This window comes from Exiguobacterium sp. s95 (assembly GCF_018618655.1).
Classification (GTDB): Bacteria; Bacillota; Bacilli; order Exiguobacteriales; family Exiguobacteriaceae; genus Exiguobacterium_A; species Exiguobacterium_A oxidotolerans.
The window spans coordinates 57,672-115,342 of sequence record NZ_JACSMM010000008.1; the positions used below are offsets into that span (position 1 = coordinate 57,672).

Genomic DNA, 57,671 nt, shown 5'->3' on the forward strand with positions numbered 1-57,671 from the left:
GACGGCGACGTTACTCGTCCGGCACGGCAAAGGACGCCGTTTGCGGACCGTGCCGCTCGGGAGCCGCTTAGCCGAAAAGTTAAAGGTGTTTATTGGAGACCGGATGACGGGGTATGTCTTTCGTTCCGTCCGCGGCAAGGCGATCCATGAACAAGGGGCACGGGATGCGTTACGGAACCAATCGCTCACCCGGTCGGGTCATGTACTCCGTCCGCATGATTTACGTGTCGGCTACGCGACCTACCTGTACCAGACGGCGGGCTGTAAGTTACTCGAGATTCAACGCCTGCTCGGACATGCCCGGTCGGAGACGACGGAAGGCTATATCTTGAGCCGGGAGACGAAACTCAGACAAGTCGTCGATGCCTTGTCGGCGTCAGACGGTTGATCGACGAACGGGCGACTTCAGCCGACGGCAAGATGTACTGTTGCGTCGTCTTCGCGTCACTGTGACCAAGCAATCGCATGACCGTCAGCAAGTCGGTCTGGTGTTCCCGATAAAGGGTCGTCGCGAACGTCACCCGGAGGTCGTGCGGACGTAACGTCCGGCCGAGCAACAACTCACTTGCTTGGCGCAATTGTTTCCGTGTCGTGTCAGGACGTAACCGTCGCCCATGATCGGTCAGGAACACGTACTCGCCGTCCGGTCGTTCCGTCTCAATGTACCGCAACAGGACGTCTGTCAATTCGTCGTTCAACGGGACGAAACGGGATTTGTCGCCTTTACCGTGGCGGACGAACAGGTGGCGCTCCGTAAAATCAAGATCGGCACACGTCAATTGGTGGGCTTCACTGAACCGGAGTCCGGTATGGAGCAGTAAAAAGTAAAACGCATACGTCGCTTCATCGGTCAGCGTGTCGATGACACGACGGGCATCCGGATAGCTGAAGGCTGTTCGCAGTTTCGGACTCGGACGAGCCGGTTTCTTAATCTGCTTGAGAGGATTTTTCGCAAGTGACCGCTCCGCGACGAGGGCATCGAACAAGGTCGCTAAGGCATGAATCCGCCGGGCGACGGTCGTCGGGGCATAGGTCGTGTGAAGCAGTGTGATGTATCTTCGGAGTGACGGAATATCGAGGGCCGTCGCATGACGACAGAGGTGGCGGACGTCCGAACGATAGGCTTTTTTGGTCAGGCGACTGTAGGTGGGGGAAGCCTCAATCAAGGCGAGTAAGCGGTCGAGGTAGAACGTCATCATAGGAGGATGCCTTCGACTTTCCGCTTCAAGTCTGACTTGAGGGAGCGCAGACGGGCGTCGGAGTAGCCGAGTGTTCCTTCCGTTCCAGCGATCATTGCCTGAAGGAAGGTGAATTCTTTCGGGGAGAGGGCGTGTTCGAGTTCGTTCAGCAAGTAAGGGAAGGAAACAGTTTGTTGACGAGGCAGTTCCGGCAGGGTTTCGACGGCGACTTCGGTCGTCAGTGTGCGAGTCCGTTTGGCGAGATAGTCGAGCATCGCGCCGCGCGCCCGAATGCGGACGAACGTGATTGATAATTCTTTGCCGGATTCGATGGATGTCCAGAGGCGGAGCAATGCTGCTTGTCGGCATTCATCGTGTTCGTTCGGGTGGATCGAGAGGCGGTGCAGGAGTGAATTGATCAGAGGGAGCCAGTGGTGTAAGGCTTCATTCATGGGAAGGATCCAATCTTTCGGATATGCATATCGAAGGGTATTCCGCGGTAGTTTTAGTATAAGTAGAGTTATCCTCTCTTTTCAAACCATCTTTTTTGAATCATGCCAACGGTTTTCTGAGCTTTCAAAAGCCGTTCGTCTCGTTTTCCAACTAAATATCGACGATTGACCGAGGCAAACCCTTGCCTTGTCGCGCGTCGCTTCAGGATAACTCTACTTATCCTCGGGGGTGTTCGAAAGAAAATTACTTTTTTGTTTTAGGAATAGGTCATTCGTAGGGGAAATTGTTATAAATATTTATCTCTTTCTACCTGATTTGAAATCGAAAATAAATTCTATAATAAAGAAAGTAATCAAACTGCATGATTTTTTAAAAGTTAATTAATCTTTTTCAATAAAAACCGACTTAGTAATTAAGCGAATATTCAGATAAATAAAATTGGTAAAATATTACGTTATTATAAGGTTGTTAACAACACACCGGTGATCGGCCGATGACCTACTCTAATTAAAAGGTGGTCATTCAACATGTTCAAGTTTAAAACAATCGCAGCAGGAGTCCTTGCGCTAGGTCTTCTTGCCTCTAACTCAACAGCATTCGCTTATTCAAGTTCTGGTCAAACGTTTACAAAGTCATGGGAAAAAAGTTCAACAGGTACAAACTGGGTCATTAATTACGGTTTCAATGACTTATTCATCAATGAAGATTACACACATACAAAACACATGACACGTTCACACATAGCACAAGTTGTGAATGGTAATGGTTCACATGCAGATAGTGATAAGGCTGGAAACTGGGCTGGCATTGAAGTAACACATAAGGGAAGTACGATTTACTATTACATCAAGTGAGTGAAAAAGTGGGGGAATGAACGTGAAGCAATTAAAAGTGTTGATGGTGACGTTGATTCTCGCGTTGAGTCTGTTCATCATTGGTGAAAGTCGAATGCTGAAACTGGAAGGATTTTCTGATCCGTTCGATACGACGACACTATACCCGAATTCGAAAAAATCGGAGAAACAGATGATTGCTGATATCTATGCCGCTGCCGAGCGAAATCAGATGGATGTCTTTACGTATGAAGAGACGCCGAATGGCAGTTTCTCAAGTACAAAGACAATTTATGGAACGGAAGGTGTGGAGAAACACCTTGCGAACCAACAGATTCGAAGCGAAACATACGACAGTGTTTTCCTTGGTGACATCACCTTCACGTTCAAACCTTTATACGAGCATCCTCGTCTTGCCTATACACCTAACTTTTACGGGATCGGATCTTCCGATGCCGTAAAAGCATTTAAGATGGACTTGATTGATACATATGCGGGAAATCACCCGCAACTTGGTTACAACGAACATACTGAGCGAAATCGCGTCCTTGGCATCTGGTCGCTCGTCATCATTATCACCGTCCTAATGACATTTTATGAACTATCTATGAATCGTAAAGAACTGTTGGTTCGCTTATCGATGGGAGAACGGCTGTCGCTGATGATTGGCAAGTCCATCGCCTTTGATTCCGTGATTGTGCTTGGTATTTTCGCTTTCAGCTTCGGTCTGTTGCGTCAAGTCACGCCACTTGACCCTTATTGGCAGTTCCTGTTGCTGTTAGTGTTTATCTTGCTCGTCTGCAATGGACTCGTTTATCTGTTGATCGGTCGCTTGCAGATCAAAGAAGCGTTTGCCAACAGTTATCGTTCACGGACGCTCCTGTCGATGACCTATGGGTTAAAGTTCATCACGGCGTTGCTGACAATCTTAATGTTATCGAGTACTATCACAGTTATTACGGAAGCTGTGGCGCTTTATCAGCAACGGGACTTTTTTGAAACGAAACAGACCTATGACTATACCTATATCGGTCACAAGATCACTTCTCCGAATTATTCGGACGAAACGAGTCCTGCACTGTCGGAACAGATTCAGACTGAGCTGTATCGACGCTATCAAACCGATTTCTCGGGAACACTCGTGACACCACTTGCGAACTTTTCGACACGTGATCAGACGGCCTTGATCTTGAACCGGCAAGCATTCGAAGAGATTAAAGAGCGACTTCCGGAAGTAACCGATGTCTTCACGAATAAGTTGACGATTATTGCACCGGAGCAAGCGACACCACCAAGTAAAGAAGAGCTCGATAATACCCTGCAATCACTTGGATTAGGCCCGTTCATCGAACAACAGTATGAGACAATCCGCTATACGACACCGCTCGAACTGACGGCGATTGATCAAAACCTCGTGAGTGGCAGCCTACTCGTCGACGAACCGACGCTGATTGTCTTGAATGATGATGCGAAGACACGGATGAAACTGAAGCAGTTGTCCTCTGTTTTGTTGAGTGACATCATGTACGACGTCAATCCACCGACGTTTGATCGTTTCGTTGAGGAACAGGCGATGACGGATGAATTGTTCATCCGGACGAATGTCTGGGATAAGTACATCGGTGCCTGGGAAACGGCCAAACGGTTAATGAACATGAATCTGATTTTTGCTGCACTGATCATCAGTCTGGAACTGTTGATTATCGTAACTGTCTTGAAACTCGAGTACCAAGTCAACGCGCTCGAGTTATCCGTCAAAAAAGTCATCGGTTACAGCATCTGGCAAAAAAATCGACGGTTGGTCCTCTATACACTTGGTATTACGTCGTTCAGCACTTTAATCGTGACGCTTGCGGTCTACTTCTTTGCAATCGGCCATCCCTTGTGGTTGCTGAGCGGAGGCGGTCTGTTGGCCTTACTTGAAGGAATAGTTTTGGTCGGGCTGATCCGTAAGATTGAACGAGCTAACATCCAGCGGATCCTAAAGGGGGGAAATGTATGATTCAGATTCAAGGCGTATCAAAAACGTTTGAAGGTAAAAGCTTGTTTGAAAATCTGTCGTTACAGATTGAGGCAGGGGATTTCGTCATATTTTCCGGACCGAGCGGATGCGGGAAAACGACGTTGTTAAACATGGTGGGCGCTTTGGAACCGCTTGATGCGGGGAAAATTCTTGTTGATGGACAGGACATCACAAAAAAACGGAATCAACTGGACTACTTCCGAACGAAGATTGGATTCTTGTTTCAAAACTTTGCTTTGGTCGACCAGAAGACAGTTCGACAAAATCTGGACATCGTCCAAAAGAGTTACCGCTCTGGGCGAACGATTGAAGAGGTCTTGTCAGCCGTCGGTCTTGAGGAAAAGATCGATAAAAAAGTCTATATGCTGTCTGGAGGCGAGCAACAACGGGTCGCACTGGCTCGACTGATGCTAAAGAAATGTGACATCATTCTTGCTGATGAACCAACCGGCTCACTCGATCAAGCGAATGCAGAACGGGTCATGACGATTTTGCAGGAGTTGAATGCAAGCGGCAAGACCGTCATTCTCGTCACGCACGATGAAGCAATCAAAAAACAGGGGAACAGGTTGGTGGAACTCGGATGAATCCAAAGAAAAAAGGTTTGCGCATTGCGTTTGGTTTAGTGGCCGGATTCCTATTGCTGAATCTTGTCTGGTACGGGGTGACGACGATTCAGTACAAACCGTTTTTAGCAGCAGTTCCGGAGCACGTTACAGGTGTTCATGCTATGACGAAGAATGGTCTATCGTATAATGTCAAAACACCTGATTATTTATCGTATGTCGGAAACTTAGCGGTTTCGGACGATAAAGCAGGTATTTGGCTTATCATTTGGCCGACCTTGTTCGGAGATGACGAATACGGTGTACGAATTCAAGACAAGCAAACCGGTTATGAACTGATGGTTAACGATCAATTGAAACTGCTCGAACCGGACGCGGAACTACAAGCCATCTTGGATCGAAATAAACCAGAAATCACGCGTCTTGTGGAACACGCGAAGACCGTATTTCCACTTGATTGATTAGTGAACTGTTTCCTGATGAGGGGAGCAGTTTTTTTGTATGAAATCGGCGAGAGAAAACGAATAATCGTATATAACGCGAAAGAAGATAGCGCTGTACTAGATAGTTTATTTTCTTTAAAAATATAGAATATGAATGATTTTGTGATGTGAGGGTAAAAGTAAATGTTAGTTATATGAAAAAAACCAACACTTACGGAGGCGGGAAAAATGAAGCGACTTGACGGATTTCCAACATCATACTGGCGCACTTCGATTGAACATACGACTTATCCGAAATTAGAAACAGACAGTACGACGGACATCGTCATCGTCGGTGCCGGCATCGCAGGACTCGTCGCAGCGGTCCAGTTGATTGATTCCGGATACGCCGTGACGCTGCTTGAAGCGGATCAAGTCGCGAGCGGGACGACCGGGTATACGACGGCAAAAGTCTCATCGCAACACGGATTGATTTATGATCAATTGATGCAGACGATCGGCCAAGAGAAAGCACGTCTCTATTTTCAAGCGAATGAAGAAGCGATTGGGTTTTTACGTGAGCAGGTCGAACGACTCGGCATCGACTGCGAGCTTGAGACGCAGGATGCGTACCTGTACGTCGCGTCCTCAAAAGAAAAGGCCAGTCAACTCGAAAAAGAAATCGAAGCCTATGCCCGACTCGGAATGGACGGGGGAGAGGCGACGGCGGAAGTGCAAGCGAAGTTGCCCTATCCGGTTGAAAAAGCAGTCGTCTTACGTCATCAAGCCCAGTTCCATCCCGTCAAGTACTTACAAGGACTCGCCCGCTACTTCACCGCAAAGGGCGGTAAGTTATACGAACAGACACGAGCCGTATCGGTCGAGACAAAACGGACGCCGACCGTCGTCGTTGAGAACGGACGTAACATCGAAGCGAAAAAGATTATCGTCGCCTCGCATTTCCCGTTCAATGATTTAAAAGGGCTCTATTTTTCAAAACTCGAAGTCCACCGATCGTATATCGTCTCTGGCTTCGTTGATGCAACGTTTCCGGACGGTATGTTCATGAGTGCCGATCAACCGAGTCGCTCACTCCGGCATGCAAAGACGGCAGATGGACGAACACTCGGTTTCTTCGGTGGGGAAAACCATTTGTCGGGACACGAGACACATACGAAAGCCAATTATCAAACGTTGGCGCAGTTCGCGGAAAACGAGTTCGGGGTCGAAGCAATCGAACAGTTTTGGTCGGCACAAGATTTGATTTCGCTCGATAAAGTCCCGTATGTCGGTCAAATGACGAGTGACGATTCGAACCTGTTCGTCGCGACAGGATTCGCCAAGTGGGGGATGACGAACGGGATCGCGGCAGGTCGTCTCTTAGCCGATCTATTGACCGGGAAATCAAACCGCTACCGGTCCTTGTTCGATCCGAACCGGTCGAAGTTGAGCAAGCAGGATGCGAAACAGTTCGTCAAAAACAATGCCGATGTCGCGCTCGAACTCGTCAAAGGGAAAGTCGCACGTGGCGAGAAAGAGGCGGAGGCGTTAGCACGCGACGAAGGTGGGCTCGTCCGCCACGACGGGAAGACGGTCGGTGGGTACCGGGACGAGACGGGTGAACTGCATCTCGTCAAGACGACCTGTACGCATCTCGGTTGCGACGTCAAATGGAACGACGGGGAACGGTCATGGGATTGTCCGTGTCATGGCTCCCGGTTCGATTACGAAGGAAATGTGCTCGAAGGGCCAGCCGTTAAGCCGCTGAAAAGAATGTAACGACAGCCAAAAGGCTCACGATGCGTCGTGGGCTTTTTGCTCGTATCTTCATCAATTTGAGAATTCCTGCTTTATTTTTTATAACATGTGCTATAATTACCTGGTATAAAAAATATTTAAGCGTATAACTATATCGGTCGGGTCGAGTATCATGTGGATGTTACGAATTCACCGTCACGAACGCCGTTTCCTGGTTTCATTCAAGCACATCATCTCATTAGCGTCGTGAACGCTGTAACCGAATTCGAGGAGGAAGCAACACATGAGTAAAGAAAAAATCGCCCAGCTTCGTAAACATGTCTCGCCGTTTGAAAAGGCAGACATCAAAGCGAGTGTCAGGCAGATGATCAACACGATCCTACCGTTTCTCGTCGCTTGGTTTCTCGCCTACCAAGCACTCAAAATCTCAGTATGGCTTGCGGTTCCGCTTGCGATCGTCGCAGCCGGGTTCGTCGTCCGGACATTCATTATCTTCCATGACTGTACGCACGGGTCATTCTTCAAAAACAAGAAAGCAAATGCGATCGTCGGGACAATCACAGGAATCTTGACGTTATTCCCATATGAAAAATGGAAACGCGAGCATTCAATCCACCATGCGTCGAGTGGTAACCTCGACAAACGTGGCGTCGGTGACATTTGGGTCATGACGATCGAAGAGTATGTCGAAGCATCGAAATGGACACGGTTGAAGTATCGTCTCTACCGGAACCCGCTCGTCATGTTCGGTCTCGGACCATTGTTGTTGATTCTCGTCGTCAGCCGCTTCAATCGCAAGGACGCACGGAAAAAAGAACGCATCAACACACACGTCATCAATGCGTCACTCGTCGTCTTGTATGCGGTCATGATTTATGTCGTCGGTTGGCAGGCCTTCTTGATCATCCAAGGAACAACGATGTTCACAGCGGGCGTGCTCGGGATCTGGTTATTCTACGTTCAGCATACGTTTGAAGACTCGTATTTCGAGGATGAAAGCGAATGGGACTACGTCAAAGCCGCGATCGAAGGAAGCTCGTACTACGAGTTGCCGAAAGTTTTACAGTGGGTGACAGGAAATATCGGCTTCCACCACGTCCATCACTTAAGTCCGCGTGTCCCAAACTATCATCTAGAAAAAGCCCACACGGCGACACCACCCCTTCAAAAAGCAACGACGATCGGCTTGTTCTCGAGTCTGAAGTCGCTTCGTTATAAACTATATGATGCTAAAAATAAAACGTTCGTGACGTTCCGCGAAGTCAAACATCTGTTGCGTGAACCAAAAACATCTATATCCTAAGCAAAGTGCTCACCTGTTAAACGGGTGAGCGCTTTTTTGTCTCCGTCTTTAGGCGTAGGTTCCAAGTCGTTTTTCATGGTAAGCTATTCCGATAGTAGAAGGAGGGATGCTACATGCGCCGGATACCGATTGCCTATGTCACAGGAGGCGCCATTCTGTTAGCATTGTTTGGGTTTAGCTCGATGACGTATGAACAACAATCCTTGATTCCATTTTTGACGAACCATGTCCCGCTCGGCTGGGTCGATGCGTTTTCGTTCGTCTCGTTTCATTATGAAGTCCCGATCAGTGTCGCAGCCCTCGGACCGGCCGCATTCGTCGAGTTCTTCATCCGTAAAGGGATGCATGCGGGTCTGTTTTTTGTCCTCGGTGTCAGTCTGGTCCATTTGTTGCGGATGCGACGTTATCGCCCGGTCCCTGCTGCCTTTTTTGCTTTTACGACAGCAATGACCGTCGGCGTGCTCGATGAGTTCCATCAACTCTTGACCGGTGGACGGACGCCGCTCGTCGGTGACGTCTTGATTGACGGGAGCGGGGCGTTCGTCGGGATCCTGCTTTACACGGGACTCCGGCTTTTCTTGAAGGCGGACCGGATCGTCAAAACGGACTATCAACGAACGAGCTAACCAAAACATCCCCCGTTCCCTCAACAACAGTTGAGAAGACGGGGGATGTTTTGATTCAGTTAAAAGCGTTGGACCCACTCGATTTTGTATTGTGTCCGACCGTACTCTTTTCGAAGCATGTTGTCTGCTTTTTTGCGGGCAGTCGTGTGATCACTCGCCCGGATGATCAGGCGATCGGTTTCGATGATTTTTTCGCGTTCGATGACATGGTATTGGATGGTATATTCTTTGTTGAACCGATTCAGTAATCCCATGATATTCACTCCCATATTCTTCATTCTAGTAGTTATTATATGGTATTTACAAATGGATGGCAATCTAAAAGAGAGACTTTCGTCTCACCCTATAATAAATAGTATATGGGTCGAATGGTTTATTAATTTTTTCGATTAGAATGACGATAAAAAGTGTTGTTAAATGCGGGATTTTTCTAAAAATTATTATTTTTTGAATCTTTTTTGAAATGAAATCATGAATCATTTGACCCATTCAGAAAGTCTCGTAATCTAAGTGGAAGATATATTTAGATAGTTTGTTTGAGAATTAACAATAATTAACTTGGAATCTGTTTGGGATTATCGGTATGATAGGGAAGAGTGGTGAAGAGGCCATTCGTGAAGAAAGGGGTCGAAGACTGACCATGCACGACATCAATGAAACGAATCAATCAATCCGTCAAAAGGAACCGGTTGTAAGACGCGAGCATGTGTATTTTTGGTTGTTGCTCCTGACGTCAATCGTGACGGCATGCGGCATACTCGTTCTCGTCATCGAATTTCCGATGGTTGGACTGATGATAGTAAGTGGAGTGGTTGTAGTACTCGGACTGGTTGTGATGAGAAAGTGGATCCAGCTGACGGCGTTACGGAGTGAACAAGTTCGTGTGAGTGAGGTCTTGTTTTACGATCTTCAATCCCGAGTCGCGCATCAGGCGAAAAAACTCGGACTTTGGCGGATGCCGGAGACCTATTTGATCGACCATCCACAGCTGACGACACCACGAATCGTCTATTTTTTGCAAAAGTATACGCTGTTGCTTCCGGCATCGTACCAGTCGCTTGACGATACCGGTGAATTTTTGATCATCCGAGAACTCGCGCACATCAAACGGAATCATCTTGAAAAACGTCTTGTCCTCCTGCTCGGAAGCTGGGTGCCCTTTTTACGCGCGGCCTATGTACGTGCCTGTGAGGAAACGGTCGACCGGATGGCGCTTCGACGGGTCCCGCGTGACGTTGCCGTACGTGGCATCATCAGTTCGACGGTCGGTCGGACGATAGTGGAAAATCTTGATATGAACGTCTACATAACAGAAAAACAAGCAAGGGCATCACTCGCGACAGAAATCGCACAACTGTTTCGGAAGCAACCGGACGTCTTACGGCGTCTACAAGCGACCGGAATCGATGCTGCACATCGGCAGACGATGCGTTGGATCGTCCGAGGGCTCGTCATGAGCGGAACGCTGGTCGCGCTCTTCGGGCTTGCTGTCGTCGGTCGACAAGTCCCGCAACTGTTTGCTGACTTGACGACATTCGTCGAACAAGAAGCCGGAATCGAGCAGGACTTAGGTGAAACGGAACTGATGGCGGCGATTCAAAAGGGGACGCTCGAGGAAATCGAACAGCTGTTACCGACGAGTGATATGCAGGCCGTCGATGCTGACGGTGATACGGCCCTGCATTACCTCGGATACCGAAAGTCGAGTAAGGGGCTTGAAGGTGTGTTTGACGCTTTGATTAAAGCCGGCAGCGACGTCGATGCGATTAACGACTTCGGGGAGCGACCGTTTATCACGGCCGTCTACAGTAACAATCAGGAACTCGTCGCCTTGTACTTGAAACAAGGTGAGAAAATTGACCAGCAAGATGAGGACGGCTATACGCCGCTCCACCATGCCGTTGAAGGTGAAGGCAAGCAGACCGTCAAGCTGTTGCTTGAGAAAGGGGCCGACCCGACGATTAAGAACGAGGAAGGCTATACACCGTTAATGCTTGCGGAAGAATATGAACTCGACGACATCATTCTTTTACTGAAACAAAATGTACCGCAAACGTTATGAAAAAAGACGCTCTCCCGTTGAAGGGAAAGCGTCTTTTCGTTGTGTCTTGTCTCTTATTTGAGCATCGTTGCTGTATCGACGATGCGTCCTTCAATTTTGTAATCGACTTCTTTAAGTGATGCTGTGAAGTCGCGGAGGTTCTCCCAGTCCGAGAGACCGAGATCCGTGACGCGTCCATCTGCATAAGCAGTTGCGAATGGTGTGAGACCGTCGCCGCCCTTCGCAGTGAAAGCATTCGTCGCGATGACGTACGTCTTCGCAGGATCGATTGCTTCAAGTGTTCCGTTGTTGTCGACTTCCATCTTCGTGACACGTTCGCCCTTAACATTTTTGCTGTTGTACTCGAATTTCATGCCCGATACATGGAGGAACCCACCGTTTTCGACTGGAGCGACACCGATGCTAATTTCAAGGAGGTCCTTGATTTCTGCACCTGTCATTTTCGCAGTCGCGAGTGTGTTACCGAACGGGAGTGTCGTTAAGACTTCACCGACTGTGAGTGGTCCGGCATTGATTGCTGCCCGGATACCGCCACCGTTTTGCATCGCGATGACAGCATCTTTGTTGTATTCTTTAGCTTTTTTGAGCATGCCGTCTGTGATCAAGTTACCGAGTGCCGTCTCGCTGTTACGCACACTGACTTCGCCACGCGGGTTTGTGAGTTCATTGACGATGTTCGCCCCGACTTCTTCGTTTTTCAGTTCAGCGATTTGATCCGCATATGGTTTGAGGATCTCCGCAGCTTTCGCGTCTTCTGCTGCTTTTGAGACGTCGATCAGCGAACCGTTGTACTCTGTTAATTTCCCTTTGTAGTCGAACGTCAAATCGAGATTTCCGAGGAAATCACCGTATTGATACGCTTGCGCGATGATTGTCGGTTCTGTTTTACCTGGAACGTCTTCTCCGTCGACGACGACTGGCGCTTCAAGTTTCGAGTGCGAGTGTCCTCCGACGATGACGTCGATGCCGTCAACGTTACGTGCGAGCAGTTGATCATTGTCGACTGCAGCATTGTCATCGAAACCGATGTGTGTCAACGCGACGATTTTATTGACGCCACGGTCTTCAAGTTTTTTGACGGCTGTTTTTGCGCTCTCGATGTAGTTCGCGAAAGCGACCGTACCCGGACTTGAGATTTCCGCAGTCTCTTCTGTCGTTAACCCGAAGAAGCCGATTTTTTGTCCTTTGTATTCTTTAATCACACCTTGGTAAATCCGTCCTTTGTCAGGACCAGCTGTGATTGTTTTCGATTGGAGTCCCGCAAGCAGTTCGTTTTTGCTGAAATCGACGTTCGCCGAGATGAACGGGAACTTCGCGTTCGTAACGAAATCCTGAAGGGCTTGATGGTTGTCCTGATCCCCGAGATCGAACTCATGGTTACCGAACGTCATCAAATCGTATTTCATGTAGTTCATCAACTCGAGGTCGGCTTGACCACGGAATTTATTGAAGTAGAGTGAGCCTGAGAAAACATCTCCTGCGTCAAGTAAGAGTGACGGTTTGCCGGCTGCTTTGTAGCTCGCACGGAGCTCCTTGATGACAGTTGCACGTTTCGCTGCTTTGTCGAGGTTCGCGTGTGTGTCATTTGTGTGGAGTAAACCGATTGAAAAATCATCCTTGTTGACGTCGAGGACATTGATTTTTGCTTTGAGTGTGATTGTTTTACCGAGACGTGTGTATTTTGCGACCGCGTATTTGACGCCTGCTTCATCTGTATCGACTTTTGTCCAATGGACCGGTTTGTCATAGACACGGCCTGTAGCGTAAAGAACAGCTAGTGTTTTCGGTAAGACCGGTTTTTCACCGACGTAGATCGTCTGTTCTTTCACGCTCTCGACGAACTTGACGGCATAGTTTTGGACATAAATCTTCACTTCGATTGGTGATTTTTTCTTCCCGTATGTCCCTTTTACCGTTTGGAAACGGTTAAAGATGTGACGGTCATACTTCTTCCACGTGATTTTTTCGCCCTTGTATGTAGCAGGTAATTTAACCGGGGCACCTTTCTTGAAGACGAGTGACTTGAGTTTGACCGTTTTGACTTTGACATGGGTTGCAGCAGAAACAGTAGTTTGCGCAACCGGCACGATTGCCGATGTCGTCAAGGCGACAGCGACAGCTGCCGCGTAAAGCGGTTTTGATTTGTACATACGTAAAAATCCTCCTTCAAAGTGGGTATATGAATGCAAGGTCAAAATGCGATCGTTGACCTCTTCTTCTACTATAAGTGTTTTAGAAAGCACTGTGCGGATAATGTTTTGTAAAAAACGTAAATTCTTAGGTCGGACGACGGGACAACCGATTGGAGAGGTTTGCTTGTTAGACTGCAGACACTGAAAAAGTGAGTGAAAAACAAATGATAACGCTTTCATTATATGTCGGATTGATTCAAAAGGAAATAAAAAACTGCAAGAAATTTATGTGTCATTCCCATTTTTTGATAATTTGCTTGTAGTTTTTAGTGCCTCTCTCTTGTATCATATAAAGTAATGGACTAACGTGTGAAAGGATGATCAACTGAAAATGAATGAAGCGATTCGAGGAAGTTTAGTCGTTTTGATCCTCTGTTTGATGATTGCCTTACTCGGATGGGGATTATCTTCACCTCCGACGACGATTGGTAGTATGCATGTAATTGATTTTGAGCTGTCTCCGTGACGTGTCCCAGGACATCGATGAGGGCAGTTTTTTTGTCGTTTAGAAAGCTACAGTTTAGTGTCGGTTTCCTCAATACATTGACACGATTTTTAACGATGGCTAGAATTGACTAAGTGTATGGTCGTTATCGACGACTTTTAATATGAAAGATTTGTGCAAGCAGAGAGGGGGGGATAATCGAATCGGGCAGGCGAGAGGCACTGCTAACGGATCGCATTCGTTTGAAACGATCGCGAATCGAATCCGTCATTTTTGACTGGAAGTAACTGAACTAAAATACATGTACCTCTACGGATCGGAAGGAACTTAACTTATGTTGAAAGAAATGAAAAACATCATCCGCGAACAAGTGGAGAATTTTCCACTGATTCGGCGCCTGGCACGGTACGAAATCAAATCGGCGCATGCGGAGCAACGGCTCGGTCTGTTGTGGGAGCTGCTCAATCCCGGATTACAAATCTTTATTTACTGGTTCGTGTTTGGTGTCGGTCTGAAAGGCAACAAGAACGTGGATGGCGACACGCCGTTCATTGTCTGGCTTCTTTGCGGGATCGTCGTCTGGTTCTTCATCAATGACGCGTTACTCCGGGGTTCGAACTCGATCAACAACCGGCTCGCGATGGTGACGAAGATGCGTTTCCCGATGAGTGCGATTCCGTCGTATGTCATCTTGTCGCGGATGTACCAGCATTTCGCGATGTTATTGATCGTCTTCGTCGTCATCTTGCTGAACGGAATCCCGATGACGTGGAAGCTGCTCCAGTTGCCGTACTACATGGCGGCGACGTACATCTTCGTCTACGCGTTCTCACTTTGTTTCTCGACATTGATTACGCTCGTCAAAGACATTCAACTCTTTTTACAATCGATGATGCGGATGCTCTTTTATTTAACACCGATTCTGTGGAACATTGAACGATTCCCGGACGTCTTACATGGTCTGCTTCGTCTCAACCCGGTCTTCTACCTAGTCGAAGGCTACCGGTCGAGTTTACTGGGCGGCGCCTGGGTCTGGCAGGAATGGCCGACGGGACTTTACTTCTGGAGCGTGACGCTTCTATTGTTCACAGCCGGAACTTACTTACACATTAAGTTCCGTAAATCATTCACCGAGCTTGTTTAAGGGAAGGAAATCGCTATGTCTATGATAAAACTCGAACATGTCACGAAACGGTTTGACATGGTTACGACGACGAAAGAAAAATTTAAGTTGTTATTCAAAAATAAAAGCAAGAGCGTGAAAACGTTCACGGCACTCCGTGACGTCACGCTCGACATCGGATCAGGAGAAGTCGTCGGTCTCGTCGGCATCAATGGTTCCGGTAAGTCGACGCTATCGAACTTGATCTCCGGTATCATCTATGCGAACGAAGGCGATGTCGAAATCAATGGTGAAGTCGCGATCATCGCCGTCTCGCAAGGACTGAAGAGTGTCTTAACGGGGCGCGAGAACATCCGGCTCAAATGTTTGATGCTCGGGATGGACGACGCAGAAATCGACCGCCGGATGCCCGGCATCATCGATTTTGCGGACATCGGGGACTTCATCGACCAACCGATTAAAAAATATTCGAGCGGGATGAAGTCGCGTCTCGGCTTCGCGATCGCTGTCAACGTCGATGCCGATATCTTGATCGTCGATGAAGCGTTATCGGTCGGGGACCAAACGTTCTATAACCGGTGTATCGATAAGATGAATGAATTCAAGGACGAAGGCAAGACAATCATCTTCGTCAGCCACTCATTGTCACAGATTCGCAACTTCTGTGAACGTGTCATCTGGCTCGAGTACGGTCAAGTCAAACTCGACGGGACGACAAAAGAAGTCGTGCCGCAGTATAAGCAGTTTTTGACGTCATACAAGAAACTGTCGAAAGACGAGCAACACCAGTACCGCAAAGATCGCTTAAAGGAACAAGCAGAAAACGCGACACCGCGTAAGCAGAACGTCGATGCTGAAGATACGGTCAAACATCCAGGCTGGATCTTGTCCGGACTCGGGTTGCTCGTACTCGCAGCCGGCAGTGTGATGGTCATCGATGAAACGCCATCATTTGCATCACTGACTGACGCAATCGCCAACTTATTTTAAACACCAACGACCAGTGATACGTTTTGTGTCACTGGTCTTTTTTGTCGAGGAAACAGGGAAACGCGAATCAAAAAAAGAAGTAGTACAACGGACAGTACAGCGTTAGACGATTCAGCATAAGGGAGGGCGCGGGATGCAGAAGATTCGAAAAGCCATCATTCCGGCAGCGGGACTCGGAACACGTTTCCTGCCGGCGACGAAAGCGATGCCAAAAGAAATGCTTCCGATTTTGACGAAGCCGACGATTCAGTACATCGTCGAGGAGGCCGTTGCTTCAGGAATCGAACAAATCATCATCGTCTCGGGACGAAATAAACGGGCAATCGAAGACCACTTCGATCATGCACCGGAACTCGAAAACATATTACGGCAAAAAGGGAAGCTCGAGCTATTGAAAGAAGTCGACGCCTCGACGACGATGGCAGAAATCCATTATATCCGGCAAAAGGAACCTAAAGGTCTTGGACATGCGATTTGGAGTGCCCGTCATTTCATTGGGAATGAACCATTCGCCGTCTTACTTGGTGATGATTTGATCGTCGCAGAACGTCCCGGTCTCAAACAGTTGATGGATCAGTATGAGACGACAGCGTCTTCCGTCATCGGCGTTCAACAAGTTGCAGCGGAGCATACACATCGCTACGGGATCATTGATCCGATTGAACAAATCGGGAATCGGTACCACGTCCGGCAATTCGTCGAAAAACCGCCGCAAGGTACAGCGCCGTCGAACATGGCAATCATCGGGCGATACATTTTGACACCGGCGATCTTTACGTACTTGGAGACGCAACAGGCGGGTTCAGGGGGCGAGATTCAATTGACGGATGCGATTGAACACTTGAATGGAATCGAGGACGTCTATGCGTATGACATCAAAGGAGAACGGTTTGATGTCGGCGAAAAGATGGGGTACGTCGAGACGACGCTTGCCTTCGCGCTGAAGGACGAAGAGATTCAAGAGGATGTCAAAGCATTGCTGAAGAAGTACGTCGCGGAGTGGGAAGCTTAAAAAAAGAGGGGGAACCCCCTCTTTTAAACTGTGATTAAGATTGTTTACGTTTGATCCGTATTCAAGTAGGACTTGACGTGAGGGGCTTCGTATTGACGAAAACGCTCGAGTAAGGCTTCAGGTGTTGACTCGACGAGCAGCATCGCTGCATGCTCGGGGATGATGAATCCTTGGGTTTCCATCTGCTTGAACAACGCGATGAGGGAATCGTAGTACCCGTCGATGTTCAAGATGCCGCACGGTTTTTCATGGAGACCGAGCTGGGCCCACGTGAAGACTTCGAAAAATTCTTCCATCGTTCCGGGACCGCCTGGTAAGATGATAAACCCGTCCGCAAGTTCCGCCATCTTTGCTTTTCGGTCATGCATCGAGTCGACGAGGTGGAGTTCTGTCAGGTTCGGATGAGCGATTTCTTTTTCCTGTAAAAAGTGTGGTAACACACCGATGGCTTGTCCGTTCGCGGATAAAATGGCATCTGCGACGGCACCCATCGTTCCGACACGCGAACCACCATACACGAGTCCGTAATCCTGTTTCGCAAGCACCGTGCCGAGCGTCGCGGCGGCTTCCTTGAAAAGCGGTGATGCTCCATCTTTTGAGCCACAAAACACAGCGAGTTTTTTCATGACAATCGTTCCTCCTTCAAGACTGGTCTTTTCTCAACATACCATATCGCCGCGGGAAATTGAAAAGCGACCTCGTCTTCTTAGCGGGAACTTTACATTGATGACGCCATTAGAATGGAGGGGACACCAGTGAGACCTAAAACAATTGTCTGGCTTGTACTGATCATTGCCGCAATTAATTTACTGCTCGGCATTTTTATACCGGAATCACCGACACGGACGACGATCAGTACGATTTTATTAGGCGTGATTCTGCTGTTAGGGGTAGGATATTTCATTACACTGCGTCGATCTTCTAAATGAACAAGCGATCTCCCTGGCTGGATGTTTCAGTCAGGGAGACCGCTTTTTTTTGATGGATCAAGAACACAATAGGTATGAAGGAATATTCTAAAAAATCTATTTTTATACATATTTCCGACACAAAGGTGGATTAAATGTAAAAATTGCACAACTTTCGGGACGTATGACCCGCGACTAAAGTAATGAGAATTGTAAATAATGTGCAAAATACGCATAATATTCGTATTCGAATATTTGGAGGGGGTCTAAGGTTATATGATGATATCAATAAGCCATATAAAAATATTAGGAGGTCATTAATCATGAACTTGAAAAATAAATTAGGTCTTGTTGTTGGCGCACTTACTTTAACTGCTTCAATCGGATTAGGATCAATTGGTTCTTTAAATAAAGTAGACGTAGCAGGAAACAACCTACCGACAGAATTCTCAGTGAAGCGTGACGTGGCAGGAAACAACCTACCGACAGAATTCTCAGTGAAGCGTGACGTGGCGGGAAACAACCTACCGACAGAATTCTCAGTGAAGCGTGACGTGGCAGGAAACAACCTACCGACAGAATTCTCAGTGAAGCGTGATGTGGCGGGAAACAACCTACCGACAGAATTCTCAGTGAAGCGTGACGTAGCGATCAACAATCTACCGACCGAATTCTCAGTGAAGCGTGACGTGGCGGGAAACAACCTACCGACAGAATTCTCAGTGAAGCGTGACGTGGCAGGAAACAACCTACCGACAGAATTCTCAGTGAAGCGTGATGTGGCGGGAAACAACCTACCAACAGAATTCTCTTATAAATACACTGTTTAAAAGTTACCTATTAATTTGAATGTAGCTTAGTTTATTTAATAAAATAATTTCTTTGTACTCTTTCATTCCTAGTAAATCAAAAAGTAAATATGCTTTTGTATAAGCATCTTTTATTTCAGTAAGATCTGCATTGCTAAATTCCAGTGCAGATGCTTTCTGAAATAATAATTGACCTAATAAAGACATATCTTTGAATCTTAAACTATCGAATATACCTTCTTCTATATATGTTAAAGCTTTTGAGATTTGATTCATGTCTAACAACATTTTAGAAAAATTGTATAGAATCCTTATTCTGTCAATCATTAATTCATCGTTATCAAAATTTAGCATTAGTAAATCTTTATAAACTGCTATTCCTCGTTTGAAGTTTTTATTTTCATAATAAAGTGTTGCGATTGCAGATTTTAAACGAATGAGCATTTTAGGAGAATAATACATCGTTGAATATACTTCAGAAAGTTTTTGCAGTTCAACGATGCATGTTCGATAATCGATTTTTTCTAGTCTATAGGCACATAGGTGAAAGTAATATTTGTAAAGTAGCGTGACTTCTTCTGAAAGTGAGTACTTGTTTAGTTTTTCTTTCGATTCATTGAAAATAATTTCGTATTCGAGATTTCTAAACTTCATGAGTAATGAGTCATCTAGAGTTCTTAAAGAATTATATTGTTCGGTATGATCTAAAAAAACGGTAATCGGAACTTGTAATCTCCGAGATAACGCAAACAACAAATCAACCGTCGGTGAATGTGTGCCGCTCTCAATCTTACTGATCTCCGCTTGGCTACAAATCCCGTTCGCTAGATCCTTCTGCGTCAAGTTATGCTTCTTGCGAAGACGGCGAAGGGCGAGGCCAATCTGGGGTGACGTGAATTGATCCATGGGTTCGGTCCTTTCTATCAAGTGGATTCGACTACGTGTCTATCTCCTTATTATAGAAGTGATGCCCGGACAAAACCAACTTTTTACTGTGATAATTCGTCAACGATTTTGATTATCCATTCTAAACGGAAGAAAGGGGTATTTCCTATGAATCTCATTTTTAAAGAATCGCGACGTACGATTTCATCTTGTGGCTGGTGTTTAAACGCTTCTACGGTTACGGTCGCACCCTTGGCTAGTCGGGAGATGGAACGCGTCAAACCGGTGACGAAACGTCGCACTAAAACATCTTAAAAAAACGTCCATTAACGGCGTGGCTTCATTCCGTTCGTTACGGTTTGAAGCCATTTTTTTACACACTCAGATGAAAGGAGAATGAACATGATTGGACTTACTGTACTCGCTGAGAGTGAAGGCTGGCTCCACCAGCTTGAACCGACAGCGGACTTCATCGCTTTTTGTCAGTCGCATCGTTTTTCGTTCGATCATTACGATTACAATGTGCACACGTTTCTTGATTTACTGGATTATATGGATTTTCAAGAATTTGAACACTATTTGTTCATTCTTCGGGGGAGCGGCGAACGGACGATGCGACTCGTCGCCTATCTTCAACAACGGATGCTGCATGTCCAGTTTCATTTGATTAATGACCGGGGGGACGTTTTGTTTGGGGATCCGTATTTTTTAGACGGTATCACGGTACCGTTCGAAGAACCGCTCGCTGACTCACAACCGATTGCCTTACAAGATGCCTTGATGTCTTTATTCACAGGTGTCTATCCGGACGCGACGTCCCGGCATCCGCAACCACTCCGGCATATTTACGCAGAAGAGACGAGTCTACTGAATTCCATCAATCCGGCACTATTCGATCAGATGACGATCAACAGCTTACTGTACATCGACCAACCGACACGGCACGATTTACCGGTCATTGAACTGATGAGCCGCGTTCCGGTCCTGGTCGCCTTCTCGGATACCCTGTCGTTCGACATCAAGGCACACCTTGCCGTCGTCAGTCGAACGGCAATAGAAGCTGCCTTCGAAACGTGGCAGACGACGAGCCGCGTACCGAACCCGGGACACTATATGGGGATTCTCGATTATGCGACACTCACCGGGATGACCGTGTCTCATCGGCTATTTATTTTTAAAGACGGCGTCTGTGCAGATTACGGAAAACAAATCTGCTTGAGCGGGCTTGAAGAGATTGATATTTGTCAGTTGCGTCATCGTCAACGGGAGACATTCGCACCGATCGCGCCACACCTTCAACTCGCATTGTATCCTTTACTGTATCAGCTGGCCTCGGCCTTCTTGACCGAAAGTCAGTTTGTCACTCCATATACCCAGTTGGATTTACCTCGGACGCCCGGAAAGCTCGGTCCCTTGACGATGATTGGCATTCAAAATCGCGAAGGGGCATTCGTGTTCGAACTGACGACGAACCAGCTGTTTGAAACAGATGAAGTCTTTTTATGGATTTTGGAAGCCGATCAAAAAGACCGGTTCGATGTATTGCCGGAACGCCTCGGTTCTGATTATGAAACAGTCATTCAAGCCTATAAGGAGTTGATGTATCATGGGTGACGTACCACTCTTTGGACCATTTTCACGAAAAGGAAGTTATTCGAGAGTGACCGTGCTCGATGATTTCAACGCAGATAACCGTTTCATGCGTCTGCATCAGGAAACGATGCAACTGGCAGAAATCGATGAATTGACATTTTATCGCCGGTATTTAAATCGGAATGACCGTGTCCTCGTTTATGGAACGTTTGATCCGGGCTTGTTCAACACGTTATCTGAGGAAGGATATGATTTGTATCTCGTCGAACCGGAAGCCGGCCGATTGAATGGAATTTCTTCACGGTTTATGCATAAAGTATACGGTCTTAGTTATGATTTAATCGACGCTGTCGGGTATGAAGCATTTGAGAAGCTGATTTTGCCTGGGACGACGGTTGCCCGGTATTCACGCGGCGAATTACTGTTATTTTTCCGAAACATCCGCCAGCTTCTGACGACAGATGGTCAACTGTTAGTGAATGTTCATAATGCCAAGCATTTAAAGCAACAGACGCAACCAATCGCTTCAAAACGTGTAAAGGACTGTGCTCTATTCTATGGACAGAAGGTGGAGGGGGAGCGGTTGATACTAAATCTTTATCTGAAATCTGATCAGGATGAGAAAGTCAGTTATGCTGTCGAGCATCTCTATGAACCAACCACTCTCTTTGAATTCGCGAAACTATCGAAATATGCAGGACGTACTCTATATGCAGGGAAAACCGTACACATCTTAGAATTTGATAAATTAGGATGAATTTCACCAGGGGGCAGATTAATAATCTGCTCCCTTGTTTTTGTTTAAGGATTAAAGTACGGATTAGACTTTTTAATGAAGAATGATTAAAAAAATATTTTAAATATTAGTTTGAATGGGTCTAAAGTCAGGGTATTATTTAAACTAGTTCATCACTTAGGGGCAGCCATCATGAAATTCGGAGGATCAATACGTTATGGATAAAAAAATGGCACAATCACGGACTATACAAGCCAGCTGTTTTGAATTCATCTCTACCTTATTTCCGGAAGAAACGTTTCAATTCATGGAAGAGCAAACCTTTCCGGATGCATTCGGTCAAATCGGCACATATTTGACGTTTAAATCGAAGGAGCGGGAACTAAAATTTAGCTTCGTTGAACAAGCCCACCAAAAGTTCGAGCGGGTTTTTCTTGCGGAAAAGAGTAAAGAGTCTTCTTTTTTTAGTCGTTTGTTAGAAGCCACATATGAAGAGGAAACATTATACATTCATCATATCGTCAAACCGGATTGAACTAAAAAAACACGATGAGAAGTGCACGGGAATAGTTCCTGTCTACTTCTCATCGTGTTTTTTAGACTTCGATTGATTCGAGACCTTGCTGTAGGGCTTGATTGACAGAGGCAGCCATCTCTTCACGGACTTCATGTGATAGTAACCGACCGTTAAAGTAAACTTCATTCGAGAGTGTAAGGTGAACGAGTATATCTTCAAGGACAAGCTTAAAGTCGATTGGTTTCGATGGTTCGAGCGATTGGCTCATAAAATCACTAAGGGTCGGATGCTGGACGTGCTCTGGATCAACCAAATCAATGACAGTCGTATTGAGGGCGATGGCGAGCCGTTCAAGTGATTGCGTGCTTGGCATCCGTTGTCCGCGTTCATAGGCAGAAATCGAGGTCGTCGATTCACCGCATCGCTCAGCGAGATACTTTTGTGTATACTTGTGCTGTTTTCGTAGTTGCATGATTTTTTTCCCGAGAGCTCGGTTCATGTTATAGGTTGTCAGACGCTCAAGACGTTAGTCAGGAGAGGGACATCCTTCACCTCCTTTTTTAGAATGTAATCGATTTATCGGTAGAGCAGCTAATGATAAAGCTTATGGTTTGTGAAGCTCAAATCCTACTTTTAACGGTACTGCTATAGTACTAAATAACCACTTCGACTATAGCGCAAACCTATCAAATGTAAAAAAAAGTTTTTTAGTAATTCAAATTACATAATTATGTAACTAAAAGGATGTCTAAACAGTGTGGGTTCCATTGATTAACTGAGAAATTCAAGAAGAACTCATGGTATTCTAGAAGCGTGTTGAATAAGGAGGACGAGTTATATGCGTAAAATCCCTTGGTCCGGTTACATCACCTTGGCTATTCTAATTATTTTATTTATTTCGAGTTCGATGCCGTATGAAGAGCAATCGTTAAAGCCCGGGCTGTCCCGTTATTTTAATTTGGACTTTGTGGAGGCGTTTCGCTTCATCTCATTTGATTATCACGGAGAAGTCAGTGTTGAAGCGCTTGGTGCATCCGGTTTTGTCGAATTCTTTATTCGAAAAGCAGCGCACTTATCGATTTTCATGGTACTCGGATTTGCCTTGGTCGACTTGACCGTTCGCTTGTTGCGTCCCTATGTACTAGCCGGTTTATTCGCCTATACGTTGGCAATCACGATTGCTGTCTTTGATGAATTCCATCAAATTGTAACAGGCGGACGAACCGGGTTGATTCAGGATGTCTTATTAGATGGTACAGGTGCGTTAATTGGTATTGTATTGTATCGATTCATTCGGAGAAAACGTCGAGCGGAGCAACTGATTAGACTGTCTTGAGACTTTTGTCTCAGTTCAACGTTTTTTTGGAAGGAATCTTGTCTAGCAAAAGCGAATCCTTTAGGAATAACTTATAAAAGGAGCGGACAACATGAAGAGACCTCATCTGTTGATTACGAGTGCAGGTCGTCGTGCGAAGCTGGTCGAATACTTCGTTCAGGAGTTTCAGGAGGGGGCGGTCAGCGTGGCAGACTGTAATCCACTTGCACCGGCACTCTATATGGCACCGAACTACCATATCGTCCCGAAGATTGATCAGCCGGATTACATCGATCATTTATTAGAATTGTGTCAACGCGAGCAGGTGACGGCATTGTTGTCGTTAATCGACCCTGAACTCGAGTTGCTCGCGACAGCGACGGAACGGTTTGCAGCAATCGGTGTCACGGTCATCGTTTCTCCGCCATCGTCGTGTCTGCTTTGTTTTGATAAGTACGCGATGTTCGAGCACTGTACCTTACAAGGTATCCCGCATGCGAAAACGTATCATGCCCTCACGTCGTTTCGTGAAGCGGTCGCACTCAAGGAAGTTGGTTTTCCAGTCTTCGTCAAGCCACGCAATGGGAGTGCGAGTATCGCCGTAAGACGCGTCGAGACATTAGAAGAAGTCGAACGATTATTTGAACAGAGCCCCGGCTTAATCGTGCAGGAATTTCTTGATGGGCCTGAACTCGGCGTCGATGTCTACGTCGATCTACTGTCTCATGAAGTCACGTCCATCTTCATCAAAGAAAAATTGGCGATGCGAGCCGGAGAGACGGATAAAAGTCGCTCCGTCCTCCGGACCGATGTATTCGAACTCGTCGAGCACGTCCTCGCCGGTTCTGGACTGGTCGGTCCGCTCGATTTCGATATTTTCGATGTCGACGGAACGCTCTACTTATCGGAAATCAATCCCCGCTTCGGCGGCGGGTATCCCCATGCCTATGCATGTGGTGTCAACTTCCCCACTCAAGTCTGGCGCAATTTATGCGGGCTCGTCAATCAACCGGATATCGGTCACTATCAGGAAAACCTTTACATGATGAAGCACGATACGCTGACGCTCGTATCGGCTGCACAGTTTGAACAAACGAAATACTAAAAAGACGGAGGATGGCTCCTACGTCGTTCCGAAATCTTAGTGATGGAAGCGCGAACTGATTGTATCTCGATATCGCATGTTCACGCGTCATAAGCGTGAGCATGCTGAAAGCGAATCTTTGAGCTGTGCCGTAAGGAAGAAAATTCATGCAGATATTTAAACGCGTGTTCCGTCCCGCATATAAAATAAAACGCCGATGTTTCCGTTTTTCCTACGGAGCCATCGGCGTTTTCGATGCGTCTTTTCTCGTTCCTGATGTCTTGATGCGTCTTTTCTCGTTCCTGATGTCTTGATGCGTCTCTACGTTATACATACGAAAGCTTTGATCTCTTTTGATCCAGCCCCGTTTTTAAATGGAATTATGAGAGCGAGACACGGGAACGCTTGAGGCATTGAACAGCGGACGTCCAGCTTCCGAAGAGGGCATTGATCGTCGAAGTGCTCGGGACAGATTTTCCTTCAGCCCACTTCCGGTAATGGATGATGCTGAAGGAAGGAAGTTCAGCTTGCGCTTGTTTTAAGGCGTTGAGCACATCTTCTTCGACCCATTTCCGGCGGGGAGGCGCGATATCGAGGCACGCGAGGGCATCGACCCACGAGCCGTATTTTCGGGCAATCGTCGCGACCGTCGGATGCCCATTTTCTTGCGCCCAAATCGAATAGGTTTGGGTCGTCAGACGCGGGAGGACGTCCGATGCTTCGAGGAGCGCATTGATGATGCGTTCTTCCGTCATGCAGACGGAGCGTGTCATCTCGATATGTGCTTCCTCAAGGGCCCGTGACCATGACCCGAAACGAAGGTTGATTAACGTTAAGGAAGGACCCTGTTTCGCTTTCGCCCATTCACGATAACTGTTGCTATGAAACGGATGAAGGCGGTTCGAGGCTTCTTTGATGAACGTCAAGATTTCTTCATCGGAAAAGTAGGGACGAATCGATGAAAGTCCTGCTGCATGCAATGCTTCGCGCCATGAACCGAAGACGTTGATGATCGTCGTGATCGAAGGTACTTCTTTAGTACTGGACCAGCGGGCATATGTTTTAGCGTCTAACGCAGGTGAGGCAAGACTTGCCTCGACCAAACTATCGATCACTTGTTGTTCTGTCCATTTCTTCATGATGTCATACCCCTTTCGTGTAGGTGTTCGTCTAGGTGTGGGTACTGTCTGTTAGTGTGTCGCGACGGAATGTCGCGTATGCGAGTAGACTGAGCCAGATGAAATAAAAGCCGCCCGGTCGAATCAGGATGCTTTCTGTAAACTGAAGCAACAACAACCAGAAGATGAGCAGTAGAAGTGTGAGCGACTCGACGTCGTCAAAACGATAATTCCGAATTAAACGAAACAAGATGAAACTAAAACATAACACGTAGAGGAGTAACCCGATGATGCCGAACTCATAGAGGAAAACGATCGGCGTACTGTGAAACGTGTAAAGGGTCTCTTCTCCCAATTGCTCAAATAAGCCGGTCGTTGCGGCGCCGAAACCATGACCGACCCAAAAGCGATCTGCTGAAGCTGCGAGTCCCGCCTGCCAAAGATCAAGGCGACCATTCAAACTGACTAAATGGAGGAGGAGTCCCGGCTTTAGCGACAGGGCGCCAAACACAATTGCGATTCCGGTGATGTAACAGGCGCTGACCTGAAGACGTAGTCGCCGCGAAGGTAACAATAGAACGGTCGTCAATAAAGTGAGTAGAAAAAAAGAATAAATGCCCGTTTGCGAAGCACTTGCCAACAGCCCTCCGCATATCAATGCCAGCGAAACGCCAAAGAAGAAGAGACGGCGCCAGGCACTCGTCGTGATGGAACGGAGGACCGCAATCCAAGCAATCAATCCACCAGGAACAAGCCAAGCAGCAAATGCGTTCGGATTGTTCGTCAAGCTGGCTAAGCGTAGAAAGCTACCTTGCTCCCCGACATAGAGTTGTGGAAGCGCGATCGGACCAATCCGTAACCACTGCAAGTTGTCGATTGGGATGTAGGATTGTCCAAACGAGACGAGCAGGGCGTAACTCGCTAAAAATAGTGCCTGATAAAAGAGGATGAGAAATAAGAACCGGTGCCAGTGAGTGAAAAGCGGAGAAGAGAGTGATAGGACGATGATCAGAAACATCCATGTCGTCAAAAGAAAGAAGAGTGAAAAAGGTGCATCCGTCGCGGGACGAGAGAAAAACAAGACAGTGTGTAATGTCAAATAACTCAAAAAGACGAGGATGAGTCGATGCGAACGAGACCGAAACGGAAAGTATAACGGACGGGACACGATATAAAAAATGAGAAAGAGTAACGGGTATAAAAAGACGGTCACGACGTTCCAATGCTCCGGTAAGACTTCATCCGTAAAGCGTAACGGACGCGTCCACAAATCAATCGTCACAAATAGCAATAGGATGAATAAGGCAATTGACTCGGGTATATTGACGGATTTTAACATCATTTCTAAAGTCTATCCACCCTTCATATAGGACTTATTACCGATTATGTGACTTTTTAATCATCAAATTGGTATTTACCCGTAAATAAACGATATTTATGCGGATAAGATGAATATTTTTGAAGGAACGACGATTATTTTTCTGTGAATCGTCTTTTTTTCGTGAAACGATATTTTTCGATGATGTAATGATACGCATGCACAACGACTACTGAAAAAAAACTAATCATTTCCACCAAGCTCTAATTGTTTTGGTAGTCGTTTGGAAATAAGGTGAAGTCATAACCAATGACCCTCCGACGTTCAAGGTAAGAAAGGGGTGAACCATGTGAATACCATGCATCAAAAAAGAACATTTGCAGACCACTTGATGACATTGAAAAAGGGTTGGTGGATCCTCATCGTCTGTGCCATCTTGTTTGCGGGTGCCGGTTACCTGATCAGCACGTACGTCATTAAACCTACGTATGAAGCAACAGCTTACATCCTCGTCGTACCGCAAAAGAGTAGTGACACGACTTCCTCGACGTCACTCGTCAGTACCTATCAAGATATTCTTCGGAGTCCGGAAGTCGTCGATCAAGTCGCCCAAAAGATGGGTGTGACCGATAAGCGTCTATTCGATTTAACCGATCGCTTGACGGTGTCGAGTAACCTTGATTCTCAAGTCATCGCCTTATCCATTACAGATGGATCAGCTGAACAAGCTGCCATCCAAGCGAACACGATGACAGAAGTGTTCCAAGATTACCTGCCTCAGTTGATTGATACGAGCAGTACGGAAGTTTTCTCGACGGCACGGATTCCGACGAAACCGATGTCTCCGAACATCTTGATGAACACGGCAATCGGCGGTGTACTCGGGTTGATGTTCGGCTTACTAATCGTCTATTCCCGTGTACTAGGAAAGAAGTCAGCAACTGAATCAACGAAAGATGATGCACCCTATCCACAAGCCGTCAGCCGTCCACACTCATGATTCGGGGAAGGAGGAGCAGTCATGCAAGCACCACCATTGCATCAGTATCGTCGCCATATGAAAATCGGACTTTTACGCGGGGTCGACGCACTGATCATCGCCGCCGCAACCGTCGTCACCTTCTACTTCTTCAATCCCCTTCACCTGACCGTCCAGTTCGATTTACGGAATGCGATTGAAATCGCATTGATTCAATGGGTCGCCCTAACACTCGTCGCCCACTGGATGCGCTTTTATCAAATCGTTTGGCGTTATGCGAGTCTGAGGGATTTAGGTGTCCTCCTGTTTGTCGTCGTCGCCAGCAGCTTTGTCTTACTCGGACTCGAGTATGCCTTGTTCGACTTCGCCGTCGAGCGCGCCGTCTTCCTGCAAACGGGACTTGTCCTAAACGGTATCTTATTTGTCCGCTTAGCGATTCGCGGACGGACGCTTCAACTGAAACGGGACCGGACGCTCGGTAAACGTACGTTAATCATCGGTGCCGGAGCTTCCGGACAGATGATTACGAAAGAGTTAAAGCAGAAAAAAGCGCACATCTTGAACGTCGTTGGTTTACTCGACGATCTCGCAGAACTCAAAGGGATGCGCATCCACGGCGTCCCCGTCATCGGAACAATCGAGCAGCTCGAATTCATCATCGAAGAACAGAAAATCGAAGCGGTCGTGCTCGCGATTCCTTCCTTATCCTATACGGAGCGGGTCGCTTTACTCAATCGCATCAAACAGACGAAGGTCGAAGCCCACACGTTACCGATGCTCGTCGAACTGGCATCAGGAAAAGTATCAATCAATCAAATCCGCGAAGTCTCCATCGCTGACTTGCTCGGTCGTGAACCGGTCGAACTCGACATCACGGAAATCGAACGAAGCGTCAGCGGGGCGACCGTCCTCGTGACGGGAGCCGGTGGATCGATTGGCTCAGAGATTTGTCGCCAGTTGATTAAATTTAAGCCCGACCGGCTCATCCTCCTCGGACATGGCGAGAACAGCATCTACTTGATTCGCCGGGAGCTCGAATGTATGACCGATGGTACGGTCCTTCATTCCGTCATCGCGGACGTTCAGGATTTAGAACGACTGAATGAAGTCATGGGACGGTTCGAACCAGATCTCGTCTATCATGCGGCAGCCCATAAGCACGTCCCGTTGATGGAAGATAATCCACGCGAAGCTGTCAAAAATAATATTTACGGGACACGCAACGTCGCGCTCGCGGCGGAAGCAGCACACGTCAAACGATTCGTCATGATCTCGACCGATAAGGCCGTCAATCCGACGAGCGTGATGGGGGCGACAAAACGGATTGCCGAGATGGTCATCCAGCAAATCGCCCGCAACAGTGAAACGACGTTCGCCGTCGTCCGTTTCGGAAATGTACTCGGCAGCCGTGGTTCCGTCATCCCGCTCTTCAAGGAACAAATCGCAAAAGGCGGACCGATCACCGTGACGGACCCGGCGATGACCCGGTACTTCATGACGATTCCGGAAGCGAGTCGGCTCGTCATCCAAGCAAGCGTCCTCGCAAGCGGAGGAGAAGTCTTCGTCCTCGACATGGGAAAACCGGTCAACATCACGACGCTTGCGAAAAATTTGATTCACTTGAGCGGTTTTACGGAAGAACAGATTCCGATCGTCTACAGTGGCATTCGAAAAGGCGAGAAGCTTTATGAGGAGTTACTCGCAGAAGAAGAAGTCCATGAGGAACGGGTTTTCGAGAAAATTCTAGTTGGGAAGACCCGGCCCTTCGGCTCCGTCGAACCGTATCTTCGGGAAATCAATCGTTGCCTCGACGATGAAGAGGCGCTTCGGACGTACCTGCTCGGTGCGACGAATGACAGCCGCCCGGTCGCGATGCCAGAAGTCGTCCGGATCGCGCGAGAATGAGAGGTGAGATAAATGAAAGCACCGCGGCAGTTATCACGCTTTAACTTGATTTTCATTGCCGATACGGCCTATTCCTTACACCAATGGATGATTTTGACGCTCTTAATCAAATGGAGCACGCCACTCAACATCGGTTATTTCAATTACGCTCTCGCCTTGACGGCCCCGATCGTCATGTTCTGTTGGCTCAATGCCAGCACGATTTTGACGGCGGAACGGGCCGGGCTGAAGAACTTCACGCTTTTCATCAAAACACGGTTCTTCCTCTTGACGCTCGGTGTGTTCGTCTTACTGATCGTCTATTATTTCTTCGGTAAAGCGGATATCTTACTGTTGACGTTACTCGTTTATCTCAATAAATACATGGAATCGTTCGCCGATCTCTCGTACGGCTTCCTCCAAGGACACATGGCGTTCAAAGAAGTCGCCTTATCGAAGATTTTCAGAAGTCTGATCAACGTCTCGGGTGCAGCCTTGATTCTCTTTACGACCCATTCGATTCACGGATTCGTCCTCGCGATGATTGCTGGGAACTTAATCATGCTGATCATCTACGATTTACCGACCGTCCGCCGGATTGGACAAGGGTTTGAAAATATCACGATGAGCGATCGCTACCAAACGGGCCGGCAATTGTTTTTCAAGGCCGTCCCGCTCGGATTTGTTGCCTTACTCGTTGCCTTGAATGCCAACATCCCGCGTCTCTTCGTCGGTCAAACCATCGGGACGGAAGAACTCGGTTACTACGCGAGTATCGCTTACTTACTCGTTTTAGGTAGCTTGTTCATCCACTCGCTCGTCGCCGTGCTCTTACCGAATTTTTCGTCAGAGACGGGCGAACGACAAAGTCTCCCGGCACTCCGAAAGCTGACACGCTCGATGCTGCTGATGACAAACGCGGTCGGTGTCCTGTTGATCATCGGTGCCATCTTCTTCGGAAAGTGGGGGTTGACGATTTTCTACAATGCTTCATTCGTGCAGTACCATACGATTTTCGTCTTGATGATGGTCGCTTCGCTCTTTTTCTATAATTCGACCGTCATCCAAGCGTTACTAACGGGATTCCAGCAATTTCGCATCCAGACGCTTGCGATTTTCGGAAGTGTCGCCGTCAATCTGATTGCCTGCAGTTTCTTGATTCCACTGTATGGGTTATACGGTGCGACGACGGCTTATGCGTTATGCGCCGTCACGCAAATCGTCTTGTTGGTGCCAGCGCTCTACCGGGCGCTCTATCCGCGGAACTTGCCGCTCGCGATTGAACAAAGTAGCTAAAGGAGGGAAAAAGATGCGGCCAATCCTCATTCTGCTGATCATCGAAGCATTGCTCAGTCAACTGTTGCGGCCGCTCTTTTCGACACCGGAAAGTTATATCACGTTGATGCTAGTCGGCAATTCCATCTTGATGCTCTGGTATTTGCTCAAAAACTCGGAGACGACGCCATTATTTCTCGTCTTCGTCACCGCCTTCATCGTGCGTCTCGGATTGATGTTCGTCGATCTTGAGCTGTTTCGGCTCCCGCCACACAGTGGGGATGATACGGAGGCGTTCCATCTCGAAGGGCTGCAAATCTATCTCGATCCAGCGATGTTCAACGAAGTCGTTCGCGGAAGTTACTCGAAGTTCCTCGGCATCTTCTATCTTGCATTCGGACCTGAACGGATCTTGGCACAATACTTTAACGTCATCCTCGGCGTCGTCGCCGTCGTCATTCTCGCGAAAACGCTTCGGCTGCTCGGTCTGCCGATGCGGGTCGTGTTCCTGTCGACGCTGTTATTTGCCTTCTTCGCCCAAGGATTGTTGCTTTCGCCGATCCTGTTACGCGATCAACTCGTCGCACTCGGTATTGTCTATACGCTCTATTACATGGTGCGCTGGACGATGGATAAGTCGGGTACTTCCTTGGCACTGGCCTACCTCGCTTACTTCGTCAGTACGATTTTCCATTCCGGTCTCGCGATTGGAATCGTCGTCTTATTGGTTTATTTCTCCTTTTATAATCATGCGACCGGTCGGATGGATTTCGAAGCTTCCAAAGTACAGCGGTTGGTCATGCAAGTCCTGATCGTCGGCTTCATCGTCTACAGTTTTCAGGATGTCTTGTTCGCAAAATTCACACACGTCTCGGAAAACGGTCAATTGTTTAGCGGGATGAGTTATGACCGTGGTGGATCGGCTTACTTGAACGGGTTGACTGTCACGGGACCACTTGACATGATTCTCTATTCACCGCTTCGGATGATCTATTTCCTCTTCTCACCGTTCCCGTGGCAATGGTCCAGTGTGACGAACATCGCCATCTTCTTCTTCGACGCCGCCGTTTATCTCCTGCTGTTCGCACTGACAATCCGGCACTTCCGCTATTTGAAACACCATCCTTACGCTGCTGTTTTATTGTTCATGTTGTTCCTCTTCATCGTCAATGCACTCATCTTTGGTCTTGGGACAGGAAACGTCGGAACGGCAATCCGTCACCGCTACAAATTGTTTCCGATGCTCCTGATCGTCTACACATCGATTCATTATATTCGCTACCAGGCGCTTCACCACTTTGAGGAGGTCGAACAACGTGCAGAATAAAACGATTTTAATCACCGGTATCGCAGGGTTTATCGGGTTTCATGCCGCTCGTCGATTTTTAGCGGAAGGGTACCGTGTCATCGGACTCGACGAAGTCAACGATTACTACGACCCGGCGTTGAAAGAGGCGCGCTTAGTCGAACTCGATCCGAGACGCTATACCTTTTATCGTGTATCGCTCGAGGATACAGCAGCCGTCGACGCCATCTTCGCGAAGGAACAGATTGATCTCGTGCTTCATCTCGCAGCACAAGCGGGTGTCCGCTACAGCATCGATCGACCGGACGTCTATATCACATCGAACATCGTCGGCTTCCTGTCGATTCTCGAAGCCTGTCGTCATCATCCGGTCGAACAACTCGTCTATGCCTCTTCCAGTTCCGTTTACGGCTCGAACACGAAGATGCCTTTCGCCGTGACGGACGCGGTCGACCATCCGCTCAGTCTCTATGCCGCTTCCAAAAAAGCGAACGAGTTGATGGCCCACACCTACAGCAGTCTATACGGCATCAAAACGACGGGGCTTCGATTCTTCAGCGTCTATGGTCCGTGGGGACGCCCGGATATGGCGTTGTTCAAATTCACGGAAGCAATCGCGAACGGTCAACCGATTGATTTATACAACTACGGTGAGATGGGACGCGACTTCACCTATGTCGACGACATCATCGAGAGCATCTATCGGTTGTTACAGACAGAGCCGGTCGCTGATCCGTCCTTTGATAAAGCGGCGCCACAGCCAGACCGGAGCTTCGTTCCATACCGGGTCTTCAACATCGGCAGTCACAGTCCGATCCGCCTGAACGAATTCGTCGCCTTGATCGAACGGCGGCTCGGGAAGACGGCGATCAAACATGGTATGCCGCTCCAGGCAGGAGACGTCCCGGAAAGCTTCGCTGACGTCACGTCGTTATTCGAGACGATCGGTTACCGGCCACGGACGACGGTCGAAGCTGGCGTCAATGCATTCATCGATTGGTATGAACGTCATTACCAGCTGAAGGAGGAGGTCCAAGATGGCGCTTAAGGAAGATCTTTATTATAAGTCTCCGATATTTATTCAGAATATTTTGACATCCATTTATGGCAAAAAGCTGATGCATGAACGGTACGGGGCCCGTTATGAACAAAAACTGATGCAATTACGCGAAAAAGACCGGTCGCTTGACTATCGCGTCGAACAACTTGAACGTTTGAATGCGTTTCTCTTGTTCGTGCAACAACATACCCCGTACTACCGGGAGCTGTTTCGACAGCTCGACATAAAACTTCCGCTGACGTCACTCGATCAGTTGGCGCTGATTCCGGTCCTTGAAAAAGAAACGTTACGGCAGCAAAACGACGAATTCATGTCGGAAGTCGACGCGCCTGTCCGAGGACGGACAGGCGGAACGAGCGGGAAGTCACTCCAGGTTGCTTTCATGCGCGAGGACATTCAAGAACGAATGGCACATCTCGATTACTTTAAGGAACAGCACGGGTTTTACGGCGGGATGCCACGGGCTAGTTTCACAGGACGGACCTTGACGGCAGTCGATCAGAAAAAGCCGATCTTTTGGCGGATGAATCGTCCGCTCAATCAATTGCTGCTCTCGATTTTTCATATGAAAGAAGAAAACTTTCCCGCCTATATCGAGGAATTGAATCGTTTCCGACCAGTCGCATTAGACGGGACGCCGACGGCAATGGTCGAAATCGCCCGTTATTTACTCAAAAATAAGATTCGACTCGATTTCAAAATCGTTGCCATCTTTCCGACGTCAGAAACAGTGACAGAAGAAATGCGATCGATTCTTGAGGAGGCATTCGTCGCACCAGTCTTCGATCAATACGGTTCGTCAGAAGGCGCTCCGATCATTTCTGAATGCACGCACCGGAAGCTGCACCTGCACCACGAAACAGGCATCATCGAACCATACGGACCGGATGGTGAAGTCGTCGTGACGTGTTTTACGACACGCGGGACCCCGCTGATCCGTTACCGGATTGGTGACCGCATGACCCTCAGTCATGAGACATGTGGATGTGGATTGAACGGACCGGTCATCGCCTCGATAGACGGACGGGGGACAAGTTTCATCGTCAGTGAGAAGCGGGGCAAAGTCTTTGAAGGTGATATTACGACAATTGCCCGCGAATTACCAAACTCGGTCTTACGACTTCAAGTCGAACAATACGCATTCAATCGTGTCACACTGCGTTACATTCCAGACAATCAGCGTTTCCAACCGAAACATGAAAAGATTTTATTGAACGAGATGCGCAAATTGCTTGGACCGGATATGTTGATTACGCTCGAGTCCGTCGAACAAGTTAAACAAGAACCGAATGGAAAAACATTGATCATCAAACAGTCGATGAAATAGGAGGAGTCCATCATGAATAAGGCAGTCAAACACATCACAGATACGACAGCAGCCGAAACACGATCACTTCCCATCGCCAACCGTTCAATTGCCGTCGTCGGCCTCGGCTACGTCGGTCTCCCGGTCGCCATCGCTTTCGGTGAAAAGACAGGTGTCGTCGGTTTTGACATTAAAGAACAGCGCATCCAGGAACTTCGTGAAGGAGTCGATGCGACGCTCGAACTGACACCGTTCACTTTAAAAAATGCGGACGTCAATTATGTAACGGATGCTGCGGCACTTCAAGCGAGTGACTTCATCATCGTCGCCGTACCGACACCGATTAATGCGCAAAATCAACCGGACTTGACGCCGCTCTTACGGGCGTCACAACTTGTCGGACGCCAGCTTAATAAAGGCGACATCGTCGTCTACGAGTCGACCGTCTATCCGGGGGCGACGGAAGAAGATTGTATCCCGGTCCTTGAGGAATCTTCGGGTCTTAAAGCAGGCGTCGACTTCTTCGTCGGTTACTCACCGGAACGGATCAATCCGGGGGATCATGAACATACGTTCAAGACCATTAAAAAAATCGTTTCAGCACAGGATAAAAAAACGCTCGATGTTGTCGCAGAAGTGTACGAAGCCGTCGTCGAGGCGGGGGTCCACCGGGCATCATCGATCAAAGTCGCAGAAGCGGCAAAAATCATCGAAAATACGCAGCGTGACTTAAACATCGCCTTGATGAACGAACTTGCCATCATCTTCGACCGGATGGACATCGATACGCTCGAGGTCCTCGAAGCAGCAGGGACGAAGTGGAACTTCCTTCCGTTTCGACCAGGCCTCGTCGGAGGACACTGCATCGGGGTCGATCCCTTCTACTTGACGATGAAGGCTGAATCGCTCGGTTATCATCCGGAAGTCATCCTTGCCGGGCGACGCATCAACGATACGATGGGGCGCTTCATTGCGACATCACTCGTCAAAAATCTAATCAAACAAAACATGCCGGTCCTCGGCGGACGCGTTACTGTCCTCGGTCTTTCATTCAAGGAGAACGTCAGTGACATCCGGAATTCGAAAGTCGCGAATTTAATCAAGGAGATCGAAGAATTCGGAATTGAAGTCCAAGTGACCGATCGCCTTGTCTCGAAGGATGAAGCGAAACGCGAATACGGGATTGATCTGCTCGACATGACAGAGCTTAAACCAGCCGACGTCGTCATCTTCGCCGTCAGTCATGAAGAGTACGTCGAAGGAAACTGGCTACTCGCGAAACACTTACTCAAAGTGGGGCGTGGTGTCGTCGTCGACATCAAAGGGATGCTCGCACCAGCTGAAAAACCGGAAGGGGTGCACTTATGGCGTCTTTAAGAATTCTCCAAGTTTGCGCGCTTGATACGACAGCTGAAACGATGCTGCAACCGTTACTGCTTGCGCTGCGCGACGCAGGGCATGATGTCGGGATTGCTTGTGCCGACACGGGAGCCTCTGACAAGCTGGCAGCACAAGGCTTTGCGATGCATGACATTCCGATTGAACGGAAAATTGACTGGACGAGTAATTGGAAGACTGTCCGCTCGATCGTTCACATTTTAAAGACGGGTCGCTATGACGCCGTCCATGTCCACACACCGGTCGCGGCAGCGCTCGGACGGGTCGCAGCGAAACGAGCGGGGACGAAGCATATCGTCTACACGGCACACGGCTTTTACTTTCATGAAAAGATGGGACGGGTGACGTATCAATTGACCTATTCCGTCGAAAAATGGCTCGCCCGTTTCGCGACGGATTACCTCCTGCTCCAAAGCGGGGAAGATTATGAACTGGCAAACCGGAAACGTTTTAAGGCGACGAAACGGTTGATGCATTTAGGGAACGGTATCGATTTGACCCGATTCTATCCACAGACGCGACAAGGAAACGAAGCTTTCACCTTCCTGTTCATCGGACGGATCGTCGAGGAAAAAGGAGTGCTCGAACTTCTGAATGCTTTTGAAAACGTCGTGTCGCAAGACCCGGATGTCCGCTTGATCATCGCCGGTGAAATGATGGAGAGCGAACGGGATCAAACGACGAAACATCGTTTCCTCGAACGTCTACGCGAGATTCCGAATATCGAGTATCGAGGGTTCGTTGAAGATGTGCCACGACTTTTACAACAAGTCGATGCCTTTGTCCTGCCATCGCACCGAGAAGGGGTCCCGCGCTCAATCATCGAGGCGATGGCGACGGCGAAACCGGTCATCGCAACGAACATCCGCGGCTGCCGGGAAGAAGTCATCGATGGCACGACCGGTTATTTAGTCGAAGTCCATGACGAAACGCAGTTGGCAGCAAGAATGAGTGATCTTGTCAAACACCCGCAACAGGCGTCAGAGATGGGACGGGCCGGATTCGAACGGGCAATGAAACATTTTAACGAAGCTGATGTCATCAAACGACAACTCGATCTCTTTTCGACTATGTAAAAGGAGGAAGTCATCATGAAACGGACATTCGATTTCACAATCAGCCTAGTCGCGATTCTCATCTTACTCCCCGTTTACCTGTTCGTCGCCTTGTTCATTTATACGAAGCTCGGTCGACCGATCTTCTTCAATCAAGTTCGTCCTGGTTATCACGGACAGTTATTTAAAATTTATAAATTCCGGACGATGTCGAACGAGACGGATGCGGATGGCCTCTTACTCCCAGACGAACAACGGATCCCGCACGCGATGGAATGGATTCGGCGGCTCAGCCTGGATGAAATCCCACAATTTTTCAATATCGTCCGCGGTCAGATGAGTTTCGTCGGACCGCGTCCGCTTCTCGTCAGTTACTTGAACCACTATTCGAAAGAGCAGATGACGCGGCATGATGTGTTGCCTGGACTAACCGGTTGGGCACAAATTCATGGGCGGAACGCGACGACGTGGCAAGAGCGGCTCGAACAAGATCAATGGTACGCGGCACATCAGACGTTTCGTCTCGATCTCTATATTCTCATGAAGACAATAAAAATCGTCGTCTCCTCAGAAGGGAACTCGACGGAACATCAGACGGGGATGGGCGAGTTCAAAGGACTTGACGGAGGTGTTTCCCATGATGTCGCTAAGCGATGAACGACTCATCCATGATCCGACCGAATGGGACGCACTCGTCAGTCAGTATCGCCTCGATTGTTATTACGAACATGCCTACTTCGCACTTGAAGAAGTAGGCATCCCCGAAATGTTCTTCTATCCGACAGAATTCGGGACATTGATCTACCCTTATTTGAAACGACCAATCGATGGAACGTCATATCACGACATCACGACACCCTACGGATACGGGGGACCGATTTTCGTTGGGCTTTGGTCACTCGATCAAATCCGCGAAGTCCGTCAACGTTTTCTCGACTATTGTCGTGCGGAACAGATCATCACCGAAACGATTCGGTTCCATCCACTCTTACAAAACGTCGAACTGGGAAAGCATTGGTGCCGTTCGACGCAGCGACTCCAAGCGACCGTGACGGTGGAGCTGACGGATTCATATGAAGCGATTCTCGGTGACTTTTCAAAAATGACACGGCGCAATGTACGAAAAGCAGTCCGGGAAGGCGTCACGATCCGTGTCGCCGCACCGACAGAGTACGAGAAATTTAAACACCTCTACCGCTTGACGATGGATAAGCACGAGGCAGCACCACGGTATTACTTTACGGATGAATACTTTAAACAGCTGTTATCAGGAACACTCGACGCCGAAGTATTGGTTGCAGAATTAAATGGTCACATCATCGCCGGGTGCATCGTCTTATATGGAAGTCGTTTCGCCCATTATCACCTCGGGGCGTCCGATCCGAGCCAGTTAAAGGTTCGGCCGAATCAGTTGTTATTCGCAGAGATGATGCGACGTGCAAAGGAGAAAGGTATGGTTGCGATGCATCTTGGGGGCGGTACTTCACAAGATGCATCAGACAGTCTTTTATTATATAAACGTTCCTTTAGTGAGGGAGCGCATACGTTCTTTTCGATCGGGACGTCGATTCTTGACGAAGTGGTGTATGAACAATTGAATCGGACGTTTTTAACGCAGTACCCGTCAGCGAACGATTGTAAGTGGTTTCCCGTCTATCGCACACCGATCCGTCACTTGTCATCAAGAGGGGAGGAAACATCATGAAGCAAATCCCACTATCGATCCCGCACCTCAGTGGTCAAGAAGCACGCTATGTCACGGAAGCACTCGAAACGAACTGGGTTGCACCACTCGGACCGAACGTTGAAGCCTTTGAAGCGGGGATGCGCGCATATACCAAAACAGAGGCAGCCCTCGCGACAAGTAGTGGAACGGCAGCGATTCACCTCGCCTTGGCGACACTCGGTGTGACGACGGGCGACGATGTTTTCTGTCAGTCGTTGACGTTCGTTGCTTCCGTCAATCCGATTCGTTACGTCGGTGCTCGTCCTGTCCTGATTGATTCGGAAGAGGAGACGTGGAATATGTCACCCGCGGCACTCCGGCGAGCCATGATTCAAGCCGCGACACGCGGACGCCTGCCGAAAGCCGTCATCGTCGTCCATTTATACGGGGTCGTCGCAAAGATTGAAGAGTTGAGTGCGATTTGCGCCGAGTATGACGTTCCGTTGATTGAGGATGCAGCCGAATCACTCGGTTCGACGATCAACGGTCGAATGACTGGGACATTCGGGACGTTCGGAATTTATTCGTTCAACGGTAACAAAATCATCACGACATCAAGTGGCGGAATGCTTGTCGCAAACGATCCGCATTTGATTGAACGGGCGTTTTATCTCTCGACGCAAGCTAGGCAACCGGTCCTTCATTATGAACATACAGAAGTCGGGTTTAATTACCGGATGAGTAATGTCTCAGCCGGCATCGGACGCGGACAACTCGAAGTCATCGAAGATCGCGTCGCGGCACGCCGGAAAATCTTTCAGCGATATACGCGGGCTTTCGACATGCTCGACGCCACACAGTACCAAGCAGAGGTTGAAGGGAGTCGCGCCAATCGCTGGTTGACGGCTTTGACATTACCGGGAGGAATGGAACAACGGGATCAATTGATCATCCGCTTACAACAGAATCACATCGAGTCACGACCGGTCTGGAAACCGATGCACTTGCAACCGGTCTACCGGGATGTCCCGTTCATTACAAGTGACGGGATTGATGTCAGCGGTCGCTTGTTTGCTGAAGGACTTTGTCTGCCGTCCGCCTCACAGATGACGTTTACGGAACAAGCACTCGTGATTCGCTCCGTTCGTCAAGGTATTGTTGAGGATGTTCGACGCAACGTTCGGCTATGAATGTGTGGGAGGGAGACATCGTGATGAGCGATCTGGAGGAAGCGATCGAAGCACTCCGTCTCGCTGCGAACGGGAAGAATGAACTGACGGCAAATACCTATTTTCGTTGGCAACTGAATACCCAGTATCCGACCGTCGCGGAAATCCTGATGTTATTTGGATCTTGGCAAATCGCGCTGGAACGCGCTGAAATCGGGCAAATCCGAGTGGTTTATACAAAATCCGACATCATCGAGGCATTACGAGCGGCGAAAGCGGAACTCGAACCATTCACGAGTGCGACATATCGTGAGTGGGCGCAACGGCATCAGGCGCCGAGCTTGACCGATATCGTCCATCAATTCAACTCGTGGCAGCAGGCATTATCAGAAGCAGACATTTTGAAGGAACGGGTCCAGGAGATGGAACGTCGGATCATCGAATCATTACTGGAAGCACAGGAAGCATTACCTACATTAACGAGTCAAGCCTATACGAAATGGGCGGTCGGAAAAAATCGGCCGACGGTAGCGACAATCGCACGACGGTACGGTTCATGGACGAATGCGCTAGAAATCATCGGCATCGAACTTCCGCGAAAACGGTGGACGGAAGAGGAAGTATTGCTCGTGTTAGGGCGAGCCAGATACGAGACGGAGCATTTGACGATTGCGAGCTACCAACGTTTTAGCGAAGGACAGGACGTACCGAGTATTGGTGTCATCACATCCCTGTTCGGGAGTTGGAGCAATGCAATCATGGTGCTTATGAACCAACAAGATTCGTAAATCGACTTGATTCGAAGGGGATGGAGATATGAAAAAATGGAAGTGGATTGTCTTGACCGTCATTGGCATCGGACTGCTCGTTCTCTTCGGATCAGGTGGGTATGTCTACCATCAAGCGAGTCAGACGCTCGAAGACGTCCAGTTGCCGGTCGAGGCAAGTGTCGAAGCGATTGAAGCGGTCGAACAAGAACGAACGATTTCCTTTCTCTTGCTCGGGGTCGACCAGCATGGAGATGAGGCGGGACGGAGCGATACGATCATCGTCGCAACGATTGATCCTGCGAGTGGGGAAAGTAAGATGCTCAGCATACCTCGTGACTTGAAAACAGAAATCATCGGAAATGGCTCACACGATAAAATCAATCATGCCTATGCTTTCGGGGGGCCTGAAATGGCAATCGATACGGTCGAGAACCTACTCGATATCCGAATTGATTACTTTGCTGAAATCAATCTCGAGGGTTTTACGGATCTTGTTGACGCAGTTGACGGTGTCCGTGTTACGAATGACATCGATTTTTCGTATTACGAGATGCAGTTTCCGATAGGGCAGCTCGACTTGAACGGAAAAGAAGCGTTGGCCTATGCACGGATGCGCTACGACGATCCTCGAGGAGACTTCGGTCGTCAAATCCGTCAACGTCAAGTCGTTCAGGCTGTCGCAGACAAATTGACGGCAGATTTTTCGCTCAGTCGCTTTAACGACGTACTCAGCGTGCTCGGTGAAAACGTCAAGACGAACGTCCCGTTTCCGGTCGTCCGGAAAATTGCGTTAGACTACCGTGATGCTTTGAAGAACGTCGAGACGTTATCGCTCGAGGGAAGTGGTGGAATCGAGTCGGATCAGATTTATTACTGGCATCCGACGGCGGAGTCACTGAAAGAGGTGCAAACGAGTTTGCAACAATCGTTGAGATAGAGCGGGGTTTTAAAGTGAACGGTGTCTGGGTTTTTGCTTGGGATCAAGACATCTTCCGAATCGGAAAGTGGAGTTAAGTGGCGGGAAAGATCGTAGTAGATCGATGCAAGTGGTACGAAAGATTCTTGCTTCCCGTGCTTTCCTCGGGCGAGGCGCAAGCCGTTGCCCCTTTCCCTTACAGGTCAAGGGGAAGGGTCTCGCCTGCCTCTGACAGCGCAAGTCACCTTGCGCTTTTTCCCGTAGGAGTCACGATGAAGCAAATCTTTTTAGCTTTTCTGATAGAAGGAAACTCAAGGATTGAGTGATGCGAAATGGGATGTCTTATGCATCAAAAACGTAGTTGATCAATGTAAGTGGTGCGAAAGATTCTTGCTTCCCGTGCTTTCCTCGGGCGAGGCGCAAGCCGTTGCCCCTTTCGCTTACAGGTCAAGGGGCAGGGTCTCGCCTGCCTCTGACAGCGCAAGTCACCTTGTGCTTTTTCCCGTAGGAGTCACGATGAAGCGAATCTTTTTAGCTTTTCTGATAGAAGGAAACCCAAGGATTGAGTGATGCGAAATGGGATGTCTTATACATCAAAAACGTAGTTGATCAATGTAAGTGGTGCGAAAGATTCTTACTTCCCGTGCTTTCCTCGGGCAAGCCGTTGCCCCTTTCCCTTACAGGTCAAGGTGCAGGGTCTCGCCTGCCTCTGACAGCACAAGTCATCTTGTGCTTTTTCCCGTAGGAGTCACGATGAAGCAAATCTTTTTAGCTTTCCGAATAAAAGGAGACCTTACGAACCAAAAAACGTAGTTGATCAATGTAAATGGTGCGAAAGATTTTTGCTTCCCGTGCTTTCCTCGGGTGAGGCGCAAGCCGTTGCCTCTTGCCCTTACAGGTCAAGGGGCAGGGTCTCGCCTGCCTCTGAAAGCACAAGTCACCTTGTGCTTTTTCCCGTAGGAGTCACGATGAAGCAAATCTTTTTAGCTTTTCTGATAGAAGGAAACACTAGAAAGACTGTGATGCGTCGCGTTTCCTGACACGAATCGCTTTCGAGCGAAAGAGCAAGAAGGAGCGACCCTGCAGTGAAACGAAGCGGCGCGAAAGCTTGCCGCTCGGAGATGATTCGGGAAGAGAACGCGCGACGAGAAACGCGGATATCTTACGAACCAAAAAACGCGCTATTCCCTGTAAGCGTCAAGGGAACAGCGCGTTTTGTAGTAGCATGTGTCGGACATCATGATTGGACGGGTCGGCGAAGCGGCCACAATTTCAAGGCCGAGTAAACAAAGTAGAGAACGGTCACGATGGCAGCTGCGCTCCATAACAGTTGGTAGCTGCTTCCTGCCGTACCGAAACGAAGTCCGACGAGTGCAGGTACGATCAACGTCAACCAGCTGAGGACGAGTGCGACGCGTGCCGTCAATGCATCGACATTACGGTTCAGTCCCATTCCGATGAAGAACATCGACCATAAGAGTGTCCAGAACAACCACGTCGTTCCGCTCATCCAGTCGCCTGCGCTAAAGCTGACGCCGGCATAGAAAAATGCGGCGATGGCGACGAACAGGGAAAACCAGCCGACGCCGCTCCCGTCGAGTCCGAAGATGAACGTGATGCCGACATACAGATACGTAAAGGCAAACAAATAAATGCTCGCATAGCCGAACGTCAAGATCGGATCACCTGCTGCACCGATGACGAGCAACGTCGCAACGAACGTTTGTAGTAATCCTGTCAACAAACTGAAGACACCGGCACTCTTTAAATCAACTTTTCCAAACAAGGACAAACTATTTAAAAAGAGCGCAACGCCCCCAAATAATAAACTTACATTTCCCACGGTCATACCTCCATTGAGACGTCAGACGTCTGATTGTGCTTTAACCATATGATGAATTCGCTTCCAATGCAAGTGAAATTTTAAAGGGAATCGGAACAAAAAAATCCCCTAGAAGCGTTTCCGAAGAAAGTCTCCTAGGGGACGGGCGATTAACGGTTTAAGACAGCGCGTAATGTCGTTTCAGTTTGTGGAAGTGTTCCTTTCAACGTAACGAGGCCGTAGCGCGTCGAACCTTTTTTAATGAAGAAGACACGCGTATAGGCAGATTCTGGTGTATACCCCGTCTTACTCGCATAGACACGCGATTCGTTTGGAAGCGACGTGTTCGTATGGTACCACGTCAACGTCCGGGCGTATGGTCCTTTGACGGTCGTTTTGTATGATTTTCGGCCACTGACGGTCATCAAGTAACTGTATTCAGCATACGTGTTAGCGAGTTTTTGCATGTCTGCTGCTGTCGTATAGTGACTCGCATGATAGAAGCCGTGCGGATTCATGAAGTGACTTGACGCCATACCGATTGTTTTTGCACGACTGTTCATCAACGAGACGAACTTCGATTCAGAACCTGCCGTACGGATGGCGATGGCTTTTGCAGCGTCGTTGCCGGAGCGAATCAACATCCCATTCAACAGTTGACGGAGTGTGACTTTATCACCCGAACGGAATCCAGCCGTGCTGCTTCCGGCAGGAACGGCGAGCATAGAGTAGGTCAAAGTGAACGTTTGATCGAGCGTTCCTTTTTTGGCAGCGGCGTCATAAGCGACGAGGGCCGTCAACAGTTTTGTCGTGCTTGCCGGATAACGGCGCGTCGTACTGGCTTTTGACAGTTCATAGCTTGAGGAGCCGAGTTTGAAATAACGCATCGAGGCGACGGGATAACTACTTGAAGTCGCAGGTGCACTTGTCGAGATTTTTTTCGCGACCTGACTCGAGACGTAATAATAGTTCACTTTCCCTTTTACTTTGTACCAACCATTCGAATAGGAAACGGCATTAAACTTCGAGTTGTATGTAGCGAGCCGTTTAATATTTTTAGAGGACGCGGTGCTTGGTGATGTACGGACGTTCGCACCATACTTCGAGTAGACGATGATTTTATACGTTTTCGTCGAACTTGCCGTGACTTTTTTCGCGACTTGATTCGAAAGGTAACGGTACGCACTACCATCTTTGATTTTGTACCAACCGTTTGAGTACGAGACTGCTGTGAACTTCGCTTTGTACGGAGCGCGACGCGTGATGGTCGCTGATGAACTCGTGCTCGGCTTCGTTCGGACGTTCGCCCCGATCGTCGAAGTGACGACGACCTGGTAACTGGCAGCTTGTGCGGGTAATGCCGGAAGACATAGGGCGACGAGCAGTAACAGTGTCAGTCCAATTCTGAGCGATACTTTCATAAAAATCTCATTCCCTCCTTGTTCAAATATGTCTCTAGCATAAAACAAAAAAAGGAAATTCTCTTTTTTTTCAAAAAACTAGAATTTTCTACACGCCAGGTATGAAACTACGTATCATAGGGAATGAGTAGAACAGAAAGAACTGAGGGGGATTTATTCATGAAAATTGCAGTCATTGGTCTTGGGGATATTGCACAAAAAGCGTACTTACCGGTCTACGCGGAGCGGTCCGACTTAGACATTTATCTTGTCTCGGAAAATCAAGACAAGGCGAAGCAACTGTGTGATGCGTATCGTTTTGCCGGGACACTGACATCGATCGATCAGTTAACGGAAGCAGGCATTGGCGTGGCGATGATTCATTCGGCGACGAAAGTGCACGCGATGCAAGCGAAACAACTGCTCGAAGCAGGCATCCATGTCTACATCGATAAGCCCGTTTCGATGGAAATCGAGGAAATTCGTGAGCTGACACGATTAGCAGGGGAGAAAGGCTTACACTTCATCACAGGATTCAATCGACGTTTCGCGTCGGCACACCGGACGTTATTAGAAGTCGAACAACCGAATCTAATCGTCATGCAAAAAAATCGGATTTCGTTCATTGAAGATGCGAAATCATTCATTTTTGACGACTTTGTCCATGTCGTCGATACGTTACGTTTTTTGACAGGGTGCGGTAAAATCGAAAACTTGAGTGTCCGCGGGAAAAAGGTCGACGACTTACTGCATCACGTGACGATCCAGTTCGAAGCGAACGGGATCACGGCAATCGGAATCATGAACCGGAATAATGGTGTGACAGAAGAACGTGTCGAAGTCATGGGACCACATGAAAAACGGATTGCGACGGACGTGACGTCGGTCGATCAATTAACGAAAGCAGGCACGCTCCGTCGTCCGCTTGACAACTGGGAAGCGACACTCAAGCGGCGCGGATTCGTCGAGATGGTCGATGCATTTATTGCGAGCGTTAATGGTGAACCGTCATCGTCCGTTACAGCGGAAGACAGCTTGGCGACCCATGAATTGTGTGCGGAAGTCGTCGCCAAGTTATAAAAAATCACACGACATTTCTTGTTCGCGTTATATTGGCAGACGAATGGGACTATTCCAGCTATCGGAATAGTCCCATTTTGTCATCTGTCTGTTTACGCATCATCTTTTAGTTGCTTCAAGTAATAAATCCGTTTTCCGCCGGGGCCTTCATATGTGATTTTTAAGGTCGTGCGGATGAAGCGGTAAGAGATGACACCTTCTGATAAAGGGACGCGGGCCGTCAAATCTGGTTCAAAACGGATTTCATCTGTTCCTTGCCGGGGTGCTTCTTTCATGCCGAAGTCATCATAGAGGAAGGTCGCAATCAGGGAGTGTTCGTCATCGAATCGAATTTCGATGTCACCTTGTCCGTCAAATTTTTCTTCGGACACTCCTGTATCCAACAGACTGCGATCGACTCGGTAGGTCGCTTCGAGGCGCGACAGGTCCTGTAACAACGCATCGACACCGAGACGGATTGAGACGGCCCGTTCACGAACGGTATGGTCATCCGGAAGATTAAGCTGTTCAATTTTTTTTGAGATGGTTACGACATCCTGCAAACGATAGCTGGCTAATGCCTGTTCGAGCTGCACCATCAAACGGGCGGGCTCGTTCATCTCGTCTTGATCGGTCGATAAATCGACCGCTTTTGTATATTGATTGTTGTCCAGCTCATCTTGAATCTGTGTTGTTGGATCTGATGTACAGCCGATCAAAAAGAAGGGCACCAATAAGAGCAATCGTTTCATGTGTTGACCTCCTTTCGCGTGATGGTCGTGATTTGAAGGTGGTCGGTATGCAGACGAACCGTATAGTGAACGTCATACGTCACGAACTGATTTTCCGGAACGGTAGCGATCTTATACGTTTCTGTCGTCTCGACTTCGAATGTCGTCCCTTTTGAATGGAACTGATTGAAATCAATCGTATGCGGGAGTGGCGTGATTGGATGATCGCTTACGGCGACGATTGCGCGAAGGGCATCGAACTCTGACTGGAATGCCTCAAGCGTTGTGAACTGAATCGCAGCAAACGTTTCAAGCGAATCATTTGCTGCGGAGTACGTCACGAGCTCCGGGATTGTTTGTGTATATTGGCGAACGAATTTTAGGACTTCATATGAAGTCGGTGGATTCTCTTTTGAATACGTTTGATTATAAGCACTGTCCTCATCTGTCCATTCAGATAAGGCGATTGGTTGGACGTTCGACGGATTGTCGATCTTCGTTGCCGTCGTCGGACCGAACCAAGACCAGGCACCGAAAGAGATGACGAAAACCGTCATGACAGCAATCGTCCAAAGCAGAGGATGTCGTTTCTTTGATACGTGTGACGATGAAGTGGATGACATATGTAATCGTTTTTTTTCAGTCACAGGATGCTGGCAATGGGAGCAAGCTGTATCCTGTGATTTTAAAGGTGTTCCACAAAGCGAACAGCGTTCCATGCGACAGACCTCCTGTAAGAAAATAATTTCTTCAAACAAAAAAATATTATGAAAATTAAGTCCATAATAACATTAACTGGAAGCGGAATCAAAAAACGATGTCCGATTGAATCAAAAACGTCAGGAGGGATAACGGATGCATCATTTTATCATCGGCGATAGTTTCAAAGGCAGTTTGACATCGGAGGAAGTAGCGTTGGCCGTCCAAAACGGGATTTTACAAGGGGATCGAGAGGCGACGATTGACTGGAGCCCGGGAGCAGATGGAGGAGAAGGAACACTTGAGATGCTGTTTGCAAACGGCTTTGTTCAAGCAGAAGCAGAAACAATCGATTTAGCAGGTCGTCCGATTCGGGCACAATATACCAGGAAAAATGAACAAGCCATCATCGAGGTGGCGAGAGTTTGTGGTCTTGGACAGGTTAGAGCAACCGATTTGCCGATCACTCTTCATACGAGAGGCGTCGGGCGACTCGTGCTCAGGGGTAACAGAAATTTTTTTGACACTCGGTGGGACAGGGACGACGGATGGAGGGCTTGGATTTTTGTATGAACTCGGTGCAATGTTGCTTGACGGACGAAGTCAACCGATTACTTGGACGGACAACCCTTTATTCGAGACGGAACACATCATCTTGCCAAAGCTTGCCGTCAAACTTCACGTGTTGGCAGATGTAACAGCTGCTTATGCCGGAAAGCACGGGGCAGCGAAAGTATTCGGACCACAAAAGGGATTGACGGCGCGAGAAATTGATGTGCTCGATGTTCATCTCGAACGAATCGGTAACATACTCAGTGTCAACGAAGTCGCAGGTGCTGGTGCTGCAGGCGGGTTAGGTGGAGCTGCTGCGGCATTAGGGGCGGATATCTTGTCTGGAGCACTCTTTTTGTTGAATCAGATTAAGTTTGATCAACGGCTCGAAGCGGCAGATTACGTCTGGACAGGGGAAGGGAAAGTAGATGCGCAAACGGCACTAGGGAAGTTACCCGCAATCGTCGCCGAGCGGGCGAATGAAGCTTTAGTACCATGCGTGATACTTGCTGGTCATGTCGAACGTCGATACGCGCCAGCTTTAATCTGTGAATCGATTCATGATGCTGACGAATGCATCACGTTAGACAGCGAATTATCCCGTTTGCGTCTCGCTCGTCGTGCTGAGCAAATCACGCGTCGATTAAATACGTGAATTCGAAATCTTAGCACGATTTTCAAAGAATAGGAATGAAGCCTGTCTAAGCTGGGTAAAAGACTATATATTACCATATCATTTGGAAGGCAGGTCACATTCATGATCAATCAATCGATTCAACTGTCATTTCGTCAAGTGCGGGCACTCGTCGAACATACACTATTATTATTTAAAGAGCTGGACCAGCAGTTGGCGAATCGAGGGTACGAACCGATTCTTCCTGATCTTGTACAGACCGAGCATGGCTTAAGCATCCATCAGACAAAAGATAGTGCCGAGTCACTTGTCCCACATTTTTTGACGCGGTCGTACATCCGACAAAATGACAAGCATGTCCAACATGCGCTCGTCGTGTCTGTCCAATATACGCACCCGCTCCATGAGCGATTTGACCCCGTCGTACTGGTCGGCGACGTCGCGTTCAAACAACCGAAGCAGGTCGTGAAGTTGTTGACGGACAAACCGTGGTTATTAAAGTATGCCGCGTTTGAGTCGACGATCGCCAGTTCATTTGAACCGACGGGCGAACGTTTCAGCACGCAGCCGATCGAAGAAATCGAACGACTTGACGTCTGGGGACATTCGTTTACAGAAATGCGTGATGTCGAGGACGTGACACGTCTCGCGGAAGAGATGATTAAAGGACACCTTGAACCGGGCACACCTTAAATAGAAAAGACCACTGGTCAGATTCGCTGAAGAATCCGGCCGGTGGTCTTTTCATGTTCAGACACGAACGAGTAAGCGTTCGATGGCTGCTGTCAAATCAGTTGGGTTCGTCTTCGGTGAGAAACGTGTCACTTCACCATCTCGCGTGACGAGGAACTTCGTGAAGTTCCATTCGACGTCGTCCGCACCGTCTGCGTTTGGTGCGGCTGCTTTTAGTTCGGCGAATAAGGGGTGGGTCTGCGCGCCGTTGACTTCGACTTTTGAGAAGACCGGGAACGTGACACCGTAGTTGATTTGGCAAAATTCTTGGATTTCTTCATCCGTGCCCGGATCCTGCCCGGCAAATTGATTACACGGGAAACCGAGAACGACGAGACCCTGATCGCGATACGTTTGATGCAATTGTTCGAGTCCTTCGAATTGTGGCGTCAAGCCGCATTTACTGGCGGTATTGACGATCAGCCAAGCTTGTCCTTTGTAGTCGTCTAACGTCGCTGTCGTACCGTCGACGCGTGTGAATGAGTGTTCGTGTAACAAAAAAATTCCCCCTTAACTTGTCTTACCTAACAGTGTACCAAATGAATGTCTGAAGCGCCGAAAACGTAAACTTTCAGATGACAGTTCCGTCACAAAGCGTCGTCAATCCCGTGTCACTGCCCCACAAGCGGCCTGATCTTTGTTAGAATGGTAAGCGAGTATGGAAGGAAAGGAGAGATGCCACATGAGAAAAATGTTGAAACAATCGCGTCATGTCATGATCGCGACGCTCTGTCTCGTACTGGTCGCAAGTTGTATTACGTTGTTGACCCTTGGATTCGAACGCGATATTGTGATTCTTGTTTCTGGAGTGGTTGCCCTGTGGGTAACGATGCTAGCTCCTTTGACGGTCCAAGCTAAAATGAATGAGCAATCATAATCATCGGTCAAAGAAAAAACGCTGTTTCCGCAATGACGGGAACAGCGTTTTTTTGTTGCGAAGCAAAGTCGTGCTTATCGTGCAAAAACTGGAATATCGAAGACGGCCGTATAACTGTCCATCTGTTGATAGAGGTTATAGAGTTGGTACGTCTGTTTAACGGCCCAGCCCATGTCTGTTGCATATTGATGGGAACCAGGGCGCGTCGGACTCCAGCGCATTTTGTAAAGCGTGTTTTGGTCGTAGGCATTATGGATGTACTTCGTGCTAATGAACTCTGCACCACCAATGATCGCTGCTTCCGGTGTGAACCAGCCTTGGCTGTACGCGTAAGCTGCGCCAGTATTGATCGCATCATAGTCATATGCACCGATTCCGTACATGTTGTAGACTTTACGTCCGTTCCATGTCACACCCATCGCGAGTGTCGACGTGCCGTTGCCTGTCTCAAGCATCGCATGCGAGATGAGGTATGCTTCATTGACTGCATATTTTGCACCTGCGTCGATGAAAGCTTGTCCGCAACTTCCTGTCGTACATTTTGCAAAGATGCCTTTTGAACCGATGACTTTATCGAGCGTCGCGGCAGAAGCACCCGTCGACTTCGATAAATCAAGGAATTGATAGAATGATTGTGAGTTACGGTCGACCTTCAATGGATCAGCGATATCACGGACGTCTGACTCGAGTGCATTTAACCACTGGATTGTCGAGTAGTTCGAAGATGAACTGTAGACGCGTGGATACGTCGTATAGAAACCGCTGACGTTTTGGTAGACCTTAATTAAATTGTTTGGTTTGAACTGACCATAGATGTGACTCGCTGTCGTCGCGCCTGAACGGATGTTGAGCGGTGTCGTCGCTGTGACGGTTGCAAGCGTTCCGTAAACGGGATCGAGTCCACCACCGAGTCGGACGTAACCAGCACTGACATACATGATCTTATTATTGTACAGATCTGTTTGTGGTGATGGATACAATTTCATTTGTGCACTGATGAAACTGTCGAACGTGTACGGTGTCGCAACTGAGTTGTAGACGTTCAATTTCGATGATGTCGTGACGAGTGTGCCATTATACGCATAGCCTGTTTTACCATCGTAGCTGACTTTATACCAGTTTCCGATTTGACCAGTGACGGTCAGGACGATGTTTGCAGGAATCGTCGTTAAGACGTTGTAAGAATCACCAACGTACGAGCGAAGTGACGTAGGCGCAGTTGCTCTTACATACAGCTTGTCTTTTGCCGTGTAGCTGATTGGTGACGTCGCTTGACCGAGTTTGACGTACCCTGTTTTCCCATCGACCGTGATTTTATGCCACTGGCTGTTCGTGAATGTCGTGACGAGTGTCGTCGTGTAGTAAACATTTCCGAAACCTAACGTCGTGACAGTTGTTGCCGTATCATCCGGAGATGATTTGACGGCAATGGCACTGTTCAGCAAGAAGCGTGAACCTGTGATTTTTTTCGTTTCGAGATGCTCTTTCAGTGTAGCGCTCGAAGCATAACCCGTTTTGCCATTGTAAGTTACTTTGACCCATTCACCAATCTGTCCGCTTAGCGTCACGACTGTGTCAGTCGGAATCGTCGTGAGTGTTGCGTATGATGATCCAGCGTACGAGCGAATTGGTGTTGCAGCTGTCGCTTCATACTGGTGTGAAGGTAAGCTGTTATATAAGATCGGTGTTCCTTGATTGATCTTGACATAACCTGTTTGTCCGTCGATTGACATACGGTGCCACTTCTCATCGCGTCCATTCGTGACGAGCTGCGTCGTATAGTAGACGTTTCCAGCCGATAGTGTCTTGATCGTATCAGCAGTCGAATGATGACTTGCTTTGATTTCGACGGATTTCGATAAGATGAAGCGTGAAGAAGACAAGGATTGCTTCGTAATTAATTCCGTCATTGTATCAGAGTCGGCATAACCCGTTTTTCCATCGAACGAGAGTTTGTACCACTCGTTGATTTTGCCTTTGATCGTTAAGATCGTTCCTGCCGGAATTGCTTTAATGACGTCGTAAGATCCGGCGTAAGAGCGGAGTGACGTCGTTGCAGTCGTCTTGACGTTCAAGTCTTCTGACGCATAAGAGACGGGCGTCCCTTGGTTGACAGGGATGTAACCTGTCTTACCGTCTTTTGTGACACGGTGCCATTTAGCTGAGCCGTTTGTGACGACTTCAGTCGTGTAATAAATGTCATCCTTGCTGAACGTCGCGACTGTCGTTGCTGACGATTTTGGTGAAGATTTGATGGCGACGTCAGTTGAAAGTTTGAAACGGACACCTGATATTTTTTCAGTCGTGACATGATCGGCAAACGTCGAAGCTGCTGCATAACCTGATTTGCCATCATACGTGATTTTGTACCAGCTGCCGATTTGACCTTTAATTGCGATGACCGTACCCGTCGGAATCGTTTTGACGGTCGCATATGAAGGACCGGCATAGGAACGAAGTGCCGTCGGAGCAGTCGTTTTTAAGGAGAGATCCGTCAGTGCTTTATAAGCAATCGACGTTCCTTGATTGATTTTGACATACCCAGTCTGACCATCTTTTGATACTTTGTGCCATTGTTCGCCAATCGCGTTCGTCACCAAGTATTTTGTATAGTAGACATCACCTGAGTGGAATGTCGCTTTTGTAGAACTCGTACTGGATGGGGTCGCTTTAATTTCAAGCGACTTCGTCATCATGAAACGAGAAGAAGCGATTTTAGCAGTCGACGTATACTCAGTGAGTGCCGTCGTTAATACATAGCCTGTTTTTCCGTTGTATGTAACACGGTGATAGAGACCTGATTTGACGGTCGATTTGACGAGAGTACCGCTTGGGATCGTCAAAAGCGATTTTTTACTTAAGTCCGTCGCATCATAAAGCGACGTCGTGAGCTTTAATTTGAACGTTGTTTCTTGGATTGTCGTGACGTTTTGTTTAGAGGCGCCAAGGAATGCCTCTTTGTACATATAACCGGATTTTCCGGCATAGGATACTTTGAACCAATCCCCAATGCGACCTGTCGTCTTTAAGGACGTCCCGCTCGGAACGACGAGTTCACGCGGGAAGCCTGTTCCTGCGTATTGACGAAGGCTGTACGCATCGGTCGTCTCATACGTCGTATCCGTCAAACGTTGATAGCTGATCGGATTTGCGTTGAGCGCTTGAATGTAGCTTGTTTTTCCGTCGTACATGACGCGATACCACACTTCACCGTAAGGATTGATGACCTTTTGAGAAGTGTAGTAGACATCGTTTGCATCGAGTGTCGCGATTGTTTTCGCGGTCGTCATCGCAGATTGATGGAGCGTCATCGGTTTTGAAATGGCGAAGCGTTGCCCACTGATCGATTGTTTTTGATAGTAGGGTGTTAAATATTTTGACGCGACGTATCCCGTTTTTCCGCCGTACGTTACTCTTCTGAAATAGCCAGAAGTAGATTCATACGTGGATGAAACGATTGTTCCGGTCTTGATCGTCAACAAGCGTTTCCGGGAAGATGTCGTCCGGTCATACAGATAACTATCTGTAGACAGGCGATAAGTCGTCGCTTTCGTCGTGGCGGCCTCAGGTGCTTTAGTATACGTAAACAATACGCCGAGGACCATGATGAAGCTGACGAGCATCTTCAAGGTTTTCGTGAATAGTGTCGTGTTCAAAGAGCATTTCCTCCTAGTTAGAATTCGTCCGGGGACGTTTCAGGCTCTAGGGTGTCGATTCTAAGGTGTAAGATAAGTGTTCCTATCTCTACTATCGACAATAAAACATTTATCTAAAGTAAAATTAGAATTTTTTTGAAAATAGGGGTTTAGATTTTTGAAAAACCCTTCTGTTTGTAGAAAACAGAAGGGAATGATTGTTAGAGATCCAGTTGAGCGAGGAGTTCGTCGAGGTTTGTCGTCGGTTGATCGCACGTAAAGTCGTGGCACAGATAGGCTGTCGGCTGACCCGCGATCAACTGGTAGTCTTCGATAAATGGAGCGATTTCGAGTAGTTCTGCTTTTCGGCCGACGAGAAGGGATAACTCCGGGTGACGGCGTTTGAAGAGGCGCCGGAGATGCGGTTCGACCTTCGTCATGTCGTCTGCTAACACAATCAATTCTTGAGGCTTCATCATGATACGGCAATAAGCGCTCATTAATGAAGCATAACCGGTCGGTTGTTGCTTGATATCTTCCGCGACCGATTGAAGGATACGGTGCGCCGTCTCGAGGTAACGCGAGTCTCCCGTCAATTGGGAGAGGCGGAATAAGTTCAAGGTCGCTGTGCTATTACCAGCCGGTGTCACACCGTCATAGACTTCCTTCGGTCGAATCAACAGGCGTTCTGCTTCTGACGCCGTGAAGAAAAAACTACCGGACGGATCGCCGAACGCTGAAAGCATGACATCCGTCAGGCGACGAGCCTGTTTAAGGTACGGTACTTCTTGTGTCGTAAGATGTAACTCGAGATAAGCTTCCGCGAGAAAACTGTAGTCGTCGAGAAATCCTCTGCCTTGAGCGTGTCCTTCTCGATAGCTGACGCGTAAGTGGCTACCATCGAATAAGTGGTGCTCGATGAAGGTGAGCGCGCGTTTGGCAACGGTCGTATAATGCGGGTTTCCTAAAATCCGTCCTGCTTTTGCAAAAGCGGAAATCATTAACGCGTTCCATGACGTCAAAATCTTATCATCCCGAAATGGTCGAGTTCGATGCGCACGGTGTGAAAAGAGTTGTTGCCGTTCGTGTTCAAGTTGGCGCACGACATCTGCGACGGGGCGTGCTACTTCAGCAGCGAATGCGTGGAGATTTTGATTTGAACGGTGAAACACATTCCGTCCTTCGAAGTTCCCGTTTGGTGTTGCACCGTAATACCGCGGGAAGAAGGCTTCTTCACCTAGCAGTTGTATCAGCTCATCATAGGAGAAACTATAAAATAGTCCTTCGTGACCGTCACTATCCGCATCTTCTGCCGAGTAGAAAGCACCTTCGTTCGATAACAGGTCACGTTCGACATACGTGAAGATTTCTTCCGCGTACTGTTTGAAGCGGTCATTCCCGGAAGCTTGATACGTCTCGAGGCAAAGGGTCGCGAACAAGGCATTATCGTAGAGCATCTTTTCAAAATGGGGAATCACCCAAGCGGCATCCACGGTATAACGATAGAGGCCGAAGCCGACTTGATCGGTGATGCCGCCGTCACGCATCGCAGTCAGCGTCCGCATGACCATCTGGAGTGCCGTCTCGTCTTCCGCGTACTGGTAATAATCGAGCAGGAACGTCAACAGGGACGGAGACGGGAATTTCGGTGCACCGCCAAATCCGCCATGCGTGACATCGAATTGGCGCATCGCTTGGTCGAATGTTGTGTGTAACAGCTCCTCATCCAGCGTGCCGTGCTGCTTGACCGTGCTGACATCGAGCAACGCCTGTTCGATTTGTGTACCGACCCGTTTAATTTTTTGCGGATCCGTTTGATAGTGTTCGCTCAGCTGAAGCAGGACTTGTCGGAAACTCGGGCGGTTGAACTGGGGTGTCTTCGGAAAATACGTCCCGATATAAAACGGAACTTGTTCCGGCGACATGAAGACGCTGAGCGGCCATCCTCCTTGACCGGTCATGATTTGGGCTGCCGTCATGTAGATTTGGTCGATATCCGGTCGTTCCTCCCGATCGACTTTAATCGAGATGAAACGTTCGTTCAGCATCGTTGCCGTTTCGTCATCCTCGAAACTTTCATGGGCAAGGACGTGGCACCAGTGACAGGTCGAATAACCAATCGATAAAAAAATCGGTTTATTTGCTGTCCGGGCGGCAGTGAAGGCTTCTTCTCCCCACGGATACCAATCAACCGGATTGGAAGCATGTTGTTGCAGGTAAGGGCTTGTTTCGTGAATCAACCGGTTTGTCGGCATAATGTGTACCTCGTTTCTTCTATAGTATTTGTATCTTTACGATAGCGATTTCTAAGGTCTGTATCAACTTGATTTAGTCAAAGAAATCTAGAGATAAAAAAAGATTGACTTTGTAAAATATTTTGTGTTATATTAAGAAATGTCATGAATCGGGGATGATCACTCATGTGAGAATCTTTAACCCACAATACACAATTTAATAATCAGGTCAGGATTTTTAGACCTTAACTGACAATCGAGTCAGACATAAGTCATCGCTTTTATTTTGTCCTTCTTCTTTAGGGAAGAAGTTGACCCAGCAAGATAAACCTTCCATTCGATACTTTTCAGCTCATCCGAGCGAAACTCTAAAAATCCCAGTAAATGCGTAACCTAATACGCAACTTGATTCTTGCTAAAACGCTTGATTCAGCTGGCGCGGCCAAGGAGCCGTAACAACGAAAGAGAGGTAGGGCTTTCGTCGTTTCAGGTGTTTTGATCACCTGTGTCCTCGATTCCACTGACAACTAATGTAAAAGAAACCAACACGCTGAGAAGGCGTTTTTTTTATGCCCTTTTTTAACTTGCTAACGGTGGGAAGACATCCATTGATGAGAGTGACTCCAAAAGATAATTATAATAAAAGCGAACGATAAAAATTTGTAAGCGATACCATTATTATCATTTACGAAGGATAACATGTTTTTTTACGAAAAATATACACTTTTCCAAATTATTTCTGATATTATAAAGAAGTGTCAGAAAATTAAATAGGGGGTCAACATCATGAAATACGGAAGTACGTTTGGTAAGTGGGCATTGGTCGGAGCATTAACAGCAGGTATTCTTCCGCAGGCAGGCATCATCGTAGGGGCAGAGGGCGAAGGCGTCATCCTGTCAGAGTACATAGAAGGATCGAGCAATAACAAAGCGATCGAGATTTACAATGGTTCGGGACAAATCATCAATCTCGCTGACTACACACTCGTACAGTATACGAATGGTGGACCGTCTGAATCAAAAATCACGCTTTCCGGAACGATTGACCCGGGGAAAACATTCGTCATTGCAAACTCAAGTGCAAATGCTGACATTAAAGCAAAAGCACAACAAACGACAGGATCACTGAACTTCAACGGTAACGATCCCGTTGCCCTGAAAAAAGGAGATGTCGTCCTCGACATCATCGGACCGATCGGATCAAGTGCGGATTTCGCGAAAGATACGACGCTCGTCCGTAACA

The 57,671-nt window shown here is 48.1% G+C and carries 54 protein-coding genes and 1 pseudogene (2 of these 55 cut by a window edge); 39 read left to right on the forward strand and 16 right to left on the reverse strand.

Translation table 11 applies throughout. The features are described from left to right. Positions 1 to 388: the end of a tyrosine-type recombinase/integrase gene (locus tag KNP99_RS12235; RefSeq protein ID WP_215193285.1), read on the forward strand. Its footprint begins 440 nt before the window's first position; 388 of the gene's 828 nt are visible here — the last part of the coding sequence; its start codon lies beyond the left edge, outside the window; its stop codon occupies positions 386 to 388. Here KNP99_RS12235 and KNP99_RS12240 read toward each other — a convergent pair. Next, the gene (locus KNP99_RS12240) at positions 348 to 1,199 is read right to left on the reverse strand and encodes a tyrosine-type recombinase/integrase (RefSeq protein WP_088837911.1); all 852 of its coding nucleotides are present in this window, start codon (positions 1,197 to 1,199) and stop codon (positions 348 to 350) included. The two genes, KNP99_RS12235 and KNP99_RS12240, sit on opposite strands and share 41 nt — an antisense overlap. Further along, positions 1,196 to 1,630: a sigma factor gene (locus KNP99_RS12245; protein ID WP_029331656.1), complete on the reverse strand. Its 435-nt coding sequence runs from the start codon at positions 1,628 to 1,630 to the stop codon at positions 1,196 to 1,198. The genes KNP99_RS12240 and KNP99_RS12245 overlap by 4 nt, the downstream gene beginning before the upstream one ends. Positions 1,631 to 2,158: 528 nt before the next feature. Between KNP99_RS12245 and KNP99_RS12250 the strand changes: the two genes are divergently transcribed. The 7 genes from KNP99_RS12250 (at position 2,159) to KNP99_RS12280 (ending at position 9,162) form a co-directional block, all read left to right on the forward strand. Beyond that, a complete protein-coding gene (locus KNP99_RS12250; protein WP_088837910.1) occupies positions 2,159 to 2,485 on the forward strand; it encodes a mediterrocin family bacteriocin in 327 nt (108 codons plus the stop codon). 22 nt (positions 2,486 to 2,507) lie between these two features. Beyond that, on the forward strand, positions 2,508 to 4,466 hold the full coding sequence (locus KNP99_RS12255) for a hypothetical protein (RefSeq protein WP_088837909.1): 1,959 nt from the start codon (positions 2,508 to 2,510) through the stop codon (positions 4,464 to 4,466). After that, a complete protein-coding gene (locus KNP99_RS12260; RefSeq protein WP_088837908.1) occupies positions 4,463 to 5,074 on the forward strand; it encodes an ABC transporter ATP-binding protein in 612 nt (203 codons plus the stop codon). Before KNP99_RS12255 ends, KNP99_RS12260 begins: the two co-directional genes overlap by 4 nt. Continuing rightward, positions 5,071 to 5,514 carry a hypothetical protein gene (locus KNP99_RS12265; RefSeq protein ID WP_088837907.1) on the forward strand — a complete coding sequence of 148 codons (444 nt, stop codon included), beginning with the start codon at positions 5,071 to 5,073 and terminating at the stop codon, positions 5,512 to 5,514. The genes KNP99_RS12260 and KNP99_RS12265 overlap by 4 nt, the downstream gene beginning before the upstream one ends. A gap of 210 nt (positions 5,515 to 5,724) precedes the next feature. Beyond that, on the forward strand, positions 5,725 to 7,254 hold the full coding sequence (locus KNP99_RS12270) for an FAD-dependent oxidoreductase (protein ID WP_215193286.1): 1,530 nt from the start codon (positions 5,725 to 5,727) through the stop codon (positions 7,252 to 7,254). A gap of 262 nt (positions 7,255 to 7,516) precedes the next feature. After that, positions 7,517 to 8,536, forward strand: coding sequence for a Delta(5) desaturase DesA (gene desA / locus KNP99_RS12275; RefSeq protein ID WP_088837905.1), 1,020 nt, complete (start codon positions 7,517 to 7,519; stop codon positions 8,534 to 8,536). 113 nt (positions 8,537 to 8,649) lie between these two features. Further along, on the forward strand, positions 8,650 to 9,162 hold the full coding sequence (locus tag KNP99_RS12280; protein ID WP_214846223.1) for a VanZ family protein: 513 nt from the start codon (positions 8,650 to 8,652) through the stop codon (positions 9,160 to 9,162). 59 nt (positions 9,163 to 9,221) lie between these two features. Here KNP99_RS12280 and KNP99_RS12285 read toward each other — a convergent pair whose 3' ends face one another. Next, positions 9,222 to 9,416 (reverse strand): hypothetical protein, encoded by a 195-nt coding sequence (locus KNP99_RS12285; protein WP_215193287.1) that lies wholly within the window; start codon positions 9,414 to 9,416, stop codon positions 9,222 to 9,224. 386 nt (positions 9,417 to 9,802) lie between these two features. On the opposite strand from KNP99_RS12285, the gene KNP99_RS12290 reads away from it, so the two are divergent. Next, the gene (locus KNP99_RS12290; protein WP_251133094.1) at positions 9,803 to 11,224 is read left to right on the forward strand and encodes an ankyrin repeat domain-containing protein; all 1,422 of its coding nucleotides are present in this window, start codon (positions 9,803 to 9,805) and stop codon (positions 11,222 to 11,224) included. A 53-nt stretch (positions 11,225 to 11,277) separates the two neighbouring features. On the opposite strand, the gene KNP99_RS12295 is transcribed toward KNP99_RS12290, so the two are convergent. Further along, the gene (locus KNP99_RS12295; protein ID WP_215193288.1) at positions 11,278 to 13,374 is read right to left on the reverse strand and encodes a 5'-nucleotidase C-terminal domain-containing protein; all 2,097 of its coding nucleotides are present in this window, start codon (positions 13,372 to 13,374) and stop codon (positions 11,278 to 11,280) included. Between the two features lie 373 nt (positions 13,375 to 13,747). On the opposite strand from KNP99_RS12295, the gene KNP99_RS15445 reads away from it, so the two are divergent. The 4 genes from KNP99_RS15445 (at position 13,748) to galU (ending at position 16,986) form a co-directional block, all read left to right on the forward strand. Then, positions 13,748 to 13,882 (forward strand): hypothetical protein, encoded by a 135-nt coding sequence (locus tag KNP99_RS15445; protein ID WP_255407413.1) that lies wholly within the window; start codon positions 13,748 to 13,750, stop codon positions 13,880 to 13,882. A 313-nt stretch (positions 13,883 to 14,195) separates the two neighbouring features. Next, the gene (locus KNP99_RS12300) at positions 14,196 to 15,005 is read left to right on the forward strand and encodes an ABC transporter permease (RefSeq protein ID WP_088837901.1); all 810 of its coding nucleotides are present in this window, start codon (positions 14,196 to 14,198) and stop codon (positions 15,003 to 15,005) included. Between the two features lie 15 nt (positions 15,006 to 15,020). Next, complete coding sequence (locus KNP99_RS12305) at positions 15,021 to 15,974, forward strand: ABC transporter ATP-binding protein (protein WP_215193289.1); 954 nt, start codon at positions 15,021 to 15,023, stop codon at positions 15,972 to 15,974. Positions 15,975 to 16,107: 133 nt separating this feature from the next. Further along, complete coding sequence (gene galU / locus KNP99_RS12310) at positions 16,108 to 16,986, forward strand: UTP--glucose-1-phosphate uridylyltransferase GalU (protein ID WP_215193290.1); 879 nt, start codon at positions 16,108 to 16,110, stop codon at positions 16,984 to 16,986. 44 nt (positions 16,987 to 17,030) lie between these two features. Here the strand turns inward: galU and KNP99_RS12315 are convergent, their stop codons facing one another. Further along, positions 17,031 to 17,612: an LOG family protein gene (locus KNP99_RS12315; protein ID WP_088837898.1), complete on the reverse strand. Its 582-nt coding sequence runs from the start codon at positions 17,610 to 17,612 to the stop codon at positions 17,031 to 17,033. A 129-nt stretch (positions 17,613 to 17,741) separates the two neighbouring features. Here KNP99_RS12315 and KNP99_RS12320 point away from each other — a divergent pair, with 129 nt between their 5' ends. Both KNP99_RS12320 and KNP99_RS12325 read left to right on the forward strand, forming a co-directional pair. Then, complete coding sequence (locus KNP99_RS12320) at positions 17,742 to 17,915, forward strand: hypothetical protein (RefSeq protein ID WP_167331091.1); 174 nt, start codon at positions 17,742 to 17,744, stop codon at positions 17,913 to 17,915. 302 nt (positions 17,916 to 18,217) lie between these two features. Further along, a complete protein-coding gene (locus KNP99_RS12325; protein WP_215192934.1) occupies positions 18,218 to 18,724 on the forward strand; it encodes a hypothetical protein in 507 nt (168 codons plus the stop codon). 3 nt (positions 18,725 to 18,727) lie between these two features. Here KNP99_RS12325 and KNP99_RS12330 read toward each other — a convergent pair whose 3' ends face one another. Then, complete coding sequence (locus KNP99_RS12330) at positions 18,728 to 19,609, reverse strand: helix-turn-helix domain-containing protein (RefSeq protein WP_214804261.1); 882 nt, start codon at positions 19,607 to 19,609, stop codon at positions 18,728 to 18,730. 147 nt (positions 19,610 to 19,756) lie between these two features. Here KNP99_RS12330 and KNP99_RS12335 point away from each other — a divergent pair, with 147 nt between their 5' ends. The 4 genes from KNP99_RS12335 to KNP99_RS12350 all read left to right on the forward strand — a co-directional run bounded on the left by KNP99_RS12335 (position 19,757) and on the right by KNP99_RS12350 (position 22,452). Beyond that, entirely contained in the window at positions 19,757 to 19,903 is a 147-nt protein-coding gene (locus KNP99_RS12335; protein ID WP_157898498.1) for a hypothetical protein, read from the forward strand. An 87-nt stretch (positions 19,904 to 19,990) separates the two neighbouring features. Continuing rightward, positions 19,991 to 21,202: a hypothetical protein gene (locus tag KNP99_RS12340; protein ID WP_215193291.1), complete on the forward strand. Its 1,212-nt coding sequence runs from the start codon at positions 19,991 to 19,993 to the stop codon at positions 21,200 to 21,202. Continuing rightward, on the forward strand, positions 21,195 to 21,938 hold the full coding sequence (locus tag KNP99_RS12345; RefSeq protein WP_088837894.1) for a hypothetical protein: 744 nt from the start codon (positions 21,195 to 21,197) through the stop codon (positions 21,936 to 21,938). Before KNP99_RS12340 ends, KNP99_RS12345 begins: the two co-directional genes overlap by 8 nt. A gap of 196 nt (positions 21,939 to 22,134) precedes the next feature. After that, a complete protein-coding gene (locus tag KNP99_RS12350) occupies positions 22,135 to 22,452 on the forward strand; it encodes a hypothetical protein (RefSeq protein ID WP_088837893.1) in 318 nt (105 codons plus the stop codon). Between the two features lie 61 nt (positions 22,453 to 22,513). Here KNP99_RS12350 and KNP99_RS12355 read toward each other — a convergent pair whose 3' ends face one another. Next, entirely contained in the window at positions 22,514 to 22,933 is a 420-nt protein-coding gene (locus KNP99_RS12355; protein ID WP_214767037.1) for a helix-turn-helix domain-containing protein, read from the reverse strand. A gap of 339 nt (positions 22,934 to 23,272) precedes the next feature. Between KNP99_RS12355 and KNP99_RS12360 the strand changes: the two genes are divergently transcribed. Beyond that, positions 23,273 to 23,770, forward strand: a complete 498-nt coding sequence (locus KNP99_RS12360) for a VanZ family protein (RefSeq protein WP_214767039.1) — start codon at positions 23,273 to 23,275, stop codon at positions 23,768 to 23,770. A 91-nt stretch (positions 23,771 to 23,861) separates the two neighbouring features. Continuing rightward, positions 23,862 to 24,854, forward strand: coding sequence for an ATP-grasp domain-containing protein (locus KNP99_RS12365; protein WP_214767041.1), 993 nt, complete (start codon positions 23,862 to 23,864; stop codon positions 24,852 to 24,854). 359 nt (positions 24,855 to 25,213) lie between these two features. On the opposite strand, the gene KNP99_RS12370 is transcribed toward KNP99_RS12365, so the two are convergent. Further along, a complete protein-coding gene (locus KNP99_RS12370) occupies positions 25,214 to 25,972 on the reverse strand; it encodes a homing endonuclease associated repeat-containing protein (protein ID WP_029331624.1) in 759 nt (252 codons plus the stop codon). A 31-nt stretch (positions 25,973 to 26,003) separates the two neighbouring features. After that, positions 26,004 to 27,293: an O-antigen ligase family protein gene (locus KNP99_RS12375; RefSeq protein WP_251133095.1), complete on the reverse strand. Its 1,290-nt coding sequence runs from the start codon at positions 27,291 to 27,293 to the stop codon at positions 26,004 to 26,006. A 334-nt stretch (positions 27,294 to 27,627) separates the two neighbouring features. On the opposite strand from KNP99_RS12375, the gene KNP99_RS12380 reads away from it, so the two are divergent. From KNP99_RS12380 to KNP99_RS12440, 13 genes are read left to right on the forward strand one after another with little or no spacing between them, the layout of a single operon-like run. Then, positions 27,628 to 28,269, forward strand: a complete 642-nt coding sequence (locus KNP99_RS12380; RefSeq protein WP_251133099.1) for a YveK family protein — start codon at positions 27,628 to 27,630, stop codon at positions 28,267 to 28,269. Between the two features lie 21 nt (positions 28,270 to 28,290). After that, positions 28,291 to 30,153, forward strand: a complete 1,863-nt coding sequence (locus tag KNP99_RS12385; RefSeq protein WP_088837887.1) for a polysaccharide biosynthesis protein — start codon at positions 28,291 to 28,293, stop codon at positions 30,151 to 30,153. Between the two features lie 12 nt (positions 30,154 to 30,165). After that, complete coding sequence (locus KNP99_RS12390) at positions 30,166 to 31,428, forward strand: oligosaccharide flippase family protein (RefSeq protein WP_214767047.1); 1,263 nt, start codon at positions 30,166 to 30,168, stop codon at positions 31,426 to 31,428. Positions 31,429 to 31,441: 13 nt separating this feature from the next. Next, on the forward strand, positions 31,442 to 32,734 hold the full coding sequence (locus KNP99_RS12395) for a hypothetical protein (protein WP_215193292.1): 1,293 nt from the start codon (positions 31,442 to 31,444) through the stop codon (positions 32,732 to 32,734). Beyond that, the gene (locus KNP99_RS12400) at positions 32,724 to 33,761 is read left to right on the forward strand and encodes an NAD-dependent epimerase (RefSeq protein WP_214804267.1); all 1,038 of its coding nucleotides are present in this window, start codon (positions 32,724 to 32,726) and stop codon (positions 33,759 to 33,761) included. Before KNP99_RS12395 ends, KNP99_RS12400 begins: the two co-directional genes overlap by 11 nt. After that, positions 33,751 to 35,100 carry a phenylacetate--CoA ligase family protein gene (locus tag KNP99_RS12405; protein ID WP_214846210.1) on the forward strand — a complete coding sequence of 450 codons (1,350 nt, stop codon included), beginning with the start codon at positions 33,751 to 33,753 and terminating at the stop codon, positions 35,098 to 35,100. Before KNP99_RS12400 ends, KNP99_RS12405 begins: the two co-directional genes overlap by 11 nt. A 12-nt stretch (positions 35,101 to 35,112) precedes the next feature. Beyond that, the gene (locus KNP99_RS12410) at positions 35,113 to 36,456 is read left to right on the forward strand and encodes a nucleotide sugar dehydrogenase (protein ID WP_088837882.1); all 1,344 of its coding nucleotides are present in this window, start codon (positions 35,113 to 35,115) and stop codon (positions 36,454 to 36,456) included. Then, on the forward strand, positions 36,444 to 37,553 hold the full coding sequence (locus tag KNP99_RS12415; protein WP_214846208.1) for a glycosyltransferase family 4 protein: 1,110 nt from the start codon (positions 36,444 to 36,446) through the stop codon (positions 37,551 to 37,553). The genes KNP99_RS12410 and KNP99_RS12415 overlap by 13 nt, the downstream gene beginning before the upstream one ends. A gap of 15 nt (positions 37,554 to 37,568) precedes the next feature. Continuing rightward, complete coding sequence (locus tag KNP99_RS12420) at positions 37,569 to 38,189, forward strand: sugar transferase (RefSeq protein ID WP_214846206.1); 621 nt, start codon at positions 37,569 to 37,571, stop codon at positions 38,187 to 38,189. Then, positions 38,170 to 39,237 carry a lipid II:glycine glycyltransferase FemX gene (locus tag KNP99_RS12425; protein WP_214846204.1) on the forward strand — a complete coding sequence of 356 codons (1,068 nt, stop codon included), beginning with the start codon at positions 38,170 to 38,172 and terminating at the stop codon, positions 39,235 to 39,237. The genes KNP99_RS12420 and KNP99_RS12425 overlap by 20 nt, the downstream gene beginning before the upstream one ends. Next, positions 39,234 to 40,388, forward strand: coding sequence for an aminotransferase class I/II-fold pyridoxal phosphate-dependent enzyme (locus tag KNP99_RS12430; RefSeq protein WP_251132457.1), 1,155 nt, complete (start codon positions 39,234 to 39,236; stop codon positions 40,386 to 40,388). Before KNP99_RS12425 ends, KNP99_RS12430 begins: the two co-directional genes overlap by 4 nt. A gap of 23 nt (positions 40,389 to 40,411) precedes the next feature. Then, positions 40,412 to 41,155, forward strand: coding sequence for a hypothetical protein (locus KNP99_RS12435; protein WP_088837877.1), 744 nt, complete (start codon positions 40,412 to 40,414; stop codon positions 41,153 to 41,155). Positions 41,156 to 41,183: 28 nt separating this feature from the next. Continuing rightward, positions 41,184 to 42,074: an LCP family glycopolymer transferase gene (locus KNP99_RS12440; protein ID WP_214846202.1), complete on the forward strand. Its 891-nt coding sequence runs from the start codon at positions 41,184 to 41,186 to the stop codon at positions 42,072 to 42,074. Positions 42,075 to 43,290: 1,216 nt separating this feature from the next. Here the strand turns inward: KNP99_RS12440 and KNP99_RS12445 are convergent. Both KNP99_RS12445 and KNP99_RS12450 read right to left on the reverse strand, forming a co-directional pair. Beyond that, positions 43,291 to 43,902 carry an AmiS/UreI family transporter gene (locus tag KNP99_RS12445; protein WP_251133096.1) on the reverse strand — a complete coding sequence of 204 codons (612 nt, stop codon included), beginning with the start codon at positions 43,900 to 43,902 and terminating at the stop codon, positions 43,291 to 43,293. A 143-nt stretch (positions 43,903 to 44,045) separates the two neighbouring features. Next, on the reverse strand, positions 44,046 to 45,296 hold the full coding sequence (locus KNP99_RS12450) for an SH3 domain-containing protein (RefSeq protein WP_088837874.1): 1,251 nt from the start codon (positions 45,294 to 45,296) through the stop codon (positions 44,046 to 44,048). 159 nt (positions 45,297 to 45,455) lie between these two features. Here KNP99_RS12450 and KNP99_RS12455 point away from each other — a divergent pair, with 159 nt between their 5' ends. Continuing rightward, positions 45,456 to 46,355 carry a Gfo/Idh/MocA family protein gene (locus tag KNP99_RS12455; protein ID WP_214768933.1) on the forward strand — a complete coding sequence of 300 codons (900 nt, stop codon included), beginning with the start codon at positions 45,456 to 45,458 and terminating at the stop codon, positions 46,353 to 46,355. A gap of 92 nt (positions 46,356 to 46,447) precedes the next feature. Here KNP99_RS12455 and KNP99_RS12460 read toward each other — a convergent pair whose 3' ends face one another. After that, the gene (locus tag KNP99_RS12460; RefSeq protein WP_088837872.1) at positions 46,448 to 47,086 is read right to left on the reverse strand and encodes a hypothetical protein; all 639 of its coding nucleotides are present in this window, start codon (positions 47,084 to 47,086) and stop codon (positions 46,448 to 46,450) included. Then, on the reverse strand, positions 47,083 to 47,784 hold the full coding sequence (locus KNP99_RS12465) for a zinc ribbon domain-containing protein (protein ID WP_088837871.1): 702 nt from the start codon (positions 47,782 to 47,784) through the stop codon (positions 47,083 to 47,085). Before KNP99_RS12465 ends, KNP99_RS12460 begins: the two co-directional genes overlap by 4 nt. A 136-nt stretch (positions 47,785 to 47,920) precedes the next feature. Between KNP99_RS12465 and KNP99_RS12470 the strand changes: the two are divergent. Further along, positions 47,921 to 48,971, forward strand: a pseudogene (locus KNP99_RS12470) (glycerate kinase). 102 nt (positions 48,972 to 49,073) lie between these two features. After that, positions 49,074 to 49,643, forward strand: coding sequence for a hypothetical protein (locus KNP99_RS12475; RefSeq protein WP_088837869.1), 570 nt, complete (start codon positions 49,074 to 49,076; stop codon positions 49,641 to 49,643). Between the two features lie 57 nt (positions 49,644 to 49,700). Here the strand turns inward: KNP99_RS12475 and KNP99_RS12480 are convergent, their stop codons facing one another. After that, entirely contained in the window at positions 49,701 to 50,180 is a 480-nt protein-coding gene (locus KNP99_RS12480) for a glutathione peroxidase (RefSeq protein WP_214807144.1), read from the reverse strand. A 184-nt stretch (positions 50,181 to 50,364) separates the two neighbouring features. Between KNP99_RS12480 and KNP99_RS12485 the strand changes: the two genes are divergently transcribed. Beyond that, complete coding sequence (locus KNP99_RS12485) at positions 50,365 to 50,559, forward strand: hypothetical protein (protein WP_088837867.1); 195 nt, start codon at positions 50,365 to 50,367, stop codon at positions 50,557 to 50,559. A 74-nt stretch (positions 50,560 to 50,633) separates the two neighbouring features. On the opposite strand, the gene KNP99_RS12490 is transcribed toward KNP99_RS12485, so the two are convergent. Further along, complete coding sequence (locus KNP99_RS12490) at positions 50,634 to 54,215, reverse strand: SH3 domain-containing protein (RefSeq protein WP_215193294.1); 3,582 nt, start codon at positions 54,213 to 54,215, stop codon at positions 50,634 to 50,636. 200 nt (positions 54,216 to 54,415) lie between these two features. Further along, positions 54,416 to 56,449 (reverse strand): thioredoxin domain-containing protein, encoded by a 2,034-nt coding sequence (locus KNP99_RS12495; protein WP_214807146.1) that lies wholly within the window; start codon positions 56,447 to 56,449, stop codon positions 54,416 to 54,418. 765 nt (positions 56,450 to 57,214) lie between these two features. On the opposite strand from KNP99_RS12495, the gene KNP99_RS12500 reads away from it, so the two are divergent. Further along, on the forward strand, positions 57,215 to 57,671 hold the 5' end (the start) of the coding sequence (locus KNP99_RS12500; RefSeq protein WP_214807147.1) for an FN3 associated domain-containing protein. The gene runs 2,291 nt beyond the window's last position; 457 of the gene's 2,748 nt are visible here — the first part of the coding sequence; it begins with the start codon at positions 57,215 to 57,217; its stop codon lies beyond the right edge, outside the window.

Coding starts and splice junctions, on each gene's coding strand:
- KNP99_RS12425 (WP_214846204.1), top strand. CDS start 38,170: ATGATGTCGCTAAGCGATGAACGACTCATCCATGATCCGACCGAATGG.
- KNP99_RS12440 (WP_214846202.1), top strand. CDS start 41,184: ATGAAAAAATGGAAGTGGATTGTCTTGACCGTCATTGGCATCGGACTG.
- desA (WP_088837905.1), top strand. CDS start 7,517: ATGAGTAAAGAAAAAATCGCCCAGCTTCGTAAACATGTCTCGCCGTTT.
- KNP99_RS12305 (WP_215193289.1), top strand. CDS start 15,021: ATGTCTATGATAAAACTCGAACATGTCACGAAACGGTTTGACATGGTT.
- KNP99_RS12250 (WP_088837910.1), top strand. CDS start 2,159: ATGTTCAAGTTTAAAACAATCGCAGCAGGAGTCCTTGCGCTAGGTCTT.
- KNP99_RS12455 (WP_214768933.1), top strand. CDS start 45,456: ATGAAAATTGCAGTCATTGGTCTTGGGGATATTGCACAAAAAGCGTAC.
- KNP99_RS12420 (WP_214846206.1), top strand. CDS start 37,569: ATGAAACGGACATTCGATTTCACAATCAGCCTAGTCGCGATTCTCATC.
- KNP99_RS12375 (WP_251133095.1), bottom strand. CDS start 27,293: ATGATGTTAAAATCCGTCAATATACCCGAGTCAATTGCCTTATTCATC.
- KNP99_RS12410 (WP_088837882.1), top strand. CDS start 35,113: ATGAATAAGGCAGTCAAACACATCACAGATACGACAGCAGCCGAAACA.
- KNP99_RS12495 (WP_214807146.1), bottom strand. CDS start 56,449: ATGCCGACAAACCGGTTGATTCACGAAACAAGCCCTTACCTGCAACAA.
- KNP99_RS12285 (WP_215193287.1), bottom strand. CDS start 9,416: ATGGGATTACTGAATCGGTTCAACAAAGAATATACCATCCAATACCAT.
- KNP99_RS12485 (WP_088837867.1), top strand. CDS start 50,365: ATGAGAAAAATGTTGAAACAATCGCGTCATGTCATGATCGCGACGCTC.
- KNP99_RS12335 (WP_157898498.1), top strand. CDS start 19,757: ATGAATCTCATTTTTAAAGAATCGCGACGTACGATTTCATCTTGTGGC.
- KNP99_RS12365 (WP_214767041.1), top strand. CDS start 23,862: ATGAAGAGACCTCATCTGTTGATTACGAGTGCAGGTCGTCGTGCGAAG.
- KNP99_RS12295 (WP_215193288.1), bottom strand. CDS start 13,374: ATGTACAAATCAAAACCGCTTTACGCGGCAGCTGTCGCTGTCGCCTTG.
- KNP99_RS12360 (WP_214767039.1), top strand. CDS start 23,273: ATGCGTAAAATCCCTTGGTCCGGTTACATCACCTTGGCTATTCTAATT.
- KNP99_RS12340 (WP_215193291.1), top strand. CDS start 19,991: ATGATTGGACTTACTGTACTCGCTGAGAGTGAAGGCTGGCTCCACCAG.
- KNP99_RS12435 (WP_088837877.1), top strand. CDS start 40,412: ATGAGCGATCTGGAGGAAGCGATCGAAGCACTCCGTCTCGCTGCGAAC.
- KNP99_RS12445 (WP_251133096.1), bottom strand. CDS start 43,902: ATGACCGTGGGAAATGTAAGTTTATTATTTGGGGGCGTTGCGCTCTTT.
- KNP99_RS12395 (WP_215193292.1), top strand. CDS start 31,442: ATGCGGCCAATCCTCATTCTGCTGATCATCGAAGCATTGCTCAGTCAA.
- KNP99_RS12270 (WP_215193286.1), top strand. CDS start 5,725: ATGAAGCGACTTGACGGATTTCCAACATCATACTGGCGCACTTCGATT.
- KNP99_RS12430 (WP_251132457.1), top strand. CDS start 39,234: ATGAAGCAAATCCCACTATCGATCCCGCACCTCAGTGGTCAAGAAGCA.
- galU (WP_215193290.1), top strand. CDS start 16,108: ATGCAGAAGATTCGAAAAGCCATCATTCCGGCAGCGGGACTCGGAACA.
- KNP99_RS12280 (WP_214846223.1), top strand. CDS start 8,650: ATGCGCCGGATACCGATTGCCTATGTCACAGGAGGCGCCATTCTGTTA.
- KNP99_RS12475 (WP_088837869.1), top strand. CDS start 49,074: ATGATCAATCAATCGATTCAACTGTCATTTCGTCAAGTGCGGGCACTC.
- KNP99_RS15445 (WP_255407413.1), top strand. CDS start 13,748: ATGAATGAAGCGATTCGAGGAAGTTTAGTCGTTTTGATCCTCTGTTTG.
- KNP99_RS12465 (WP_088837871.1), bottom strand. CDS start 47,784: ATGGAACGCTGTTCGCTTTGTGGAACACCTTTAAAATCACAGGATACA.
- KNP99_RS12330 (WP_214804261.1), bottom strand. CDS start 19,609: ATGGATCAATTCACGTCACCCCAGATTGGCCTCGCCCTTCGCCGTCTT.
- KNP99_RS12405 (WP_214846210.1), top strand. CDS start 33,751: ATGGCGCTTAAGGAAGATCTTTATTATAAGTCTCCGATATTTATTCAG.
- KNP99_RS12290 (WP_251133094.1), top strand. CDS start 9,803: ATGCACGACATCAATGAAACGAATCAATCAATCCGTCAAAAGGAACCG.
- KNP99_RS12315 (WP_088837898.1), bottom strand. CDS start 17,612: ATGAAAAAACTCGCTGTGTTTTGTGGCTCAAAAGATGGAGCATCACCG.
- KNP99_RS12355 (WP_214767037.1), bottom strand. CDS start 22,933: ATGAACCGAGCTCTCGGGAAAAAAATCATGCAACTACGAAAACAGCAC.
- KNP99_RS12240 (WP_088837911.1), bottom strand. CDS start 1,199: ATGATGACGTTCTACCTCGACCGCTTACTCGCCTTGATTGAGGCTTCC.
- KNP99_RS12350 (WP_088837893.1), top strand. CDS start 22,135: ATGGATAAAAAAATGGCACAATCACGGACTATACAAGCCAGCTGTTTT.
- KNP99_RS12385 (WP_088837887.1), top strand. CDS start 28,291: ATGCAAGCACCACCATTGCATCAGTATCGTCGCCATATGAAAATCGGA.
- KNP99_RS12345 (WP_088837894.1), top strand. CDS start 21,195: ATGGGTGACGTACCACTCTTTGGACCATTTTCACGAAAAGGAAGTTAT.
- KNP99_RS12300 (WP_088837901.1), top strand. CDS start 14,196: ATGTTGAAAGAAATGAAAAACATCATCCGCGAACAAGTGGAGAATTTT.
- KNP99_RS12460 (WP_088837872.1), bottom strand. CDS start 47,086: ATGAAACGATTGCTCTTATTGGTGCCCTTCTTTTTGATCGGCTGTACA.
- KNP99_RS12380 (WP_251133099.1), top strand. CDS start 27,628: ATGCATCAAAAAAGAACATTTGCAGACCACTTGATGACATTGAAAAAG.
- KNP99_RS12245 (WP_029331656.1), bottom strand. CDS start 1,630: ATGAATGAAGCCTTACACCACTGGCTCCCTCTGATCAATTCACTCCTG.
- KNP99_RS12370 (WP_029331624.1), bottom strand. CDS start 25,972: ATGAAGAAATGGACAGAACAACAAGTGATCGATAGTTTGGTCGAGGCA.
- KNP99_RS12390 (WP_214767047.1), top strand. CDS start 30,166: ATGAAAGCACCGCGGCAGTTATCACGCTTTAACTTGATTTTCATTGCC.
- KNP99_RS12450 (WP_088837874.1), bottom strand. CDS start 45,296: ATGAAAGTATCGCTCAGAATTGGACTGACACTGTTACTGCTCGTCGCC.
- KNP99_RS12260 (WP_088837908.1), top strand. CDS start 4,463: ATGATTCAGATTCAAGGCGTATCAAAAACGTTTGAAGGTAAAAGCTTG.
- KNP99_RS12325 (WP_215192934.1), top strand. CDS start 18,218: ATGAACTTGAAAAATAAATTAGGTCTTGTTGTTGGCGCACTTACTTTA.
- KNP99_RS12415 (WP_214846208.1), top strand. CDS start 36,444: ATGGCGTCTTTAAGAATTCTCCAAGTTTGCGCGCTTGATACGACAGCT.
- KNP99_RS12265 (WP_088837907.1), top strand. CDS start 5,071: ATGAATCCAAAGAAAAAAGGTTTGCGCATTGCGTTTGGTTTAGTGGCC.